The following is a 57,202-nucleotide window of genomic DNA, read 5'->3' as shown; positions in this document are numbered from 1 at the left end:
CCGGTGGGCGCCGGCCTGCACCTGAAATCGGTCGTCAACGCGCTCGGCGACGACACGCTGCTCGTGACCGAAGCGCTGGCCGCGCATCCGGCATTCGCCGACTATCGCCGGATCGCGATCTCGGCTGCCGACGAATACGCGGGCAACACGCTGCGCGTGAACGGCACGCTGATCACGCCGGCCGGCTATCCGCGCGTGCACGATGCGATCGCGTCGCTCGGGCTGCCGCTGCACGTGATCGACACGAGCGAGTTCCGCAAGATGGACGGCGGCCTGACCTGCCTGTCGCTGCGGTTCTAGCCGATTGGCGCGCGGCCGCTTCGGCCGGATAATGTGGCCCCCGCGCGGAAAAGGAGGCGTTCCGCGCACCAGCCACGACCCGACCGGAGCGAACGCGGATGACCGACAAGAAGATGCAGCTCGACAAGATCGATCTCCGGATCCTCGACATTCTGCGCACCGACGGACGGATTTCATACCGGAAGCTGTCGGAGCTCGTGAACCTCACGCCGCGGCCATGTCAGGCGCGCGTGGAGCGACTCGAGGCGCTGGGCGTGATCGAAGGCTACCGGGCGGTGATCAAGGCGCCGCGCGCGACCAAGCCGGTCGTCGTGATCGCGCAGATCGTGCTGGCCGACCACGGTCGTTCGCAGGCGCCGTTCGAGGACGAGATGCGGGCGAATCCGGCCGTGCTCGATTGCTGGCTCGTCAGCGGCACGTTCGATTTTCTCGTGCGGCTCGCGTGCGAGGATCTCGACGAGTACCGGCGGATCGCGAACGTCTGGCTGGAAAGCCCGCGGTTCCGGATCGAGAAGATCGTGACGACGGCTGAACTGCAGGCGATCAAGCGCAGCGTCGTTTGACGCGGCCGGGAAGGCCCGGCTTCCATGCGAATGACCGAATCAATCGATTTGTATTCCGAATCAAATCGATCGAACCGAAATCCAATCAAGGTGAAAACTATGGATGCTTTGCAAGCGGCAGCGGAGACGGCCGCACCGTCCGGGACGACGCTCAAGCGCCGTCTGCAGGGCCGCCACATCGCGATGATCGCGATCGGCGGCTCGATCGGCACGGGGCTGTTCGTCGCGTCGGGCGCGTCGGTCGCGCAGGCGGGGCCGGGCGGTGCGATCGCTGCGTATATCGCGATCGGGATCATGGTCTATTTCGTCGTCACGGGCCTCGGCGAGATGGCGGCGCTGATGCCGGTGTCGGGCTCGTTCGCGATCTACGGCGAGAAATACGTGGACGAAGGCTTCGGCGTCGCGCTCGGCTGGACCTACTGGTACAGCTGGGCCGTGACGATCGCGATCGAGTTGGTGGCCGCGCAGATCGTGATGCGCTACTGGTTTCCAGCCGTGCCGGGCGTATGGTGGGGTGCGGCCTTTCTCGTGCTGATCTTCCTGCTGAATACGCTGTCGGTGCGTGGCTTCGGTGAATCGGAATACTGGTTCTCGCTGATCAAGGTCGTCACCGTGATCGCGTTCATCGCGGCCGGGCTGCTGATCGCGGCCGGCGTGCTTGGCACCGGGCATCCGGTCGGCTGGCATAACTTCACGACCGGCGACGCGCCGTTCGTCGGCGGCGTGCACGCGATGATGAGTGTTGCGCTGATCGCGGGATTCTCGTTTCTCGGCACCGAGCTGGTCGGGATCACGGCCGGCGAATCGGAGAATCCGCGCAAGACGATCCCGCGCGCGGTGAAGCAGATCTTCTGGCGGATCATGCTGTTCTACGTGCTCGCGATTTTCGTGATCGGCCTGCTCGTGCCGTACACGGACCCGAACCTGCTGAAGAGCGACGTGACCGACATCGGCGTGAGCCCGTTCACGCTGGTGTTCAGTCACGCGGGCTTCGGGCTTGCCGCCGGCGCGATGAATCTCGTGATCCTGACGGCCGTGCTGTCGGCCGGCAATTCCGGCACGTACGCGGCGACGCGGATGCTGTACAACCTCGCTTCGGAAGGGCGCGCGCCGGCGATGTTCGCGACGCTGTCGCCGGGCGGCGTGCCGCGCAACGCGCTGTACGCGACGATGGCCGTCGGCGGGCTGTGCTTCCTCACGTCGCTGACCAACAACCAGAGCATCTATCTGTGGCTGCTGAATACGGTCGGCATCACGGGTTTCATCGCGTGGCTCGGCATCGCGGTCTGCCATTACCGGTTCCGCAAGGGGTTCCTGAAGCAGGGCTACCGGCTCGATCAGCTGCCGTATCGCGCGAAGTGGTTCCCGTTCGGGCCGCTGTTCGCGATCGCGATCTGCATCGTGATCTCGCTCGGGCAGGATTACCAGGCGTTCTTCGCGGCGCGCATCGACTGGATGGAAGTGCTGTCGATCTATGTGTGGATTCCGCTGTTCGTCGCGATCTGGTGGGCGTATCGCCGTGCGCGCAAGAGCCGGCTCGTGCGCTACGAGGAGATGGAGATCGGGCCGTGGCTGACGCGCTCGGTCGAGGCGATCGATGCGGCGGCGGAGCCGCGCGAGCGATCGAGCGGCGGCTGAGTGTGCCGCCGCGTTCAGGCCAGACAGTCGACCCGCGCGCGCACCTTCTGCGGCACGTGCGTGGTTGCGTGAACGGAAACGGTGCCGCCGCGCGCGACGACGCACGTGTGTCGGCAGCCGTTACTTGTCCAGCTCAGGATAGTGCCGGAAGATCCCCATGTCGTTGAACGGGATGCGGCGCTCCGACTCGAGATAGCGCGCGACGGGCGGATGCTGCGCGACGCGGTCGTGCAGCGCGACGAGTGCCGCGACCTTCCGCTCCGCACGCTTCATCGCCTTCGGAAACGCGTAGCGCAGGCCCTCGACGAGCTGGAACATCGACAGGTCCACGTAGCTGAGCGCGCTGCCGGCGATGTAGCCGCCCTTGTGCGGATTCTGTTCGAGCACGCGATCGAAGTAGCCGAGGAATTTCGGCAGCCGGTTCTCGAGGAAATCGGCCGCGCGCTCGGCGGCTTCCGCTTGCTGGTCCTCGTAGTACAGGCAGCTTGCGATCGGATGATGCGTGTCGTGGATCTCGGTGACGAAATCGGCGACGGTCAGCTGGAGCTGGTGCACCCACAGCCGGCCGGCTTCGTCGTCGGGCGCGAGCCCGAGCCGCGTACCGAGAAACAGCAGGATGTTCGCGGTCTGCCCGACGACCAGGTCGTCGGCCTTCAGGAACGGCGGCGCGAGCGGTAGGCATTCCGCCTTCGTGCTGTCCATCATGCGCATCATCGCCGACACGCCCATCCCGCGCCCCGATTCGCGCGCGACGTCGACATAGTCGGCTTCGGCCGCCTCGAGCGCGAGCCGCACGTATTCGCCGCGGCCCTGGATCTCGGGCCAGTAATAGAGTTCATATCGCATGCTGTGCTCCTGTCCGCTGAACCGGCTGCTGGCGGTTTCGTGAAGACCGGGCGGCCGTGCGCCGCCCGTTGCGAATAGACAGTCTAGAAGATCACGGGAAAAGCGCTGCGCGCGTTACGCGTGACGCTTCACTCGCCGCGTTCGCCGCCTTCGGGGCCGTAGAAGAATACCCACGTCGAGAAGTCGTCGGAGAAGCCGACGAAGCGATGCTCCGCGTGCGCGGCGACGAACAGCGCATCGCCCGCCGTGACGCTGCATTCGCGACCGTCGACGACGAAGCGCGACGTGCCGGTGGCGATCACGTAAACCTCGTCGCGCGTATGCGGCTTCTGTTTGTCCTCGACGCGCGGCCGGTACAGTTCGACGTCGAGCGTACCGTGGCGAAACAGTGTCATGAACAGCGTGCCTTCGTAGTCGAGGCGCGCAAGCGATTCGTTCAGGCCGAGCTTCATCGTGGTGGGCTCCGGATCCGATCGTGGGGACGTGCGTTGCATCATCGTATCGCGAAATTGGGCGATCACGGTTCAGCGCGCGACGATGCAAGCGAATCACGTCGCTCGCCACCGATGAAACATCGGCAAGCCTGCTTGCCACACATGAAACAAAATCGTCCATCGGTGAAACGGCGTCACGATGCGCCTGCATTCGATCGACAGGTTCACCGCAATTTAATAAACGCCCACTACGATCCAGCCTCGTCGATCGACAGCGTGCTGCGATCCGATCCGCGCGTCGATCCTGTCGCCCGTCTTCCAACCGCGCGACGTGCCCGATTGTCATTTCCCGTGAACCCGCGATTTGCATCGCCGCGACTCGTCGCCGGCGCTGTTCGCATCGTTTCGTATTTCTTATGAATCTGAATCCGTCGGCCTCTTCACGCAGAAAATTTCTTGCCGCCGCACCGGCCGTTGCTGCGGCACCGCTGCTGAGCGCATGCGGCGGCGACGACGTTACGTCGGCGCCCATCACCGATTCGGCGCTTGCTGCCCAGATGTCCGCAAAACTGAACGCGCAGCTCGGCGATGCGGCGACGGTCAACGCGATCGTGCCCGCGCTGACCGACGTCGGCTTCACGTGGGACCTGCCGACGGCCCCGGCCGCGCAGGTCGGCGCGATCGTTGCGTACAGCTTCGGCAATCGTCCGAACGCGGCGAGCGGCAACACGTCGAGCAACGGCGGCAACCAGGCCGCGCTGCCCGATCCGGGGCCGGTCAACGAAGCGCTCGCGGATGCCGTGTACCGCATCCGCCAGTTGAAGCCCGTCAAGGTCTACGCGCAGTGGGAAATCGCGCGCTTTCTCGTGTCGAAATACGGGATGGGCACCGACGTGTTGTCGTCGATCGAGCCGGTGATCGCGAGCGACGGTTCGATCGTGTACCTGAGCACGGCAGGCGTCGCGGCGGTGGCCGTATCGCGCGCGGGCGGCGCGGCCGCGATGGGCACCGTCGCGGTGGTCGGCCATCGCGACCATGCGAAGCGCTGCATCCAGACCTCGCAGCAGGCGGGCATGAAGGCGGCAGCCGTTGCCGAGGTGCCGCTCCCGACGACGTACGACCCGCAATCGGGCCAGCCGTGGACGCGCAATCGCAGCCTGTACCTCGTGCACGACATGTATGCGCAGATGCTCGGCCGCGCGATGGCCGCGACGATGCAGGCGTTCCCGAAGGGCTGACGCCTTCCGTTTATCACTCGAATCTCATGACCATGACGACCCGCCGCCATTTCCTGGCTTCCACTTCCGTGTTCGCCGCGTCGTGCGCCACCAGCGCGCCGAGTTTCGCGAGCGACGCACCGGTTTCCGATGCCGAACTGCAACGCCAGATGCTCGGCAAGCTGACGACCGAGCTGAACGACCAGGCAACGGCTGCCGACGAGACCGGCTACCTGTTCGACACCTTCTTCTCGTGGACGCCGCCGACCGTCGATTCGAGCCGCATCCGCACGATCATTGCGTACGGCTTCGGCAGTCGCGCGCCGGCAACCGGCACCGTGCCCGTACCGGGGCCGGTGAACGAAGCGATCGCCGATGCGGTGTTCCGGCTTCGCCAGACGATTGCGATGCCGGTTTTCGCGCAGCAGGAGGTCGCGACGGTGCTTGCGTCGAAGTACGGGCTGACCGCCGGCGTGACATCGATCGCGACGCCTGCCGCGGTTGCCGGCAGCCCGATCCCGACGCCCGACGGTGTCGCCGCCGCGATCGTCAAGCAGGCTGGCTCGGCCGCGGCGCTCGGCACGGTCGGGATCGTCACGCACGCGGATCAGGTGTCGATCGCCGTGCGCGTGTCGAATGCGGCGGGGATGCAGGCGGCGGTGCCGGTAGGGCTGGCGCTGCCGTCGCTCTACGACACATCCGCGCAGCAGCCGGCGATGCGCCGCCGCGATCTGTACCTGATGAGCAATGTCGGCATGCAGCTCGCGATGCTGCGGCTCGATTTGATCAACCGCGAATATCCGAACGGCTGAGCCGCGGGGCTTCGGCCCGGCGCGCGCGATCCGGGCGACGCGATCCGCGATCGCGGTTCACCGGATCCCGCGCGCCCCGTTTGCCGGGTAATGCCGATACAGGTATTGGCACTACCAGCCAAACCACTGTTTTTAATGGGTTTTTTCGCATCCGGCCTGCGCCGCGATGCGTTCTGCGTGGCATAATCGACCGCATCCGTAAGGCTTGTAGTCACAACGACCCCGCATACCCATGGCACAGACTCTCTACGACAAACTGTGGAATACCCACGTGGTCCACACCGAGGATGACGGCACGACTTTGCTGTACATCGACCGTCAGCTGCTGCATGAAGTCACGAGCCCGCAGGCGTTCGAAGGGCTGAAGATCGCGCAGCGTCCGGTATGGCGCATCAGCGCGAACCTGGCCGTGTCGGACCACAACGTGCCGACCACGGACCGCAGCCACGGCATCGCCGATCCCGTCTCGAAGCTGCAGGTCGACACGCTCGACTCGAACTGCGATGCGTTCGGCATCACGCAGTTCAAGATGAACGACGTGCGCCAGGGCATCGTCCACATCATCGGGCCGGAGCAGGGCGCGACGCTGCCGGGCATGACGATCGTGTGCGGCGATTCGCATACGTCGACGCACGGCGCGTTCGGCGCGCTCGCGCACGGCATCGGCACGTCGGAAGTCGAGCACGTGCTCGCGACGCAAACGCTGCTGCAGAAGAAGAGCAAGAACATGCTCGTGAAGGTCGAGGGCGCACTGCCGCGCGGCTGTACCGCGAAGGACATCGTGCTCGCGATCATCGGCAAGATCGGCACGGCAGGCGGCACGGGCTACGCGATCGAATTCGGCGGCTCGACGATCCGCGCGCTGACGATGGAAGGCCGCATGACGGTCTGCAACATGGCGATCGAGGCCGGCGCGCGCGCGGGCATGGTCGCCGTCGACGACACGACGATCGATTACCTGAAGGGCCGTCCGTTCGTGCCGACCGGCGCGGAATGGGATCAGGCCGTCGAGTACTGGCGCCAGTTCAAGTCCGACGAAGGCGCGCAGTTCGACCGCGTGGTCGAGCTGAACGCGGCCGAGATCGTCCCGCAGGTCACGTGGGGCACGTCGCCGGAAATGGTCACGTCGATCGACGGTCGCGTGCCCGATCCCGAGCGCGAGAAGGATCCGGTCAAGCGCGACGCGATGGAGCGCGCGCTGGCCTACATGGCGCTCGAGCCGAACACGCCGATGGAAGCGATCAAGGTCGACAAGATCTTCATCGGCTCGTGCACGAACGCGCGGATCGAGGATATCCGCGCGGCCGCGTATGTCGTGAAGAAGCTGAACCGTCGCATCGCGTCGAACGTGCGTCTCGCGATGGTCGTGCCGGGCTCGGGCCTCGTGAAGGCGCAGGCCGAGCGCGAGGGGCTCGACAAGGTGTTCACGGACGCCGGTTTCGAATGGCGCGAGCCGGGCTGCTCGATGTGCCTCGCGATGAACGCCGACCGGCTCGAGCCGGGCGAGCGCTGCGCGTCGACGTCGAACCGCAACTTCGAGGGCCGGCAGGGCGCGGGCGGTCGCACGCACCTCGTGAGCCCCGCGATGGCCGCCGCCGCGGCGATCGAAGGTCACTTCGTCGACATTCGCAAGCTGGGGTAACACGTGACGGCATCCAAGGTCATCACGCGGCTGGTCGCCGCGCTGGCGCTGGCGGGGCTGGGTTTCGGCCTCGCCGGCTGCAATACCGTCCAGGGCTTCGGGCAGGACGTCAACGCCGCCGGCAACGCGCTGAAGCGCGCCGCGGAGTGACGATTCCCGCCGAGAATTTGTCGATGTGCGCCGGCTGAACGCCGGCCCTTCAACCGGATAGACGGATCATGGAAAAATTCAATGTGCATACCGGCGTCGTGGCGCCGCTCGATCGCGAGAACGTCGACACCGACGCGATCATCCCGAAGCAGTTCCTGAAGTCGATCAAGCGCACGGGCTTCGGTCCGAACGCGTTCGACGAATGGCGCTACCTCGATCACGGCGAGCCGGGCCAGGACAACTCGAAGCGTCCGCTGAATCCCGACTTCGTGCTGAACCAGCCGCGCTACCAGGGCGCGTCGGTGCTGGTCGCGCGCAAGAACTTCGGCTGCGGCAGCTCGCGCGAGCACGCACCGTGGGCGCTGCAGCAGTACGGCTTCCGCGCGATCATCGCGCCGAGCTTCGCGGACATCTTCTTCAACAACTGCTACAAGAACGGTCTGCTGCCGATCGTGCTGACCGAGCAGCAGGTCGATCACCTGTTCAACGACACGTACGCGTTCAACGGTTATCAGCTGACGATCGACCTCGACGCGCAGGTCGTGCGCACGGGCGACGGCCGCGAGTATCCGTTCGAGATCGCCGCGTTCCGCAAGTACTGCCTGCTGAACGGCTTCGACGACATCGGCCTCACGCTGCGCCACGCGGACAAGATCCGCCAGTTCGAAGCCGAGCGGCTCGTGAAGCAGCCGTGGCTCAACACCAAGCTGGTCGGCTGATATCGCCTTCGAGGCGGGCGCGCTGTCGGCGCGCTCGCCGGCCTGCCTCCATAACCTACCCAGTCAGGAATAACGCATGAAGATTGCAGTGCTGCCCGGCGACGGCATCGGTCCGGAAATCGTCAATGAAGCCGTGAAGGTGTTGAACGCACTCGACGAGACGTTCGAGCTCGAGCAGGCGCCGGTCGGCGGCGCGGGCTACGAGGCGAGCGGTCATCCGCTGCCCGACGCGACGCTGAAGCTCGCGAAGGAAGCCGACGCGATCCTGTTCGGCGCGGTCGGCGACTGGAAGTACGACTCGCTCGAGCGCGCGCTGCGCCCCGAGCAGGCGATCCTCGGGCTGCGCAAGCATCTCGAGCTGTTCGCGAACTTCCGTCCGGCGATCTGCTATCCGCAGCTCGTCGATGCGTCGCCGCTCAAGCCCGAGCTCGTCGCGGGCCTCGACATCCTGATCGTGCGCGAACTGAATGGCGACATCTACTTCGGCCAGCCGCGCGGCGTGCGCGCCGCACCGGACGGCCCGTTCGCCGGCGAGCGCGAAGGCTTTGACACGATGCGCTACTCGGAACCGGAAGTGCGCCGCATCGCGCACGTCGCGTTCCAGGCGGCACGTAAGCGCGCGAAGAAGCTGCTGTCGGTCGACAAGTCGAACGTGCTCGAAACGTCGCAGTTCTGGCGCGACATCATGATCGACGTGTCGAAGGAATACGCGGACGTCGAGCTGTCGCACATGTATGTCGACAACGCGGCGATGCAGCTCGCGAAGGCACCGAAGCAGTTCGACGTGATCGTGACGGGCAACATGTTCGGCGACATCCTGTCGGATGAAGCGTCGATGCTGACGGGCTCGATCGGCATGCTGCCGTCGGCGTCGCTCGACAAGAACAACAAGGGCCTGTACGAACCGTCGCACGGTTCGGCGCCGGACATCGCGGGCAAGGGCATCGCGAACCCGCTCGCGACGATCCTGTCGGCCGCGATGCTGCTGCGCTACTCGCTGAATCGCGCGGAGCAGGCCGATCGCATCGAGCGCGCGGTGAAAACGGTGCTCGAACAGGGTTACCGGACGGGCGATATCGCGACGCCGGGCGGCAAGCTGGTCGGCACGACCGAAATGGGCGATGCGGTGATCGCGGCGCTGTAAGCGGCGCGGCAACCACGCAGGCAATCATGTAGAAAGGGCGCGAACGGGCCGCAAAATCGGCCGGTTTGCGCGCGGTTGGCCGTTGTGCGGCCAACGGGCTTTGTGTAGACTCGAACGATGGCGCATATTTCCCTGATCTCCCCGGTCTTGAAACTCCACGGCAACATTGCCCGTGCGGGTGCGCGCGCCATCGTCATCACGAAAACCATTACCACGAAAACGATCATTAAACGCTGATCGTCCGTCGTGCCCGCCTTTTTCCCCGCGCGGTCACAGCGGGGACGGAAATGGCGGGGAAGCTCCATCAAAGGGTTAGTCATGAACGTAGGTCTCGTAGGTTGGCGCGGCATGGTCGGCAGCGTCCTGATGCAGCGCATGCAGGAAGAGGGCGATTTCGACCTGATCGAACCGGTGTTTTTCAGCACCAGCAACACGGGCGGCAAAGCGCCGTCGTTCGCGAAAAACGAGACTACGCTCAAGGACGCGACCAACGTCGACGAGCTGAAGAAGTGCGACGTGATCATCACGTGCCAGGGCGGCGACTACACGAACGACGTGTTCCCGAAGCTGCGCGCGGCCGGCTGGAACGGCTACTGGATCGATGCGGCATCGTCGCTGCGGATGAAGGACGACGCGGTCATCATCCTCGACCCGGTCAACCTCGACGTGATCAAGGACGCGCTGGTCAAGGGCACGAAGAACTTCGTCGGCGGCAACTGCACGGTCAGCCTGATGCTGATGGCGCTGGGCGGCCTGTTCCGCGAGAATCTCGTCGACTGGATGACGGCGATGACCTACCAGGCCGCATCGGGCGCGGGCGCGCAGAACATGCGCGAGCTGCTGTCGCAGATGGGCACGCTGAACGGCGCGGTGCAGGAACAGCTCGCCGATCCGGCTTCCGCGATTCTCGACATCGACCGCCGCGTGCTGGCTGCGATGAACAGCGATGCGATGCCGACCAGCCACTTCGGCGTGCCGCTCGCCGGCTCGCTGATCCCGTGGATCGACAAGGATCTCGGCAACGGGATGTCGAAGGAAGAGTGGAAGGGCGGCGCGGAAACCAACAAGATCCTCGGCAAGCCGGCCATGGGCGAGCCGGGCTCGATCCCGGTCGACGGCCTGTGCGTGCGGATCGGCGCAATGCGCTGCCACTCGCAGGCGCTGACGATCAAGCTGAAGAAGGACGTGCCGCTCGACGAGATCAACGGCATCCTCGCCTCGGCGAACGACTGGGTGAAGGTCGTGCCGAACGAGCGCGAAGCATCGATGCGCGACCTGTCGCCGGCGAAGATCACCGGCACGCTGACGGTGCCGGTCGGCCGCCTGCGCAAGCTCGCGATGGGCGGCGAATACCTGTCGGCGTTCACGGTCGGCGACCAGCTGCTGTGGGGCGCGGCCGAGCCGCTGCGCCGCATGCTGCGCATCCTGCTCGACAAGTAAGCCCGCTTGCCGGTCCGGCCCGCGGGCCGGGCTGCACCCGATGACGCGCCGCGTCGGCCTTGACGATGTCAAGGCTGGCGCGGCGCGTTTTTCATGCGCGGATCAGCGCAGGTTCAGCAGCGTCTGGTCGACCGTCTGCTGGGTCTTGATCGTCTGCGCATTCGCCTGGTAATTGCGTTGCGCGGTGATCAGGTTCACGAGCTCGGTCGTCAGGTTGACGTTCGAGTTTTCCAGCGCGCTTCCCTGCAGCGTGCCGTGGTTCGTGCTGCCCGGCGCGGAGATCTGCGGCACGCCCGACGCGGCGGATTCGGTGTACTGGTTGCCGCCGATGTTCACGAGCCCGTTCGGGTTGTTGAAGTTCGCGAGCGCGATCAGGCCGAGCAGCGCGCTCTGGCCGTTCGAGTAGTTGCCGGTCAGCTTGCCGTCGGGGCCGATCGAGAACGTCGTCAGCGTGCCGCTCGCGAAACCGTCCTGCGCGAGATTGGTCACGCCGTTCTTCCCGCCGTACTGCGTCGTGCCGCTCAGGTCGAGCGTCAGGTTCTGCGGGTTCGCGCCGCCCGTCGTGTTGGGGACCGAGAACGCGAACTGGCCGAGGCTCGGCGTCGGCTGGCCGGTGGCGGCCGAGGTTGTCGAGCTGATCCGGCCCGACGTGTCGAACGTGACCGTGCCGAGATTCGTCGGCGTCTGGCCCTGCACGCCCGCGTACGCCTGCCAGGTGCCGGCCGCGCCCTTCGTGAAATACATCGTGACCTGCTGCGAGCCACCGAGCGTGTCGTAGACCTGGATCGACGAGTTGTAGTTGTACGTCGTGTTGTCGGTCGCGTTGAACGGCGTCTTGGCCGGCACCTTGTCCTGCGAGTTCAGGTTGAACTGACCGGTGATCTTGGTCGTCGCCTGCGGCGCGATGTTGTTGGTCGGCGCCTGCAGCGGCACGGTCGCCGCGGTGTTGATCGCGCCGCCCGTGCCTGCCGCATAGCCCATCAGGTTGCGGTTTTGCGAGTCGACGATGGCGCCGTTCTTGTCGCGGTGGAACGTGCCGTCACGCGAGTACGTCGTCACGCCGTTGTTCGACATCTGGAAGAAACCGTTGCCGTTGATCGCGATATCCAGCGACGAGTGGGTCGTATTGATCGTCCCCTGGCCGAACTGCTGCTGCACCGACGCGAGCTGCGTGCCGATGCCGATCTGCGTGTTGACCGACGTCGCGACCGAATTCGCATACATGTCGGAGAAGTTCGCGCGGCCCTGCTTGAAGCCGGTCGTGTTTGCGTTCGCGATGTTGTTGCCGATCACGTCGAGATTGCTCGACGCGCCGGCCAACCCGCTCAAACCCTGCTGATAGCCCATGTTCGATCCCCGTAACGAGCTGGTGAGTGAATGCAGTCGTGCGACTGCGCGATGACCCCCTGGCACCTCACGGCGTCAGCCCGGCCCGCGCTCCCGCCTTTCCGGCATGTGCGAACGCGATGGTCGAATTGCGCCGATTCTTGTTTGAAGTCGATCGTAGCGACCGCAATTATTTGATCTGTGTAATTTTGTGTAATGTAATTGAATTGCCGGTGAAACGATTGCTTTTGTACGACCAATGGGGAGGGCGGTATGAGCTGTAAGCCTTATGGGGCGGGGCTTTCAGGGCTGAAATGTTCAATTCGACGATAAGAGAGGGGAATTGCCTTCTTATCGTTCAATTGAAATTTATTGGAATGGGATTGGCCGGGCGGTGGGATTTGTTTTGATTGTCGGCTGTTAATCCATTAACGGCAGGCGGTGCGAATTATTGAGCGCGCGCGCCTGATTCCGCGACCGCGGTTCCGCGTCGGGCGCCTGGGTGTGCGAGCCTTCGGTGCGCGCCCGAAAGCCGCATGATTCGTTCGGGATGCGAGGGCTTTTGTTCATCGGGGAGCGTTCTTTTGACCACGCTGGCGCGCCGGCTGCAGCGTGCGGACCGGGGCGGCGGCGCGGCCGGTTGCACCTGCCGGCGACGAATTCGGCCCGAACCCGATCGCGTGAAGTAAACTACGCGGTTACGACGCACAGACCCGCCTAAAGCGTCGCGTTCCGCGCGACGCTTTTGCATTTCTGCGGCAACTTTATTGACGCTTCCAACCGCGAATCCGAGCCGCGCCCGCGCGCGGCGATAGAGCCAACGATGTCCCGAATTTCCTTGTTTCCGCGTCAGTCCCGTCTGTCGCGCGCCGTGCGTGGCGCGCTGGCGATCCTGGCGCTCGGCGCAGCCGCGTCGGCCTGGGCGGCCGGCACCGGCGAACTGCCGGCTTCCACTGCCGGCGCCGCGCCGCTTACCGTGACGGTCCAGCCGGGCCAGTCGCTGAACGATCTCGCGAAAGCGGCCACGCAATCGCACGATCCCGGCGTGCTCGCGCGCGCCGGTCGCGCGCTGTTCGACGCCAATCCGCAGGCGTTCATGAAGCACGACGCGAGTCGCCTGAAAGTCGGTGCGACGCTGACCGTGCCCGCGCTCGACGCGACAGGCGCGGCACTTGCGCCGGCCGGTGCCTCTGGTGCATCCGGTGTGGTGGCAGCCTCGGCGCCCGCCGCCGCATCGGGCGGGGCGGCGGTCGCGCAGCATGGCGCGTCCGCGCCGCATCCGGTGTCGGCCGTGCAATCCGCGCCGGTGGCGCCGGCCGTGCATGCGGCTCCGGTGAGTGGTGCGAGCGTCGCGACGGCTGCGGGGGCGTCGGCTTCGGTCGGCGCGTCGGCTGTCGACAACATGCAGCCGGCGGCGCCCGCGGCCGGTGCAAGCGGCCCGCACGTGTGGAGCGGCGCGATCCAGTCGGCGCCGTCGTCCGCGAGCGAGGTTGCGGGCCAGCCTGCGCCGGGCATCCAGGGTTCCGGCGCGAACGAACCGGCCGGCGCGGCGCCCGTCGCGGGGGCGTCGCAGCCGCGACCGTCGAGTCTGCAGCAATTGCTGGCGCTGAAGAACCGCGTATTGATGGAGTTGCAGAAGCACGGCATCGGCAAGCCGGCCGGGCCGAACGACGTCGCGCCGTCGACTGCGGCGGCTCCTGCCGCGCCGCGTGCGGCCGCGAACGATGCGGGTGCGTCGGCTGCCGCGTCGACGGCAGGCGAAGCCGCGTCCGGCGTAGCCGCCAGCGCGGTGCAACCGGCATCGGCGCCCGCGCAACCGGCCGCACCCGTGGCGGCGCCTGCGCGCCGTACCGAACAGATGGACTGGCGTCCGGCCGCAGTGGCCGGCGCGGCCGTGATCGTCCTCGCGGCCGGCTTCATGTGGCGCAAGCGCCGCAAGGGCCGGCGCACGGACGATACGGGTACGGCGGCTGCCGCAGCGGGCGGTGCCGCGGCTGCGGAAGCTGACGTTGCACCGGCCGTCGAACGCGAACTGCCGATTCAGCCCGAAATGCCGGTTTCCCGCGATGCGGCTGCCGACCTGCACCTTGCCGCGGCGACTGCCGCAGCGGCGGAGACGATCGAGCCGCACGCTGCGGATGCCGCGACGGTGCCGGAAGCGACGAAGCCGCATGACGAGCAGCTCGAGTTGCCGTCCGCCCACGTCGAAGACTTGCCCGTGAGCGAGGCGGCCACGCCGCCGGCACCGCACGACACGGAACCGGCGGAAGAGGCCGCCGCCGACCAGCCGGCCGAGACGCCGGCCGCGCCTTTGGCGCCCGAAGTGCAGCACGCGGCGCTGATGCAGAACGCGATCAGCGCGCTCAACAGCCTCGACATGCCGCTGCCGCCGCGCGCACCTGACGAGCTGTCGCCGGCGTCACCGGCATCGGACGAGCCGGTTGTGCGGGCAGAGCCGTCCAACACCGAACAAATCGCAACTAACGGTCAATTCGCGCCGCACCTGCCGATTGGCTCGGGTGATCCGACCCCGGAACATCCGGCCGACCAGGATGACGAGTTCGATTGGGACCCGGACGCGGCTACGCCCGCCAGCCACGCAGGCAGCCCGTCCGCGACGTTGCCGCCGCTCGGCGGCGCGCAGTTCGGTGCGCTGAAGCTCGATTTCGATCTCGACCTGCCGTCCACGCCGGGCGCCGCGCTGCCCGCGCTGACGCCGGGCGAACTCGCACGCATCGCGCGCAACAAGCTCGATCTCGCGTCCGAGTACGTCGAACTGGGCGACCTGTCCGGCGCGCGGACGCTGCTGCAGGAAGTGGTCGACGCGAACGACGCCGCGACGCGCGACGACGCGCGCGCGCTGCTCGCGAAACTGGCGGACGAGGCGTGATGCGGATCGCACTGGGTATCCAGTACGACGGCGCGGCGTTCTGCGGCTGGCAGGCGCAGCCGCACGGCAAGACCGTGCAGAACGCACTCGAACACGCGCTGGCCGAGTTCGCGCGGGTGCCGTTGCACACGACGGTGGCAGGGCGGACCGACACCGGCGTGCACGGGCTCGGGCAGGTCGTGCATTTCGACACGGAACTCGATCGCGACGATTTCTCGTGGGTGCGCGGCACCAACGCGTTCCTGCCGTCGACCGTGTCGGTGCAATGGGCGAAGCCGATGCCGGAGGCCTTCAACGCGCGTTTCTCGGCGTTCGAGCGCACCTATTACTACGTGCTGTACGTGCACCCCGTGCGTTCGCCGATGCTGGCCGGCCGTGCGGGCTGGATCCATACGCCGCTCGACGACGACGCGATGCGTGCCGCCGCCGCGCACCTGATCGGCGAGCACGACTTCTCGTCGTTCCGGTCGTCGGAATGCCAGTCGAAGACGCCGGTCAAACACCTGTATCAAATCGACGTGCGGCGCGCGGGCCATTTCATCCATTTCCGCTTCCGCGCCAACGCGTTCCTGCACCACATGGTGCGCAACCTGATGGGCTGCCTCGTCGCGGTCGGGCGCGGCCGCTATCCGGCCGACTGGGTCGCCGACGTGCTGGCCGGGCGCGACCGCGGCCTCGCGGCGCCCACGTTCATGGCCGACGGGCTGTACCTCGCCCACGTCGGCTACCCGGCGGAATTCGCCGTCCCGCCCGCGCAGCTCGGCAGCGTGCCGTGGAGCAGCGTCTGGGCCGATCTGGACCTTCAATCATGACGGATCACGCGGTTTCTCCTTCGACTTCCGCCGCGGCCGGCCTGCCGTCGCGCACGCGCATCAAGCTGTGCGGGCTGTCGCGCCCCGAGGACGTGCTGCACGCGGCGGCGCTCGGCGCCGATGCGATCGGCCTCGTGTTCTATCCGAAGAGCCCGCGCGCTGTGACGATCGCACAGGCGGCCGAACTCGCGCGCCTGGCGCCGCCGTTCGTGTCGGTGGTCGGGCTGTTCGTGAATGCGACTGAAGCGGAGATCGAGGCCGTCGTGCGCGACGTGCCGCTCACGCTGCTGCAGTTCCATGGCGACGAGACGCCCGAGCAGTGCGATGCGCTCGGCCGCGCGGCCCGCCTGCCGTGGCTGCGCGCGGTGCGCGTCGGCCCCTCGACGAAGCCGTCCGATTTGGTAGAATCGGACCTTCATTATTCGAAAGCGCGCGGCCTCCTGTTCGACACCCTGGTGCCGGACTACGGTGGTAGCGGCAAGGTCTTCGATTGGTCTCTTATTCCCGCAGAGCTCGCGCGTCGGGCCGTTTTGAGTGGTGGCTTGAACGCGCAAAACGTCGGTGATGCGATCCGCCAGCTGCGCCCGTTTGCTGTCGATGTCTCGAGTGGCATCGAAGTGGAGGGCGCGAAGGGCGTGAAGGATCACGCCCGAATGGCGGCGTTCGTACGCGCGGTGCGCGAAGCGGACGCCGGGTGATGCAAGCCGGTGCGACCCCGAAAGCGGGGCGCATCGACCGATCGAGAGAGACACCATGTACAACCTTCCTGATAGTCGCGGCCACTTCGGCCCGTATGGCGGCGTGTTCGTCGCCGAGACGCTGATTCACGCGCTGGACGAACTGCGCGCGGCGTATGAAAAATTCCAGAACGACCCCGACTTCGTCGCCGAATTCGAGCGCGAGCTGAAGCATTTCGTCGGCCGTCCGTCGCCGATCTATCACGCGCAGCGCTGGAGCGAGACGCTCGGCGGCGCGCAGATCTACCTGAAGCGCGAGGACCTGAACCACACGGGCGCGCACAAGATCAACAACGTGATCGGCCAGGCGCTGCTCGCTAAGCGCATGGGCAAGAAGCGCGTGATCGCCGAAACCGGTGCCGGCCAGCACGGCGTCGCGACCGCGACGATCTGCGCGCGCTTCGGGATGGAGTGCATCGTCTACATGGGTTCCGAGGACGTGCGCCGGCAGGCCGCGAACGTCTACCGGATGAAGCTGCTCGGTGCGACGGTCGTGCCGGTCGAGTCGGGTTCGCGCACGCTGAAGGATGCGCTGAACGAGGCGATGCGCGACTGGGTCACGAACATCGAGAGCACGTTCTACATCATCGGCACGGTCGCGGGCCCGCATCCTTACCCGATGATGGTGCGCGACTTCCAGCGCGTGATCGGCGACGAGTGCAAGGTGCAGATGCCCGAGCTCGCGGGCCGGCAGCCCGACGCGGTGATCGCCTGCGTCGGCGGCGGTTCGAACGCGATGGGCATCTTCTATCCGTACATCGATGATCAATCGGTACAGCTGATCGGCGTCGAAGCGGCCGGCGACGGCCTCGACACGGGCCATCACGCGGCGTCGCTGATCGCCGGCAGCCCGGGCGTGCTGCACGGCAACCGCACGTACCTGCTGCAGGACGACAACGGCCAGATCATCGAGACGCATTCGGTATCGGCGGGCCTCGACTATCCGGGTGTCGGCCCCGAGCACGCATGGCTGAAGGACAGCGGCCGCGCGCAGTATGTCCCGATCACCGACGAGGAAGCGCTGAAGGCGTTCCACGACTGCTGCCGGATCGAGGGGATCATTCCCGCGCTCGAGTCGAGCCACGCGATCGCATATGGCGTGAAGCTCGCGCCGACGTTGCCGAAGGACAAGATCCTGCTCGTCAACCTGTCGGGCCGTGGCGACAAGGACATGCACACGGTCGCCGAGCGATCGGGCATCGAGCTCTGACCCCGACCGATGCGTGACCTGATCGAAGAACCGGGCGGCGGTGCCGCGAGCGAGGCGGAGGCGGTTCAGCCTGCCGCCGCCGTGCCGCGCGCGCTGCCGTCCGGTATCGAACTGCATAACCGCGATTTCCTGACCCATGCCGCGCACCTGCCGGACGCGTCGATCGACCTGATCGTCGCCGATCCGCCGTACGGGCTCGGCAAGGACTACGGCAACGACTCGGACAAGCTGTCGGGCGACGTGTTTCTCGCGTGGACGCGCGAGTGGCTCGAACTGGCGATTCCGAAGCTCAAGCCGAGCGGGTCGATGTACATCTTCTGCACATGGCAGTACGCGCCCGAAATCTTCAGTTTCCTGAAGACGCAGCTCACGATGGTCAACGAGATCATCTGGGACCGGCGCGTGCCGAGCATGGGCGGCACGACGCGCCGTTTCACGTCGGTGCACGACAACATCGGCTTTTTCGCGGTTTCCAAGGCGTATTACTTCGATCTCGATCCGGTCCGCATCCCGTACGACGCCGACACGAAGAAGGCCCGCTCGCGCAAGCTGTTCGAAGGCAGCAAGTGGCTGGAGATGGGCTACAACCCGAAGGACGTCTGGTCGGTCTCGCGCCTGCACCGGCAGCATGCGGAGCGCGTCGATCATCCGACCCAGAAGCCGCTGGAAATCATCGAGCGGATGGTGCTCGCAAGCTGCCCGCCGGGCGGCCGCGTGCTCGATCCGTTCATGGGCAGCGGCACGACCGCGGTGGCCTGCGCACGGCAGGGGCGCGACTTCGTCGGCTACGAGATCAACGAAAGTTATTGTGCGATCGCGCACGAGCGCGTGAACGCGCTCGCCGCGCAGGCATGCGCGTGAATCGCGCCGCCGCATCGCCGAACGCAATGCATCCAGGAAAATTGCCATGTCCCGTATCCAGCAGACCTTCGCCGCGCTTGCCGAACAAGGCCGTAAGGGCCTGATCCCGTTCATCACGGCCGGCGACCCCGATCCCTCGAAGACCGTCGAATTCATGCACGCGCTCGCCGAAGGCGGCGCCGACGTGATCGAACTCGGCGTGCCGTTCTCGGACCCGATGGCCGACGGCCCCGTGATCCAGCGCTCGTCGGAACGTGCGCTCGCGCGCGGCGTCACGCTGAAGAGCGTGCTCGCCGACGTGAAGCGCTTCCGGGAAACCGACCCCAAAACCCCCGTCGTGCTGATGGGCTATGCGAACCCGATCGAGCGGATGGGCGTCGACGCGTTCGCGGCCGAAGCGCAGGCGGCCGGTGTCGACGGCGTGCTCGTCGTCGACTATCCGCCGGAAGAGGCGGGCGTGTTCGCCGAAAAGATGCGCGCCGCGCAGATCGATCCGATCTTCCTGCTCGCGCCCACGTCGACCGACGAACGCATCGCCGACGTCGGCAAGATCGCGAGCGGCTACGTGTACTACGTGTCGCTCAAGGGCGTGACCGGTGCGGGAAATCTGGATGTTTCGAGCATTGCGGGTAAAATCCCGGCCATCAAGTCGCGCGTGCCGGTTCCGGTGGGCGTCGGCTTCGGTATCCGCGACGCCGAAACGGCGCGCGCGGTGGCCGAAGTGTCGGACGCCGTCGTGATCGGCAGCCGTCTGGTGCAGCTGCTCGAAAGCGCCGCGCCGGATGGCGCCGCCGCCGCGCTGAAGACGTTCATCGCCGAGCTGCGTGCCGCGCTGGACGGCGCGGGCAAGGCGGCGCGATAACACCAACATAGGAAGGCGGGAACGGGCCACGCGGCCCGGCCCGCCACGGAACAGGAAATCATACGATGAGCTGGCTCGACAAACTGTTGCCGCCGAAGATCAAGCAGACCGACCCGAAAAGCCGCAAGGGCATTCCGGAAGGCCTGTGGGTCAAGTGCCCGTCCTGCGAGGCCGTGCTGTACCGCAACGACGTGGACGCGAACCTGCACGTGTGCCCGAAGTGCGATCACCACATGCGCATCGGCGCGCGCGAGCGTCTCGACGGGTTGCTCGATCCGGAAGGTCGTTACGAGATCGGCCAGGAAGTCGTGCCGGTCGACACGCTGAAGTTCAAGGACAGCCGCAAGTACCCCGATCGTCTGAAGGAAGCGATGGACGAGACGGGCGAGACCGACGCGATGGTCGTGATGGGCGGTGCGATCCACACGCTGCCCGTCGTCGCGGCCTGCTTCGAGTTCTCGTTCATGGGCGGCTCGATGGGTTCGGTCGTCGGCGAGCGTTTCGCACGCGGCGCGCAGAACGCGCTCGAACAGCACGTGCCGTTCATCTGCTTCACGGCGTCGGGCGGCGCCCGGATGCAGGAAAGCCTGCTGTCGCTGATGCAGATGGCCAAAACCACCGCGATGCTGACCAAGCTGGCCGAAGCGAAGCTGCCGTTCATCTCGGTGCTGACCGACCCGACGATGGGTGGCGTGTCGGCGAGCTTTGCGTTCCTCGGCGACGTCGTGATCGCCGAACCGAAGGCGCTGATCGGCTTTGCCGGCCCGCGTGTGATCGAGCAGACGGTCCGCGAGAAGCTGCCGGAAGGTTTCCAGCGCGCCGAATTCCTGTTGACGACGGGTGCGATCGACATGATCGTCGACCGCCGCAAGATGCGCGACGAGATCGCGCAGCTGCTCGCGCTGCTGCAGCGACAGCCGGCCGACGCGCTGGCCTGACCGGCGCAAGGTGGTGAACTCTGCGCGTCGCCTGGCTTCAGCGTCAGGCGGCGCGCTTCGTTTTTTGGCGTAGTGGCGGTACCGATCCAGATTTGATCCGATGAGCACTTTTCCCACTCTCGACGCGTGGCTTTCGCATCTCGAACGCGCGCACCCGGTCGGCATCGACATGGGCCTGACCCGCATCGGGCAGGTCAAGGCGGCGCTGCAGCTCGAATTCGCGTGCCCCGTCATCACTGTCGGCGGCACGAACGGCAAGGGCTCGACCTGCGCGTTCCTCGAGACGATTCTCGTGCGCGCGGGTTACAAGGTCGGTTGCCACACGTCGCCGCACCTGCTCGAATTCAACGAGCGCGCACGCGTGAACGGGCAGAACGTCACCGATGACGAACTGCTGCCGCACTTCGAGGCCGTCGAAGCCGCGCGCACGTCGCTGCCCGAGCCCGTGTCGCTCACGTACTTCGAATTCACGACGCTCGCGATCCTGCATCTGTTCGCGTCGCGCGGGCTCGACGCGGTGATCCTCGAAGTCGGCCTCGGCGGCCGGCTCGACGCGGTCAACATCATCGATACCGACTGCGCGATCGTCACGAGCATCGACATCGACCACACCGAATATCTCGGCGATACGCGCGAGAAGATCGCGTTCGAGAAGGCCGGGATCTTCCGCGCGGGCAAGCCGGCGATCTGCGGCGATCCGGCCGTGCCGCAGACGCTCGTCGACCATGCCGAAGCGATCGGCGCCGACCTGTGGCTCGTCGGCCGCGATTTCCGCTACGAGGCGCAGGCCGGTGCGGAGCGCCAGCAGTGGAGCTACCTCGGTCGCGAGAAGCGCTATCCGGCGCTCGCGTATCCGGCGCTGCGCGGCGCGAATCAGCTGATCAATGCGTCGGCCGCGCTCGCCGCGCTCGAGGCGCTGCGCCCGCTGCTGCCGGTGTCCGCGCAGGACATCCGGCTCGGGCTTGCGAACGTCGAACTGCCGGGGCGCTTCCAGGTGCTGCCCGGCAAGCCGGCGATCGTGCTCGACGTCGCGCACAATCCCCACGCGGCGGCCGTGCTCGAGCAGAATCTCGGCAACATGGGCTTCTTCCCGTACACGTACGCAGTGTTCGGCGCGATGCACGACAAGGACATCGACGGCGTGCTGCGGCACCTGAAGGGCGAGATCGACCACTGGTGCGTGACCGACCTGCCGCTGCCGCGCGCGGCCACCGCGGAGCAGCTCGAAGCCGCGCTGCGCAAGGCCGGCGTGGAGGAGGGGGCCGATTCGAGCGTGACGCGTTACACGTCGCCCGCCGAAGCGTTTCGCGATGCACTAAAAAGAGCATCCGAGAATGATAGAATCGTGGTTTTCGGCAGTTTCCATACGGTTGCCGGCGTGCTGGCCTACCGTAAATCGCAGCAACACTGACTGACGGGCAGTTTCGGACTCAGCCATTCATGGGAATTTTCTCGTTCGGCAAAAAAGACGACGACGCGCCCACGCGGCGCGGCGGTCGCACCGGGACCTCCCGGAACGTGCGCACGGAGCGCACTGAACGCGTCGAGCGACGCTCACGCCGCACCGAGCGTCCGGAATCGGACGCGCTGCTCCTCGATCCGACCCTTCCAGAAAAGCAACGCGCGCGCCGTCGCCTCGTCGGCGCGATCGCGCTCGTCGTGGCCGCCGTGATCGTGCTGCCGATGGTGCTCGATTCGCACCCGAAGCCGGTGACGGACGACATCGCGATCGACATCCCGAACCGGCCCGCGCACCAGGCGGTCGCGCCGCGCGACGACGACGCATCCGATGTGCAGGCGGGTGTCGCGCACGACGAGCCGCCGGCGTCCGACGCCGCGATCGCGGCGGTCCCGGCGCCCGCGCCGAAGGATGCCGACAAGCCGGCCGCGAAACCCGATACGACGACCACGGCAAGCGTGACGCCGCCGAAGCCGGCCGCTCCCGCGCCGAAACCGGCCGCGCCGAAACCCGCCGCGCCGAAGCCGGCGCCCGCGACGGTCGCGAATGCCGACACCGCGAGCCCGGACAGCAGCGACGCATCGTCGCCGGCGTCGCCGGCCGGTGCGCGCTTCGCGGTGCAGCTCGGTTCGTTCAAGGATGACGCGACGGCCCGTTCGTGGGCCACCAAGTTGAAATCGGCGGGCGTGCCCGCATATGTCGAGCATCGCAAGCAGGCGGACGGCAGCACGGCTACACTGCTGCGTGCGGGCCCATTCGCGGATCGCTCGGCGGCTTCCGCCGCGATCGCGAAGGTGCGCGAAGCCGGTCTGACGCAATAACGCACGATGCTGACGGCTTTCGACTACGCTGTATTGGCGGTGATCGTGTTGTCGGCGCTGCGCGGTGCGTGGCGCGGCTTCGTCTCGGAGATTTTCGGGCTGATCGGCTGGATCGCGGCGATCGTGATCGCGGGCCGCTACGTCGGGCTGGTCGTGCCATATATCCCGGCGAACTGGCCGGGCGGCGCGCTGACGCAGTGGGTGATCGCCTTCGCGTTGCTCGTGATCGGCGTCGTGCTGGTCGCCGGTGTCGCGAACGCGCTGCTGTCGCGGATCGCACAGGCGAGTGGCTTGGGCGGCGTCGACCGCTCGCTGGGCATGATGTTCGGGCTCGTCCGCGGCTGCGTGCTGGTGGTGCTGCTGGTCGCGGCGGCCGGGTTGACCGAACTGCCCAAACAGGATTTCTGGCGCAATGCGCTATTGCGTCCTTTCGCCGAACAGGGCGTGCACGAGCTGAAGCAGCTCCTGCCCGACGGCATGGCCCAGTACGTACGCGTGTGACGACGCGGCCGGGCAGGACGGAACCGATTTTGTCATTCTGAAGGACATGCCATGTGCGGCATCGTAGGCGTTATCTCCCAATCCCCGGTCAATCAGCTGATCTATGACAGCTTGCTGCTGCTGCAGCATCGCGGTCAGGACGCAGCGGGCATCGCGACGGCGGACGGCAGCAATTTCCACATGTACAAGGCGAACGGCATGGTGCGCGACGTGTTCCGCACGCGCAACATGCGCAGCCTGCCCGGCACCTACGGCATCGGCCAGGTGCGCTACCCGACGGCCGGTTCGGCGACGAGCGAAGCCGAGGCGCAGCCGTTCTACGTGAACGCGCCGTTCGGGATCATCCTCGCGCACAACGGTAACCTGACGAACTGGCCGCAACTGAAGGACGAGATGTTCCGGATCGATCGCCGGCACATCAACACCAATTCCGACAGCGAAGTGCTGCTCAACGTGTTCGCGCACGAGCTGCAACTGTCGACCACGGGCCTCGAGCTCGATCCGGCGTCGGTGTTCAAGGCCGTGTCGGGCGTGCATCGCCGCCTGCAGGGTTCGTATGCGATCGTGTCGCTGATCGCCGGCTACGGCCTGCTCGCGTTCCGCGATCCGTTCGGCATTCGCCCGCTGTGCATCGGCAAGCTCGAAACCGAGCACGGCACCGAGTGGATGGTCGCGTCGGAATCGGTGGCGGTCGAAGGCATCGGTTTCGAATTCGTGCGCGACGTGCGGCCCGGCGAAGCGATCTTCATCGACCCGGCCGGCAACTTCCACAGCCAGCAGTGCGCGGAGAAGCCGACGCTGAACCCGTGCATGTTCGAGTACGTGTACCTCGCGCGTCCGGATTCGTGCCTCGACGGCGTGCCCGTCTACAACGTGCGCCTGCGCATGGGCGACTATCTCGCCGAGAAGATCAAGCGCGAGCTGCCGAACGTGCCGATCGACGTCGTGATGCCGATTCCCGATTCGTCGCGCCCGGCTGCGATGCAGGTCGCCGCGAAGCTCGGCGTCGAGTATCGCGAAGGCTTCTTCAAGAACCGCTACGTCGGCCGCACGTTCATCATGCCGGGGCAGGCGGTGCGCAAGAAGTCGGTACGCCAGAAGCTCAACGCGATGAGCATCGAGTTCAAGGACAAGAACGTGCTGATCGTCGACGATTCGATCGTGCGCGGCACGACCTCGCACGAAATCGTGCAGATGGCGCGCGATGCGGGCGCGAAGTCGGTGATCTTCGCGTCGGCGGCGCCGCCGGTGAAGTTCCCGAACGTGTACGGCATCGACATGCCGACGCGCGGCGAGCTCGTCGCGCACGGCCGCACCGACGATGAAGTCGCGAAGATCATCGGCGCCGACCACCTGATCTACCAGGATGTCGACGATCTGCGCCGCGCGGTGCGCGACATCAACCCGAAGCTCGAAGGCTTCGAGGCGTCGTGCTTCGACGGCAACTACATCACCGGCGACGTGACGCCCGAGTATCTCGACAGGGTCGAGCGCGCACGCCTCACGCCGGCGTCGCAGGCCGATCGCGACACGGCAGGCGAGACCGAGCGCTCGCAGATGAACCTGCAACTGTCGGTCGAGTGACACCGGCGTACGCTTTCGCCGAAGCGTGATAGGATGTGGCCTTGCGTCGATTTGATATCAGCTTGCGGACGCGGGGCAACTTCCCAAAACAGCTAAAGCGAAGGTCGGCGGAAGTCGACCCGAGTCGATCGCTGTCGTACCCCGAAGCCCGCTGATGCCGATGCATAGCGGGCTTTTTGTTTTGGCCTGGTTTTGGTCAGGTTTGCGCGACACGCGCAACCATCGGATACGGAAAACGGAACATGGACGACTCCCTCAACTTCGACACGCTTGCCGTGCGCGCGGGCACGCTGCGCAGCGACTTCAACGAGCACTCGGAAGCGCTGTTCCTCACGTCGAGCTTCTGCTTCTCGAGCGCGGCCGACGCGGCCGAGCGCTTCGCGAATTCGGAAGACTACTTCACCTATTCGCGCTTCACGAACCCGACCGTCACCATGTTCCAGGAGCGTCTCGCGGCGCTCGAGGGCGGCGAGGCGTGCATCGCGACCGCGTCGGGGATGGCCGCGATCATGTCGGTCGTGATGTCCGCGCTGCAGGCGGGCGACCACCTGGTCAGCTCGCGCAGCCTGTTCGGCTCGACGCTCGGGATGTTCTCGCAGATCTTCAGCAAGTTCGGGATCACGACGACCTTCGTCGACCCGACCGACCTGAACGCATGGCAGGAAGCCGTGCGGCCGGAAACGAAGATGTTCTTCCTCGAGACGCCGTCGAACCCGCTGACCGAACTCGCGGACATCGAGGCAATCGGCAAGATCGCGAAGGCCGCGAACGCGCTGTTCGTCGTCGACAACTGTTTCTGTAGCCCGGTGCTGCAGCAGCCGCTGAAGCTCGGCGCGGACGTCGTGATGCACTCGGCGACGAAATTCCTCGACGGGCAGGGCCGCGTGCTCGGCGGCGCGCTGGTCGGCTCGAAGGAATTCATCATGGGCAAGGTGTTCCCGTTCGTGCGCAGCGCGGGCCCGACGCTGTCGGCGTTCAACGCGTGGGTGCTGCTGAAGGGGATGGAGACGCTGTCGCTGCGCGTCGAGAAGCAATCGGCGAACGCGCTGGAGATCGCGCGCTGGCTCGATTCGCATCCGGCGGTCGCGCGCGTGTTTCATCCGGGCCTCGAGTCGCACCCGCAGCACGAACTCGCGAAGCGTCAGCAGAAGGCGGGCGGCGCGATCCTGTCGTTCGAGCTGAAGGGTGACACGCCCGAGCAGCAGCGCGCGAATGCATGGCGCGTGATCGACAGCACGAAGCTGATCTCGATCACCGGCAACCTCGGTGACACGCGCACGACGATCACGCACCCGGCGACCACGACGCACGGCCGCATCACGCCGGAAGCGCGTGCGGCGGCGGGGATCACCGAAGGGCTGATCCGCTTGTCGGTCGGCCTCGAGGACGCGGGCGACCTGCGCAACGATCTCGCGCGCGGTCTCGGGGGCTGAGCGGGTTCATAACGATGCGACGGGGCGCGCCGGCGTCCTGTCGCCATCGGTACCGTAGTCACGGCGTACGCCTTCGCGCGTGCGCGATCCGTTCGGCGTACGTGCGGGTGGCATGTCGTCACGCACCGCGCTCACCATCCACCGCAAAGTTTCGTCGAGCGGCGTGACGGGCAGTTCGCCCACCGCGCGCCGCAGTTTGTCGCGCGACCCGCTCAGGCTCTTCACTTCGTTGTGCCGCACGAAACGCGGATCGACCGTCACGTCGATCACGTAACCGGCGATGCGGGACAGTATCGCCAGCACTTCGTTCAGCGAATACGCGCGCTCCGAGCAGACATTGAGTATCTCGCCGGCCGGCGCGGTTTCGATCAGCCTCAGATAGGCGGCCGTCACGTCGCGCACGTCGGAGAAATCGCGGCGCACGTCGAGATTGCCGAGCGAGATCCGCGGTTCGTTGCGCGCGTAGTGCGCGACGAGTTTCGGCAGCAGATACGCATCGCTCTGCCCGACACCCGTGTAGTTGAACGGCCGTGCGATCACGATCGGCAGCCGGTCGGCCCACAGCTTCGCCGCATATTCCATCGCGAGCTTGCTGATCGCGTAGTCGTTCGCGGGATCGGGCGGGACGTTTTCGTCGAGCACGCCGGCCGTCGAGTTGCCGTAGATGTTCGCGCTGCTCGCCAGCAGCACGGCCGACGGGCGGCGGTCGAGGCCCGCGAGCGCGGCCAGCAGGTTGCGCGTGCCGACCACGTTGACCGCGTAGGTTTGCGACGGGTCATCCTGCGCGACATGCGCGCGCGCGGCGAGATGCACGACCGCATCGGGTCGTGCGTCGGCCGCGGCCGCGCGTACCGCATCCGCGTCGAGCAGGTCGACGGGCAGCAGCGTGCAGTTCGCGAACACCGGATCGTCGGACGGCGGCGAGCCGGGCGCGACCGTGCCCCAGACTTCGTAGCCGGCCGCTTCGAGATGTTGCGCCATGTAGCGGCCGGTGAAACCCGTCAGGCCCGTGACGAATGCACGGCGCGGGGCGTGTTCGATCTCAGAACGTGTCATGGTGTTGGTTCCGCGTCAGGTCCGCCTCGATCATCATCTGGCAAAGCTGTTCGAGCGTCGTTTCCGGCGCCCAGCCGAGCTTGCTCTTGGCCTTGTCCGCGCAGCCGATCAGCAGATCGACTTCCGCGGGGCGGTAGAACTTGGGATTCACTTCGACGAGCACGTTGCCCGTCGCCATATCGAGACCGCGCTCCTGCTCATCCTTGCCGGTCCATTCGATCTGATAGCCGGCCGCCGCAAACGCCATCCGCACGAAGTCGCGTACGGTCTCGGTGCGGTTGGTGGCCAGCACATAGGTGTCGGGCTCGTCGACCTGCAGCATCCGCCACATTCCTTCGACGTATTCGAGTGCAAAGCCCCAGTCGCGCTTCGCGTCGAGGTTGCCGAGCTCGAGGCGCGTCGCCTTGCCGAGCTTGATCTTCGCGACGGTGTCGGTGATCTTGCGCGTGACGAATTCGCGGCCGCGCAGCGGCGATTCGTGGTTGAACAGGATCCCGCTGCTGCCGAACAGGCCGTACGACTCGCGGTAGTTCACGGTCATCCAGTGCGCGAACAGCTTCGCGACGCCGTACGGGCTGCGCGGATAGAACGAGGTCGCTTCCGTCTGCGGAATCGACTGCACCTTGCCGAACATCTCGGACGTCGACGCCTGGTAGAAGCGCGTTTTCGGGCTCACGACGCGGATCGCCTCGAGCAGGTGCAGCGGGCCGAGGCCCGTGACGTCGGCGGTCGTGGACGGCTGCTCGAACGACACGCCGACGAAGCTTTGCGCGGCCAGGTTGTACAGCTCGTCGGGCTGCGTGCGCTCCAGCAGTCGCATGCTCGAACCGGCGTCCGTCAGGTCGTGCTCGACGAGCGTGAGGTTCGGGTGCGAGTTGACGCCGAGCTCGGCGATGCGCCAGAGGTTGACCGAGCTGGTGCGGCGATAGGTGCCCGTGACGTCGTAGCCCTTGTCGAGCAGCAGCTTGGTCAGGTAGGCGCCGTCCTGTCCGGTGATCCCCGTGATGATGGCCTTCTTGCGAGTTTGGCTCATGGCGTTGTCCTTGTCGAAAACTTGGATAGAGAAATTCAGGCGGTCGTGCTTGCGGCGGCCGGCAATGGGCTGCGCGCGGGGCCGCGCGTCAGGCGCCGTTCGAAGCCGTACCAGCTCAAGGTCGCGTAGGCGAGCGTGATCGCGAGCGCGAGCGCGGCCGTGACAAAGCGGTTCAGGTGCAGCGGCCACAGCGCGTACAGCACGCTCAGGTGGATCAGGTAGACGGTGTAGCTGACGGTGCCCACGTAGACGAGCATCGGGTTCGTCAGCACGCGTTGCACGACGCCGCGGCCGCGCAGCGCGATCACGACGATCGACGTGCACAGCAGCAGCGAGATGCTGTAGAGCGCCGCATTCGACAGCGGCGTGTTCGCGGCGCGAAAGCGCGGGAACGACAGGTGCAGCCAGCCGAGGATCGCGAGCGACACGAGCGCGCCGACGATCGCGAGCGGGTAGAACGGCTCCAGCGCGCGCCGGTCGCGGCGCAGCACGATCGCGAGCAGCGCGCCGGCCGCGAGCAGGTCCATCCGGAACGGCGTCAGGTAGTAGATCGGCCAGAACGAATCGAACCACGGCGTCGCGATCGCGCGCAGCACCGGCGCGGCAACGATCAGCGCGGCGGCGACCCACAGCAGCGCGCGCTCCGAGCACCACAGCACGACGAACGGCCAGAAGATATAGAACTGCTCCTCGACCGCCAGCGACCACAGCACGTTCAGGCTGTCGTGGCCGATGCTGCCGAGCGACAGCCCGATGTTGGTCGAGAAGAACGCGAACCACGGCCAGTGCGGCAGCCAGCTCGCGCCGAACAGGATCGTCGAGACCACCAGCAGCAGCACGTACGGCGGCAGGATGCGGCGCACCCGGCGTGCATAGAAGTGGCTGAAGTACGACTGCCCGCGCGCCTTGCGTTCGAGCAGGATGCCGGTGATCAGCAGGCCGCTCAGCACGAAGAACAGGTCGACGCCCATCCATAGCGGCGCCTTCAGCGCGTGCTGCAGGAATACGGCGCCCACCGCGATCGCGCGCAGCCCGTCGAGCTGCACGATGCGGCCGTGTTGCGGCGAGGCGAGGTCGGCGGGTCGCGCGAGGCCGGTCATTGCGCGGTTCCTTTGCGACGTGCATCCGATGCGTGTACGTATTGCATGCCTTTAAATGGAATATTGATTCGAAATCGATTCTAGGGAAAAGAAATCGGTAAAAAAAAGCGTGGCATTTATCTATTTGAAAACATTCAAATGCCGCCGGTTTCAGTCGCGGGATGAAAGGTTCGCAGGCGGAGCGCCACATCAGGCGTGCCGGAGCGGCATTTTCTACGGGCCGTGGCGGGAGGTGCGGTCGTTATTTCCGCATCGAAGGGATTTTTTTCGATTGTTCCGGTTCGATATTTCAGGCGGAAACATCCCCAAATATTTCCAAATTTCTTGTGATTATTTTTGCTTGTAACCTGCATCGCGACGTTTGAAACCTATTTAGTAGCGACAGGGTGCGCCGGCGGCAGTCCGCGGCCGCGCCGGTCGCTTCCGCATCAAGTCTGGAGAAGCGCATTGCGACGTCTGATTCTGGTTGGCATGACGGTAGGCGCGGCGCTGCTGGCGAGCGCCGCGCCGGCCGAAACGGTGTTGCCCGCGACGACGTCGTGGATCGGCAACACGTTCGGCTATGGCGACGGCAGCTGGACGCAGATCGACATCCGCGCGATCGCGGTGACGCCTGAAGGCAAGGTGTATACGAATGCGCCGTGGGACGAGAGCGGGGCCGAGGCGAGCGTCTACCAGGACGGGAAGATGCTCGGCTTCGCCGGCGGCACGCACGGCTGGGGCAACCTCGGCGGCAACGCGATCGCCGTGAACAGCAAGTATGCGTACGTCGCGATCGGCGTCGGCAACGAGCGCGGCCACCTTCAGTCGCCCGGCATCTGGCCGGACAAGGGCAAGCAGTGGTTCGGCATTTCGCGGCGCACGATCGGCGACCTGAAGCAGCCCGCGCCGTTTCGCGCGGCGCCGCAGCCGGCGCCGGGCGGCCGGGCCGATACCGGCCGCGCGCGCATGGCCGCGAGCTTCATGATGGTCAACGAGGTGCCGGCCCCCGCGCACTCGGAAGTCGGCGACGCGAAGGCGGAAGTGGGCGGCCTCGCGGCCGACGACAAGACGCTGTTCGCGACGAATCCGTCGCGCGACGCAGTGGATGTATACGACGCCGAGACGATGCAGCAGAAGGGCACGTGGAGCGCGCACGAGCCGGGCCGCATCGCGCTGGCGGGCGATGGCACGCTGTGGCTGCTCACGGACACGATCAACGGGCCCGCGCACCTCGTGCACATGCGCGCGGACGGCCGCAAGATCGACGACGCGCCCGCGCTGCCCGACGGCACCGACGCGGTGGACGTCGCCGTCGATACGAAAGGGCGCGTGCTCGTCGCGGACAACGGGCCGCGCCAGCAGATCCTGATCTTCTCGAAAGGCGGTAAGGGTTATGCGCAGTCCGGCACGCTCGGCGAGCGCGGCGGCATCTTCGCGGGCCCCGTGCCGGGGCGGCCGGGGCCGCAGCGCTTCAACGGGCTGACGGGCGTCGGCGTCGACCGCGCGGGCAACGTCTATGTGTCGATGAACGGCATCGGGCTGCGCCACGACACGATCGGCGCGGGGCTCGGCGCGGTGCTCGAAAGCTATACGCCGGACGGCAAGCCGCGCTGGCAGGTGCAGGGGCTGCTGTTCGTGGACGGCGCGTGGCTCGACCCCGCGCGGCCGAACAGCGTGTACACGGGCAACAAGCGCTTCGAGCTCGACCTGTCGAAGCCGCCGGGCCAGGACTGGAAATACGTCGGCTTCCTGTCGAACCGCTTCAAGTATCCGGACGACCCGGTGTTCCATACGGACCAGTGGCCGGGCATGCCGATCGCGCGCCGCGTCGACGGCCGCACGTTCCTGTACCTGACCGACATGTACGCCGATCACCTGAAGATCTACCGCTTCGATGCGAAGCGCGACGGTGAGGTCGCGATTCCGTCGGGCGTGATCGCAGGCCGTGCGCGGCCGGTCGACAAGGTGCCGAACAAGCCGCCCGGCGGCGACTGGCTGTGGCGCGATGCGAACGGCAACGGCCGCCTCGATGCCGACGAATTCGAGCTGAACACGACCGGCAAGGCGAAAGCGGGCGGCTGGGGCTGGTGGGTCGACACGAAGGGCGACATCTGGCGCACGAGCGACGTGCGCGGCATTCACCGGTTCCGGTATGGCGGCGTCGACAAGGCCGGCAACCCGATCTACTCGTACGACAAGGTCACGACCTACCCGATGCCGCAGCCGTTCACGCAACTGCGCCGCTCGATCTACGACGCGCAGACGGACACGCTGTACGTGACCGGTTACACGGCCGACGCGCCGCCGCAACCGGGCATCAACAAGGAAGTCGGCCGCGTGCTGGTGCGCTTCGACAAGTGGTCGAGCGGCTCGCCCGTCGTGCGCTACACGGTCGCGCTGCCGTGGCAGCTCGACGCGAAGCCGATCCTGGACCTGATCGGGATCACGGTCGAGGGCCGCTACATCTTCACCGTGGAGCCGGTCGGCAAGATCCACGTGTACGACAAGGACACCGGCAAGGAAGTGGGCGTGATGAGCCCGGGCACCGAGGTCGGCAAGGCATCCGGCTGGGTCGACGTGCCGTTCGGCATCAGCGCCTTCAAGCGCGAGAACGGCGAATACCTCGTGTTCGTCGAGGAAGACGCGCGCGGCAAGGTGCTGATGTATCGCTGGAAACCGTGACGGGCGGCGCGCCGTCGTCGTCCCCGTCACACAAGGCTCAAGCATGGACAAAGGCATACTCAAGAACGTTTCGATCAACTTCATCGGGCTGATCCTGCCGACCTTCGTGTCGCTGGTGACGGTGCCCGCGTATATCCACGCGCTCGGCGTCGAGCGATATGGCGTCGTCAGCCTCGTGTGGACGCTGATCGGCTATTTCGGGATCCTCGATCTCGGGATGAGCATGGCCGCGCAGAACCACATCTCGAAGGCGCTCGCGAGCGGCAACGACGACGAAAGCGCGCGCGTGTTCTGGAGCGCGTTCTGGCTGAATCTCGGCACCGGCATCGTGGGCGGGCTGCTGATCTATTTCGGCGCGTTCATCTACACCGCGTATTTCACGAAGGTGTCGGCCGCGATGCAGCACGAGGTGTATCTCGCGCTGCCGTGGCTCGCGCTCGCAATTCCGCTGGCGAACGTGTCGTGGGTGTTCGCCGGCGCGATCAACGGCGCCGAACGGTTCGGCGTGTTCAACACGAACCAGACGATCGGCACGTTCCTGTTCCAGTTGCTGCCGCTCGGCGCCGCGTGGTGGATCGCGCCGAACCTGCAGACGGTGCTCGCCGCGGCCGTCGTCGCGCGCCTGATCGCGGCCGTGATGCTGGGCCACGCGAGCATCAAGGTGCTCGGGATCCGGCGCATCGATCCGCCGCAGTGGGGCACCGCGAAAGGGCTGTTTAACTTCGGCGGCTGGATGCTGATCGCGAGCACGACCAGCATGATCGCGGACACGCTCGACCGCGTGATGCTCGGCGCGGGCATGGGCGCGAAGTTCGTCACTTACTACACGGTGCCGCAGAACCTCGTCACGCGGCTGAACATGCTGCCGAACGCGCTCGTCCGCACGCTGTTCCCGCGCCTGTCGGCGGTCGGCCGTGACCACGCGGACACGCTCGCGCGCCAGTCGCTCGAATTCCTGAACGGCGTGTTCACGCCGGTCGGCATCGTTGCAATTTTCGCGCTCGCGCCGTTCCTCACGCTGTGGGTCGGCGCCGACCTGGCCGCGCATTCGGCGCCGGTCGGCCGCGTGCTGGTGATCAGCGTGTGGCTCGTCGGCCAGGCGAGCGTCACGCGGATCCTGATCCAGTCGCAGGTCAACCCGGCCCGCGCGGCGTTCGCCGGGCTCGTCGAGATGCCGTTCTTCGTCGGCGGCCTGTGGTTCGGCATTCATCACTTCGGGCTGATCGGCGCGGCGGTGGTCGTCGCGGTGCGCGCGTTCGTCGATTACGGCGTGCTGCTCTATCTGTCGGCGATCCGGATGCGCGCGATCGTGCTCGACATGCTGGCGCACCTCGCCTTCCTGCTCGCGAGCCTGTTTCTCGCACAGGCGTGGCCGGGGCTCGGCGAGTCGATCGGCATGTGCGCGATCGTGCTGGTACTGAACGTCGCGTGGTCGCTCACGATGACGCCAGGGTTGCGCGCGCTCGTGCGCGACCTGTTTGTCCGTCTCAATGCGAGGAAAACCGTATGAATCGCGATCTGGCGGAACACGCCGTATTGAATCTCGCCACCGCCGATGCGGCCGTGGCCGAAGCAGGCGACGCCGTTGCGCTGCGCCGGTCCGAGCCGGCCGGGCGGGCCGACGCGCGCCATCCGGCGCGTGCGCTCCGCGTGGCGATCGTCCACGACTGGCTGGTCACCTACGCCGGCGCCGAGCGCGTGCTCGAGCAGATCGTCGCGTGCTTTCCCGACGCGGACCTGTTCAGCCTCGTCGATTTCCTCGACGACCGCGCGTTCGTGCGCGGCAAGCCGGTGACGACGTCGTTCATCCAGAAGCTGCCGTTCGCGCGCACCAAGTACCGCAGCTACCTGCCGCTGATGCCGCTCGCGATCGAGCAACTCGACGTGTCGGAGTACGACCTCGTGATCTCGAGCAGCCACGCGGTCGCGAAGGGCGTGCTGACGGGGCCGGACCAGGTGCACATCAGCTATGTGCATTCGCCGATTCGCTATGCGTGGGACCTGCAGCACCAGTACCTGGAGCAGTCGAACCTCACGCACGGGCCGAAATCGCTGCTCGCGCGGATGATCCTGCATTACATCCGCAACTGGGACACGCGCACCGCGAACGCGGTGGACGGTTTCGTCGCGAACTCCGCGTTCATCGCGCGGCGCATCCGCAAGGTCTACCACCGCGACGCGGCGGTGATCTTCCCGCCGGTCGACGTCGACGCGTTTTCGCTGAACGCGGAGAAGGAGGATTTCTACCTGACCGCGTCGCGGATGGTGCCGTACAAGAAGATCGACCTGATCGTCGATGCGTTCTCGCGCACGCCCGAGCGCAAGCTCGTCGTGATCGGCGACGGCCCCGAGATGCAGAAGATCCGCGCAAAGGCCGGCCCGAACGTCGAGATCATGGGCTACCAGCCGTTCGCGGTGCTGCACGACCGGATGCGGCGTGCGAAGGCGTTCGTGTTCGCGGCCGAGGAGGATTTCGGGATCTCGGTCGTCGAGGCGCAGGCCTGCGGCACGCCCGTGATCGCGTACGGCAAGGGTGGCGCGCTCGAAACCGTGCTCGATCCGCGCTCGGCCCCGAACCCGACCGGGCTGTTCTTCGACGAACAGACGCCGCACGCGATCGTCGCGGCGGTCGACGACTTCGAGCGCGCGCCGCAGCGCTTCACGCCGAATGCGTGTCGCACGAACGCGGAGCGGTTTTCCGCCGATACGTTCCGGCGGCGCTTCCTCGATTATGTGGAGGCAGCTTTGCCGGGCTCGACCGCGCAGCGCGGCACGGCCGCCGCGCCGATGCCGGCCGCACGCGGCCCGGCGACGCTCGTGCTCGACCAGAGCGGCGTGCTTGGCGGCGCCGAACTGTCGCTGCTCGAGATCATGAAGCACATGAGAGCGAACGCCGACGTGCTGCTGTTCGATGACGGTCCGTTCCGCGCGGCGCTCGACGAGATCGGTGCGCGCGTCGACGTGGTCGACCAGGGCGCGCTCGCGGGTGTGCGCAAGCAGGGCGGCGTGTCGGCCGGCGCATTGAAACAGCTCGTGCGGCTCGTGCGCGACGTCGCGCGCCGCGCGCGCCGCGCCGAGGTGATCTATGCGAATACGCAGCGCGCGATGGTGGTCGCCGCGCTCGCCGGGCGGCTCGCGCGCAAGCCGGTGGTGTGGCACCTGCGCGACATCGTCAGCACCGATCATTTCGGCAGCAAGCAGCTGCTGGCGATCAAATACTGCGCGCGGCTCGGCGTTACGCGCGTGATCGCGAACTCCGACGCGTCCGCGCAGGCGTTCCGCGCGCTGACGGGCTTCACGCCGCAGCACGTCGACGTCGTGTTCAACGGCATTTCGGCCGAGCCGTTCGATGCGCTGGAAGGCGTCAGCCAGGCCGCGCTGCGCGCGCGCCTCGGGTTGCCCAAGGACGCGTGGCTCGTCGGCTCGTTCAGCCGTCTCGCGCGCTGGAAGGGGCAGCACGTGCTGCTGGAGGCCGCCGCGCGGCATCCCGACATGCACGTGGTGCTGGTCGGCGCGCCGCTGTTCGGCGAGGACGAATACGCGGCGCAGCTGCACGAATACGTCGCACTGCACGGGATGGACGAGCGCGTGCATTTCCTCGGGTTCCAGCGCGACGTGGCCGCGTGCATGATGGCGGTCGACGTCGTCGCGCATACGTCGATCACGCCCGAGCCGTTCGGGCGCGTGATCGTCGAGGGGATGCTCGCGCGCCGGCCGGTCGTCGCGGCCCGCGCGGGCGGTGTCGTCGAGATCATCGAGGATGGCGACAACGGGCTGCTCTGCGAGCCGGGCGATGTGACCGCGCTGGCCGATGCGCTGGACACGTTGAAGCGCGACGGCGCGCTGCGCGAGCGGCTCGTCGCGAGCGGGCGCGCGACGGCGGTGCGCCGGTTCGGGACCGAGACTTACGTGCAGCGGGTCGAGAAGATCCTCGCGGATACGGCGAAGGCCGCGAAAGCGAAGAAGCAGTAACCGGCGCGAGCCGACGGTAAACGGGCCCCCAGGCGGCGTTGTGCTGCGTGGGGGCTTTGCTTTTCGGCTCGGGTGCCGTGTCGGGCGAGTTGCGGGCGGGCTGCTGCCTGCCGTATCGGGCACGAGCCGGGCCGGTCGCCGTTCCGAGCGGGATCGCGCGCCGTTGGCAATGCGCGAAGCGAAGGCGACGCGGCGGCAAGCACGTGATGAAAGCCGGTCAGAAGCGGCCCACGCGGGCCGTAGCGCGGCCGGACGGACGAGCGTTGCACATCCGGCTCAATCCGGCGTGCGACCGCGCTCCAGCCATGAAAAAGCCCCCGCGCGGCGAGATGCCGCGCGGGGGCTCCTCCGGAAGCGGACCGGCCGGGTCAGGTAGCCCGTTCGGGCGTCGATGCGACCACGCGGGTGCTGCGTGTCGGCTTGAAGCTGGCCGACCACGTCATCGCGGGCCGTTCGAACAGCCGGTAGAACAGGTACGCGACCGGGATCGCGGCGGCCATGAACGCGAACGACGGCCAGATCGACAGTTGCAGCTCGGAGTGGAACAGCACCGAGCCGAGGCAGACGAACAGCGGCAGGTGGATCAGGTACAGCGAGTAGCTGAAGTCGCCGAACCAGCCGAGCACGCGCAGCGGCGGCGTCGGGCGCGGCGGACGAGCGAGCGCGCGGTACAGGAAGCACGCGAAGCCGGCCGACCACAGCTGGAATGCGCCGTACTGGCCGAAATGGAACGCGCCGCAGCCGGCGGCCAGCAGCACGGCGGCCGCGCCGTACCACGCACGCGACGGCACGGTGGCCGCGCCGCGGGCCCGCTGCGCGCGCACGTCGGCGATCCACGCGCCGATCGTCCACGACAGCCAGTACGACGTGAAGAATTGCAGGTCGTGCCGTTCGAGCAGCCACGCCGACGCGACGTTGACGACGGCGACCGCGGCCACGACGGCCGGCATGCCGATGCGCCGGCGCAGCGCGAACAGCAGCGGGTAGATCGCGTAGAACTGCACTTCGAGCGACAGCGTCCACAGCGCGCCGTTCGACCCGTACGTGTAGCCGGCGACGCCCTGCAGCGAGAACAGGTTCACGAGGAACGCCGTGACGCCGATGTCGCGGATCTTGTGGCTGACGGGCTCGATCTGCAGGCTGACCGCGTCGAGCGCGAGCGTGAACAGCAGCGCGGCGAGCAGCACCGGGTAGATGCGTGCGAACCGGCGCGCCCAGAAGTTCGGCGCGTCGAGCCGGTATGCGGGATCGGCCGCGAGCTTGAGCGCCGCGTTGCGGTGGATGCAGTAGCCGCTGATCACGAAGAAGATCGGTACGCCGGCGGAACCCCACGCGAACGGGAAGGTCAGGTAACCGGCGATCGCGCTCGGGTTGAGCGCATGACCGTAAGCGTGATGGAAGCTCTGCATGCCGACCCAGACGACCTGGCGGCAGTGGAAATAGGCGACGAGCAGCGCCGCGAAGCCGCGCATCGCGTCGATCACGTGTTCCTTGCGATCGGCGACGGGTGGCGCGGTCAGAGACGATCCGCTGAAAGCTTGCATGCGATTCGATTCCTTGCGACGGATGGAGTGGAGCACGGACGAATGGGAAGTCTGGTCCAATCGTAATGCGCAAGAATTCGATCAATGAATAAAAAAATATCGCGCGGAAATAATGCTATTCCGCATGATGGTTTTATCCGGATCTGAAAGCGGTTCCAGCGGCGCTTCAATTATTTACCGGTTTTTTTCTGATAGTTTGAAGCTCCAGTTGATTGATGCAAGGAGCGGCAAGATGGACATGCATTGGATCGCGAGCGCGGCAGTACTGCTGGTCATGGTCGTGCTGTCGGCGTACCGCGAGGCGCTGAAGAACGAACCGATTCGCCCGGGTCTCGAACGGGGCGGCGTGCCCTATATCGAGGAATTCGAATCGTAAGAATTTGTATCCGGAAAATCGGTAATTTGTTTCCGCTGCGGCACTCGGTCCGGCAAGATCGACCGGGTTGAAAGGATTATATTTTTTTCGGAATCATGGGGCAATCGGCCCATATCGAAAATGAGCGGAGTGGAATTGGCAGTGCCGTCGATTCTCGATATGCCGTTCGGAAAACCATCGCGCCGGGTCGCTGGTCGACGCGGCGCAGTCAACGCAATCAGGATGCGAACATGTTGAAAGTCACCAAGGCCGTGTTTCCCGTTGCCGGTCTCGGCACGCGGTTCCTCCCGGCTACGAAGGCGAGCCCGAAGGAAATGTTGCCCGTCGTCGACAAGCCGCTGATTCAGTACGCGGTCGAGGAAGCGATCAACGCCGGTATCACCGAAATGATCTTCGTCACCGGGCGCAGCAAGCGCGCGATCGAGGATCACTTCGACAAGTCGTACGAGATCGAGGCCGAACTCGAGGCGCGCGGCAAGGAAAAGCTGCTCGAGCTCGTGCGCGGCATCAAGCCGAGCAACGTCAACTGCTTCTACGTGCGCCAGCCGGAAGCGCTCGGCCTGGGCCACGCGGTGCTGTGCGCGGAGAAGCTCGTGCACGGCGAGCCGTTCGCGGTGATCCTCGCCGACGACCTGCTGCACGGCGAGCAGCCGGTGCTCAAGCAGCTCGTCGACGTGTTCGACCACTATCACAGCTCGGTGATCGGGGTCGAGACGATCGCGCGCGAGGACAGCCGCTCGTATGGCGTCGTCGAAGGCCGCGAATGGGAGGAGGACATCATCAAGCTGTCGGGCATCATCGAGAAGCCCGCGCCGGAGGATGCGCCGTCGAACCTCGGCGTGGTCGGCCGCTACGTGTTCATGCCGACGATCTTCGATCACCTGCGCCGGCTCAAGCCGGGCGCGGGCGGCGAACTGCAGCTCACCGACGCGGTCCAGTCGCTGCTCGCGAACGAGCAGGTGCTCGCGTATCGCTACTTCGGCACGCGTTTCGACTGCGGCAGCAAGATCGGCTACCTCAAGGCGACTGTCGAGCTTGCGCTCCAGCACCCGGAAGTGAGCCGCGAATTCGAGGCGTACCTGCGTACCTGCTTGCCCGCGCTGGCTGCTGTCGCTTAAGCAGCCGCGCGCTCCGTTGTTTCAGGTGGTGGTTGTTCCGTTGGCCCCGGCCGCTCGCGCGCCGGGGCTTTTTTGCTTTTGCCGATGCGCGATCGTGGTGCGTGCCGCCGGTGTGTCGTGTTGTGTCGGGTTCGAGTGACGAGTGGTGCCGTGTGTGGAGCGGGGCGCTCGGTCGCGGTCTGGCGCGACGTCTGAAACCGGTGCCGAAGTGCCCGCCCGGGCGACCGGATCGTCGGTATGGTTGCGCGATGCGCATCGACGTGTGTGCTGGCGTCGGTCCTGCCGGAGTCGGTCAATGACGCCGCGCCGTCGTGCATCAGCTTCCGGCCGTTACCGGCATCGCGTTTTTCCCGTTCCTTCGTGTCGCCGTCTGCGTGGCGCTCAACGCGCCGACGTGCCCGGCCGCGCGACGAAGTGCCGGGCCAGCATCGCGGCGATCGGCTTCTTGAAGTCGAGCAGCCGCTTTTCGAGATAACGCCACGACAGGTGCGCGAGCAGCACGGCGAGCGCGAATTGCAGCATCTCGGGCAGCGCTTCCCGGACGAATTCCGGAATCGGCACGTGTGAGAAGTGCGCGGGCAGCATGCCGAAACGCGCGGGAATCAGGTTGTGGAACAGGTAGAAGCCGTAGCTGATCGTGCCGAGATAGACGAGCGGCGCCCAGTCGAGCAGCGACACGACGGGATGCTCGGGTTCGCTGACGATCCACAGCATCAGCGCGCCGAGCGATGCCGACAGGCCGAGATCCGCGAGCCCCGCGACCGCGTCGGGCAACGCCGTGCACGCCGGCAGCACGAGGAAGAACACGACACCTGCCGCGCCGAGCCAGCCGGGCGGAATGCGGCGCAGGGTGGCCGGGCCGTGATCGGCGAGCGCCATTGCGCCGACGCCGCCGAGTGCGATCAGCGCGAAATTCCACGGGGAAAACGCGTAGATCAGCACCGGCGACGCGTCGGACAGGTAGAGCGCGAGATGCACGACCGCGCACAGCACGATGGCCGCGATGCCGAGCGCGACGTGTCGCGCGGCGGGTACCGCGAGCAGCGCGAGCGGCGCGATCAGATAGAACTGCTGTTCAACCGCGAGGCTCCAGAAGTGCGACGTGGAGCCCGGCCAGCCGTCCTTGACGACGCCGATCCAGTAATTCGACAGGAACACCGCGTGCCACGCGAGCCCGAGATTGACGCCGCGCTGGTAGAACAGCGCGTGCGCGATCGCGAGCGCGGCGAGCAGCAGGTAGTACACGGGGAAGATCCGCAGCGCGCGTTTCGCGAGGAACAGCGCCAGCGCGTGGCGGCGCGTCATCGTGCCGCACTCGAGCGCCTGGCGGTTGCGATGCAGCTCGCCGACGATCAGGAATCCGCTGATGAGGAAAAACGTCCACACGCCAAGCTTGCCGACGTCGACGGCAAGGACGTGGCCCTTGTGGGACAGGAAAACGAGGATGACGGCGATGGCTCGCAGGCCGTCGAGTCCTTTGACGTATCTGGCTTCGCGCATGGAGGCATCCGGGCATTGAGCGAGCCCAGTATAGGTGCGCAAATATCGAACGTAATTCGCGTTCGGACGCATACGTAACGAGGTTTTTCGACGTTCGAGCATCGGCGAAGTCGGTCGGGCGCAACAAAACCTGCGGGAAACCCCGCGAAAACGCATAAAAGTACTGCACGAAGCGTCAAGGCGCTTGTAGAATCCGGCGTTGAAGCGCGCGCATTGCACGCTTCGTGTATCCAACGAACGACCACACCTGGTAGGAGAAACATGGCGACTTCCGCAAAAAAGGTGGCCAAGAAGGCTGCCGCCGCACCGGCCAAGAAAGTGGCTGCTAAGAAAGTAGCGCCCGCGAAGAAAGTAGTGGCCAAGAAGGCCGCCGTCGCGAAGGCGCCCGCTGCTCCGACGCCGCTGAAGGACAAGTTCACGAAGGCATCGCTCGCAACGCACATCGCTGAGCGCGCAGCCGTGGAAGTGAAGGCGGTCAAGGCAGTGCTCGCCGCACTCGAGAACGTCGTGCTGGGCTCGGTCCACAAGAAGGGCGCAGGCGAGTTCACGCTGCCGGGTCTGCTGAAGATCACGGCACAAGTCGTGCCGGCGAAGAAGAAGCGCTTCGGCAAGGATCCGTTCACGGGCGAAGAGCGTTGGTTCCCGGCGAAGCCGGCCAGCGTGCGCGTGAAGGCACGTGCGCTGAAGAAGCTGAAGGACGCGGCGGCGTAATGCCGCGCAACGGCTGCCGATGCATGTCGGCAGCCGTTGCAGTGTCCGACGATCCCCGTACGCGAAAGCGTGCGGGGATTTTTATTGCGCTGCGCAAATCGTGCGGCAGCGATGTCCGGTTCGACGCGCAACGCGTGGCGAATGACGCACCGCGCCTGCGCAATGCCGAACGGCAATCTTCATTCACGCTTGCTGTTCTCCATTCGCGGCACGCCGTGCTCGTTGCATGCGCATCGTGACTGAATGCATTCCGACTGAAATCGTCGGGCAGGTGGCCGCCGCGCGCATCGCGATCGAGCGGCATCTCGGCGCGATGCTGGAGGCGATCCACCTGTTCGGATCGGCGCTCGACGGCGGATTGAAGCCGCGCAGCGACATCGACCTGCTGGTGACGGTGGCGGCGCGGCTCGACGAACCGGCACGGCGCGCGCTGATGCTCGACCTGCTCGCGGCGTCGTCACCGCCCGGTTGCGCAGGCGGCTTGCGTGCACTGGAGGTGACCGTCGTCGCGCACGGCGAGGTGGTGCCGTGGCGTCATCCGGCGCGGCGCGAATTGCAGTTCGGCGAGTGGCTGCGCCGCGATCTCGAAACCGGCATCGTCGAACCGGCGCTCGCCGATCACGATCTGGCGATCCTGTTGACGAAGGCGCGACAGCACAGTGTCGCGCTGGTCGGGCCGGTGCCCGCGTGTGATTTTGACGCCGCGCTTCTCGCTACCGTGGCGCAGTGGAACGCCGAACCGGACTGGCGCGGCGACGCGTGCAACGTGGTGCTCGCGCTTGCGCGCATCGGGTACAGCGCAGCGACCGGCAGGATCGCGCCCAAGGACGTCGCCGCGGCATGGGTGCTGGAGCGCCTGCCGGACGCGTACCGGCCGGTTGTAGCGGCTGCGCGTGCCCCCTGTCTCGATGGCGAAGCGGGCGCGGCGATCCTGTCGGGTGAACCGCTCGCCGCCTTCATCGGCTACGCGCGGCGGACCGTCGAATCGATGCGGTCGGCGTAGCGGCGGATGCCACGGTGCACGTGATCGGGTTGCGGGCCGACCCACCGCGGATCATGAGCGCTTGCGCAGACGCCGCACGCGCAAGCAGCCGATCGGGCGCTCGCCGGCGACTCGCGCGGCGCTAGACCGGCGCGCCGCCACGCATCCGAGGCACGACACGTTTCGTCAGCCCCCGGTGCCCTCATAGGCGGCCTTCAGCGCGGCGGCATCGAACTTGGTCATCTGCATCATCGCCGCGGCTACGCGCGCTGCCTTGACCGCGTCGCGGTCGGCCATCATCGGAATGAGATCGGCGGGAACGATCTGCCACGAGACGCCATAGCGGTCTCTCAGCCAGCCGCAGCCGTCCGCCGTGCCGCCGTTGTCGAGCAGGGCGCTCCAGTAGCGGTCGAGCTCCGCCTGATCGCCGCAACTGACCAGCAGCGAGATCGTATGGTTGAACGACTCCGTGCGCGTGTGGCTCATCGCGAAGAACGGCTGCCCGAACAGCTCGAATTCGACCATCCGGGTACCGTCGGTGCCGGGCACGGACGTGACGCGCACGACGCGCGTATCCGGAAAGATGCCTGCATAGAAGGCGGCTGCCTCTTCGGCTTCCGTCGAGTACCAGAGAAAAGGCGTGATCTTCTGAATCGTCATGGCGAATCTCCTGTCTGTATTGGCCGGGGCGCAAGCCGCGTGCCGACATCGGTACGACGGACGACGGCCGCCGAAATCGACATGCCGGGGCGAATGCGTCGTTGCGCAGAATGAACGACGACGGCAACTGCGGATGGTAGTCGCCTGGTGGAGAGATAGCGACCTGCCCGGGCATCCGGAAGCGGCGTTTCCGGCGCATTGCAGCCTCCAGGCGCCGCTGCCGGCCGGCGGTCGTGAGTCGCCATCGTCTCTGCTCGCCGGCCCGCGCAGGCCATTTCGACCGGCCGGCGACGGACGAAAAAAAAAGCCAGCCACGGTCGAAACCGAAGGCTGGCTTTCCAGTTCGGCGGCAAGGCGTCGGAGACGCCATGCACACCGGATACATCGTTTTTAGAACTTGTGGCGCAGGCCGAGAGCGACCATTTCTTGCGACTTCGTGCCGGCGAAGCCGTACGAGCCGATCGATGCTTGCGCTGCCGACGTCGTGCCGTCTGCGTTGAGCTGCGTGCCGCTTGCGTGCTGGTACGCGCCGACCAGGTACACGTCCGTGCGCTTCGACAGCGAGTAATCGCCGCCCAGCGAAACCTGATGGTACTTGGCGTCCGTGTTGCCGCTCGCCTTCGTGTACGAGTAGCCGAGGCCCAGCAGCAGCGGCGGCGTGACTTGATACGTCGCGAACGCGCGGCCCGTGTTGTACTTCTCGGTCGAGCCGAAGCCCGACGATGCGTCCGGCTTGTACTGCGAGTTGCTGTAGCCGAGGCCAAGCGTGACCGGGCCGATGACGTACTGGCCTGCGACTTGCGCGATGGCGATCGACTTCGCCGACACGTAACCCGCGTTGATCGGGCCGTCGACGATGTTGTCCGACGTCGTCGACGTCCAGTTGTTGCGGACGCCTGCCGACGGCGTCGGGTTGTTCGCGTAGAAGTAGCCAGCAGCAACGCCGATCGGGCCGTTGTTGTATGCGGCTGCGACCGACCACGTCTGGCCCGAACCCGTCTTGCCTGCAACACCGCCGAGGGCGTACATGCCTTCGACCTGGAGGCCGGCGAACACCGGCGACGTGTACTTGATCGCGTTGCTGACGCGCAGGCTGTTGTCGTTGTTGTCGACGTCGCCCGGCGTTGCGAACGTGCTGCCGAAGTAGTTGTCAGCCGTGACTGCCTGGACCAGATCGACGACCGGGTCGTACTGGCGGCCGAGCGTCAGCGTACCGTATTGCTTGCTTTCGAGGCCGACGAATGCCTGACGACCGAACATGCGACCGCCCTGGTTCAGGTGGCCCGTGCCCGGATCAAAACCGTTTTCCAACTGGAAGATCGCCTTCAGGCCACCGCCGAGGTCTTCTGCGCCTTTCAGGCCGAAGCGGCTGCCTTGCAGGTTGCCCGACAGCATTTGCCACGAGTTGATGCCTTGGCCGTTATTGCCGTGAACGTAGGCGATCGACGTGTCGATCACGCCGTACAGCGTCACGCTCGATTGAGCGTGAGCAGCGCCAGCGGCGCCCAGCAGGGCGAGCGAGAGGGTCGAGAGAGCGAGTTTCTTCATCGTTGAGTTTCTCCACGCAAGTGATTCATCGTTATTTGTTGCGGATTGGAGAATAGCTCAGTGCCATCGACGCAAGAAAGCTTAAAAAATAAAGTGTCTCGAAAAGGTAACAGCATCAAAAAGTCTATATATATCAAGCACATCAACGACTGTTCCTGTTTTTGAAATAGTTGACATTTGCTGCGGTGCGATTGTTTCGATAGATGTTGCACATTGCAGCAGAGGGCCTGTTTCGGCCGGTTGGCGCACGAAATGAGGGTGGGCAAACGTTTGCGATTGCAGCGACCAACGCGCCGGCATGCAAGGAACGCGTCAACGCCGCGCGAATGCGCGGCGGACAGCGTGGTTGGCGGGGTGACAAAGCGGCCGGAAGGGGGCGTTTCGATGCGGCAGTGTGTGCGATGCGGATTGTGCGGCCGCTTTTGCGCGGCGTGTGCGAATCAGTCGTCGTGCATGCGGCCGGCGGCGCGATCGGTTTGAGCGGGCGCGGCCGACGCGACGCCGGCGGGCCGATGCGCGTTGCCGCGGGCCGCCGCGAATTCCGCGCCGAGCAGCAGCACGACCGCGGAGAAGTACAGCCACATCAGCAGGACCGCGAACGATCCGGCCGCGCCGAACGCACTGGCCGTGCCCGCATGCGCGAGGTACAGCGCGAACAGCTTCTTGCCGCCGGAGAACAGGATCGCGGACACGATGCCGCCGATCGCGGCGTCGCGCCACGCGACGCGCGCATCGGGCAGGAACTTCATCAACGCCGCGAACGCGGCCGCGAGCACCGCGATGCCGACGAAGAACTGCACGAGGTTCGTGACGACGACATACGGCGAATTGCCCAGCAGCCAGGTGCCGACGAACGTGATCGCGGTGTCGAGCACGAGCGACACGATCAGCAGGAACGCGACGCCGAGCACGAGCCCGAACGAGATCAGCCGCACGCGCACGAGCCCGAGCATGCTCGACCAGCGGTTTTCGGTGGCCGGCCAGATCACGCTGAGCGCGGCGCTGAGCGACGCGAAGGTGGCCGACGCGCCGATCGCGAGCGCGGCGAACGAGATCAGCGTCGCGAGGCCGCCGCGCTCGCCCGCGCGGTGCGCGTTCTGCACGATCGTCTGGATGCTGGCCGCCGCGTCGTTGCCGATCAGCTGGTGCGCCTGCTCGAACACCTGGCCGCGCGCGGCGTCGTCGCCGTAGAACCAGCCGGCCACCGCGATCACCATCACGAGCATCGGCGCGAGCGAGAACGCGGAGAAAAACGCGATGCCCGCGGCCATCGCGGAGCAGCGGTCGGACGAGAAGCGCTTGAATGCGGTGAGGGCCCAGTTGGCCTGTCGTTGGGCGAGGCGGGTTGCCTCGGTGGTGATCTGTCGTTTCATGCGTGGTCGGTGGCGGTACGAGGCGCCGATCAAGGTTGGCGACTGGACTAGTCTTAAAAGGGCAATGCAATTAATCGGACAAGTCCGTATTGATCCGAGGATACGGCCATAGTTGCACGAACTGTCTATAATTCCTTTCAGTTTCCCCACCCCCACAATAACGCCGAGACCGCCATGCTACAAATGTCCCGGCGCCAGTTCCTGAAGGTGACGGCCACGTCGCTTGCCGGATCGAGTCTTGCCCTGCTGGGCTTTTCTCCGTCCGAAGCGCTGGCCGAAGTCCGACAGTACAAGCTGGCGCGCACAGTCGAAACGCGCAACACCTGTCCTTACTGTTCAGTGGGTTGCGGCATCCTCATGTACAGCCTCGGAGACGGCGCGAAGAACGCGCAGCCGAGCATCATCCACATCGAAGGCGATCCCGACCATCCCGTCAATCGCGGCACGCTGTGCCCGAAGGGCGCGAGCCTGATCGACTTCATCCACAGCCCGAGCCGCCTGACGCACCCCGAATACCGGGCGCCCGGCTCGGACAAGTGGGAACCGATCTCGTGGAACGATGCGCTCGACCGGATCGCGAAGCTGATGAAGGCCGACCGCGACGCGAACTTCGTCGAGACGGCGGAAGACGGCGCGAAGGTCAACCGCTGGCTCACGACCGGCATGCTGGCCGCGTCGGCCGGCAGCAACGAGGTCGGCTACCTGACGCACAAGACTGTCCGCAGTCTGGGAATGCTCGCATTCGACAATCAGGCGCGTGTCTGACATGGCCCGACGGTGGCAGGTCTTGCCCCGACGTTTGGCCGTGGAGCGATGACGAACCATTGGGTCGACATCAAGAACGCGGACGTGATTCTCGTGATGGGCGGCAATGCAGCCGAGGCCCATCCATGCGGGTTCAAGTGGGTAACGGAGGCGAAGGCGCACCGCAAGGCGCGGCTGATCGTCGTCGACCCGCGCTTTACGCGTACGGCCTCGGTGGCCGACTACTACGCGCCGATTCGCACCGGCACCGACATCGTCTTCCTGGGCGGCGTCATCAACTATCTGCTGACGAACGACAAGATCCAGCATGAGTACGTGAAGAACTACACGGACTTCTCGTTCATCGTGCGCGAGGATTACGCGTTCAACGACGGCATCTATTCCGGCTACGACGCCGAGAAACACGCGTACCCGGACAAATCGAGCTGGGACTACGAGCGCGGCGACGACGGTTTCGCGAAGGTCGATCCGACGCTGCAGCATCCGCGTTGCGTGTACAACCTGTTGAAGCAGCACTACGCGCGCTATACGCCGGACATGGTCCAGCAGGTCTGCGGCACGCCGAAGGAGAAGTTCCTGAAGGTGTGCGAGATGCTCGCCACCACGGCTGTTCCCGGCCGTGCCGGCACGGTGCTGTACGCGCTCGGCTGGACGCACCACTCGATCGGCGCGCAGATCATCCGCACCGGCGCGATGGTGCAGTTGCTGCTCGGCAACATCGGCATCGCGGGCGGCGGGATGAACGCGCTGCGCGGCCACTCGAACATCCAGGGGTTGACCGACCTCGGGCTGATGTCGAACCTGCTGCCGGGCTACATGACGCTGCCGATGCAGGCCGAGCAGGATTTCGACGGCTACATCGCGAAGCGCGTGCAGCAGCCGCTGCGGCCGAACCAGTTGAGCTACTGGAAGAACTACAAGGCGTTCCACGTCAGCTTCATGAAGTCGTGGTGGGGCGACGCGGCGACCGCCGAGAACAACTGGGGCTACGACTACCTGCCGAAGCTGGACAAGCAGTACGACCTGCTGCAGACGATCGAGCTGATGAATGCCGGCAAGATGAACGGCTACATCTGCCAGGGCTTCAACCCGCTCGCGGCGGCGCCGTCGAAGGTGAAGACGGCCGCGGGGCTCGCGAAGCTGAAGTGGCTCGTGATCATGGATCCGCTTGCGACCGAGACGTCCGAGTTCTGGAAGCATCACGGCGACTACAACGATGTCGATGCGTCGAAGATCCAGACCGAGGTGTTCCGTTTGCCCACCACGTGCTTTGCGGAGGAAAACGGCTCGCTCGTGAGTTCCAGCCGCGTGCTGCAATGGCACTGGAAGGGCGCGGAGCCGCCGGGCGAGGCGAAGAGCGATCTCGAGATCATGTCGGGGCTGTTCCTGCGCATGCGCAAGATGTACCAGACGGATGGCGGCAAGTATCCGGACCCGATCGTGAACCTGACCTGGCCGTACGCGAACCCGGAAAACCCGACGCCCGAAGAGCTCGCGATGGAGTTCAACGGCCGTGCGCTCGTCGATCTGCCCGACCCGAAGGATCCGGCCAAGACGCTCGTGAAGAAGGGCGAGCAGCTGGCCGCGTTCGCGCAGCTGAAGGACGACGGCACGACCGCGAGCGGTTGCTGGATCTTCTGCGGTGCATGGACGCAGGCCGGCAACCAGATGGGGCGGCGCGACAACTCGGATCCGACCGGCATCGGCCAGACCCTGAACTGGGCGTGGGCGTGGCCGGCGAACCGGCGGATCCTGTACAACCGCGCATCGTGCGACGTGAGCGGCAAGCCGTTCGACCCGACCCGCAAGCTGATCGGCTGGAACGGCAAGGCGTGGACGGGACCCGACATCCCCGATTTCAAGGCGGACGAACCGCCCGAGAACGGGATGGGGCCGTTCATCATGAATCCGGAAGGTGTCGCGCGCTTCTTTGCGCGGGCGGGGATGAACGAAGGTCCGTTCCCCGAGCACTACGAGCCGTTCGAGACGCCGATCGGCACGAACCCGCTGCACCCGAACAACCCGCAGGCGCTGAACAACCCGGCCGCCCGCGTGTTCCCGGACGACCGCGCGGCGTTCGGTCAGGCACCGGAGTTCCCGCACGCCGCGACGACTTACCGGCTGACCGAGCATTTCCACTACTGGACCAAGCATGCGCGGCTGAATTCGATCATCCAGCCCGAGCAATTCGTCGAGATCGGCGAAGACCTCGCGAAGGAAGTCGGCGTCGCGCACGGCGAACGCGTGAAGGTGTCGTCCAAGCGCGGCTACATCATCGCGGTCGCGCTCGTCACCAAGCGGATCAAGCCGCTGACGGTCGACGGCAAGAAGGTCCAGACGGTCGGTATCCCGTTGCACTGGGGCTTCAAGGGTCTGACGAAGCCCGGCTATCTCGCCAATACCCTGACTCCGTCCGTGGGTGACGGCAACTCGTACACACCGGAATTCAAGTCGTTCCTGGTGAAGGTCGAAAAGGCGTAAGGGGAAAGAGATGGCATTGCAATCGCTGGATATCAAGCGCGTCTCGGCCACCACGACGCCACCGCCCACGGTGCGCGAACCGGTGACCGGGAGCGTCGCGAAGCTGATCGACGTATCGAAGTGCATCGGCTGCAAGGCATGCCAGACGGCGTGCATGGAGTGGAACGACCTGCGCGACGAGGTCGGCACCAACGTCGGCGTGTACGACAACCCGGCCGACCTGACCGAACACTCGTGGACGGTGATGCGGTTCTCCGAATACGAGAACCCGGCAGGCGACCTCGAATGGCTGATCCGCAAGGACGGCTGCATGCACTGCGAGGATCCGGGCTGCCTGAAGGCGTGTCCGTCGCCGGGCGCGATCGTGCAGTACAACAACGGGATCGTCGATTTCCACGAGGAGAACTGCATCGGTTGCGGCTATTGCGTGACCGGTTGCCCGTTCAACGTTCCGCGGATCTCGAAGAAGGATCATCGCGCGTACAAGTGCACGCTCTGTTCCGACCGCGTCGCGGTCGGCCAGGAACCGGCCTGCGTGAAGACCTGCCCGACGGGCGCGATCGTGTTCGGCACCAAGGAGGACATGAAGCAGCACGCGGCCGAGCGGATCGAGGACCTGAAGGAGCGCGGCTTCGAGCATGCGGGGCTGTACGACCCGCAGGGCGTCGGCGGCACGCACGTGATGTACGTGCTGCACCACGCCGACAAACCGTCGCTGTACCACGGGCTGCCCGACAATCCGTCGATCAGCCCGATGGTGAAGCTGTGGAAGGGCATCGCGAAGCCGCTCGCGGTGGCCGGCATCGCGCTGACGGCGCTCGCCGGGTTCTTCCACTACGTCCGGGTCGGTCCGAACGAGGTGAGCGACGCAGAAGAATCGGCCGCGCGCGACGAGGCGCGACGCATCACGGAGGACGCGAAATGAAGCACGACGACCCCAACCTGATCGTCCGCTACTCGGCGAACGAGCGCACGAACCACTGGATCACCGCGATCACGTTCGTGTTGCTCGCGCTGTCCGGGCTCGCGCTGTTCCATCCGTCGATGTTCTGGCTGACCGCGCTGTTCGGCGGCGGCCAGTGGACGCGGATCCTGCATCCGTTCGTCGGCCTCGTGATGTTCGTGTCGTTCGCGATCCTGGTCGTGCGCTTCTGGCACCACAACGCGCTCGATGCGGACGACCGGCAGTGGCTGAAGCAGATCGGCGACGTGCTGACCAATCAGGAAGACAAGCTGCCGCCCGTCGGCCGCTATAACGCCGGGCAGAAGCTGCTATTCTTTACGTTGGTGGCGTGCCTGCTGTTGCTCCTGCTGTCGGGGGTCGTGATCTGGCGGCGCTACTTCTCGTTCTACTTCCCGATCGGGGTGATCCGCGCGGCCGCTGTCGTGCATGCCGTGGCGGCCTTCGTGCTGATCGCGAGCATCATCGTGCACATTTACGCGGCGTTGTGGGTGAAGGGCTCGATCGGCGCGATGGTGCGTGGCACCGTCACGCTGGGCTGGGCTCGCAAGCATCACCCGAAGTGGTTCCGTGAAAGCGTGAAATAACGCACCGGACCGGGGCGGCTCGCCGATCGCGGCGGGCCTCGCCCCGTTGCCCGTCGGAACTGCCAGAAGCGCCGACCTGTCGGCGCTTGTTTATTTGGAAGATATATTTGTGACACAACGTATTCTCGAACCGACCGAGATCTCGGCACTCGATCATTCGGCCATTCCGCGCTTTCGCCTGCCGGAGCGTGCCACCGCGTTCTCGGCGCGCGCCGCGCGGCTGCGCAAGCTCGCCGACCTGAACCCGATCAGCGGCTACCTGCGGCTGATGGCCACCGTCGCCGATGCGCAGCATGCGACGCTGCAGACGCTGGAGCTGCCGCTGCCGTCGCAGGAAGCGATCGCGCGCGCGCAGCAGCATTCGATGCCGCTCGTGCCGGCGCTCGACGGCGAGCGCGATCCGCGATGGCGCGCCGTGCTGTACGAACTGCTCGACCGCGTCGAGGGCGCCGGGCTCGTCAACCCGTCGCTCGCGAGGCTGCTCGACCGGCTGCGCCTGATGGCGCCCGCCGAACTCGACGCGCAGGCCGACGCGATCCTCGCGCTGCGCTTCGCGGAGGTCGACCCGGCCACCGCACCGTTCCTGATGGCCGCGCTGCAGGTCGTGTGGACGGACCTCGCGAGCCGCGTGTCGCCGGCCGACGTTCCGTATCTCGACCAGCCGGGGCTGTGCCCCGTCTGCGGCACGCATCCGGTCGCCAGCGTCGTGCGGGTCGGCGGCCAGTTCCAGGGCTACCGTTTCCTGCAGTGCGGGCTGTGCACGACCGAGTGGCACATGGTGCGCACGAAGTGTTCGCATTGCGATTCGACGAAGGGCATCGCGTATCACGGGATCGAGGGCGGCAGCGAAGCCGTCAAGGCCGAATCGTGCGACGAGTGCAAGACCTATCGCAAGATCGGCTATCAGGAGAAGGACTACGAGTTCGAGCCGCTGGCGGACGATCTCGCGAGCCTCACGCTCGATCTGCTGATGAACGAGGCCGGCTATCAGCGCAGCTCGCCGAATCCGCTGCTGTGGCCGGATGTGTCGCGGGAAGCGGAGTGACGGCAGGGGGCCGGGGGCGGTGCGCGAGCGCCGGCTTCGGCCGTCTGCGAAGCATCAGACGGGAGCCACCACGACGTGACCGAACCGGGTTTGAATGAACTGAATGCCGTGCTGGCGCGCGTGCCGTCGGTCGAGCGCGTGCTGTCGTCGGCGCCGCTGCAACCGTTGCTCGCCGACTATGGCCGCACACGCGTGCTGAACGCCGTGCGCGCCGAACTCGAACGCTGGCGCACCGCGGCGCAGCATGACCCGGCGGCGGCCGAGCCGCTCGACGAGCCGCGCATCGCCGCGGCCGTCGCACGCACGCTGGCCGCGCAGAGCGCCGGTGCCGTGCGCGCGGTGTTCAACCTGACCGGTACCGTGCTGCACACGAACCTCGGGCGCGCGCTGCTGCCCGACGACGCGGTGCGCGCGGTGGTCGACGCGCTCACGCGGCCCGTCAACCTCGAATTCGATCTCGCCACGGGCCGCCGCGGCGATCGCGACGACCTGATCGACGATCTGCTGTGCGAACTGACGGGCGCCGAAGCCGCGACCGTCGTCAACAACAACGCGGCAGCCGTGCTGCTGACGCTGTCGGCGCTCGCGACGAAGCGCGAAGTCGTCGTGTCGCGCGGCGAGCTGGTCGAGATCGGCGGCGCGTTCCGCATTCCCGACATCATGAGCCGTGCCGGTGCAAGGCTGCGCGAGGTCGGTACGACCAACCGTACCCATCTGCACGATTACGCGGATGCGATCGGCCCGCGCACGGCGCTGCTGATGAAGGTGCACTGCAGCAACTACGCGATCAGCGGCTTCACGAAGGAGGCGACGCTCGCCGAACTCGCGCCGCTCGCGCGCGAGCACGGGCTGCCGGTCGCCGTCGATCTCGGCAGCGGCACGCTCGCCGACCTGTCGTCATGGGGGCTGCCGCACGAGACGACCGTGCAGGAAACCGTCGCCGCCGGCGCAAACGTTGTCACGTTCAGCGGCGACAAACTGCTCGGTGGGCCGCAGGCCGGCCTGATCGTCGGCGATCGCGCACTGGTCGCGAAGATCAAGAAACATCCGCTCAAGCGCGCGCTGCGCGTCGGCAAGCTGACACTCGCGGCGCTCGAACCCGTGCTGCGTCTCTATCAGGCGCCCGAATTCCTGCGCGACCGGCTCACGACGCTGCGCCTGCTGACGCGTCCGCGGCATGAGATCGCCGAAGCCGCCGAACGCGTGCGTCCGGTGTTGCAGGCCGCGCTCGGCAGCGGCTTCGACGTGACGGTCGAGCCGATGTTCAGCCAGATCGGCAGCGGCGCGCTGCCGGTCGACCAGTTGCCGAGCGCCGGGCTCGTCGTGCGCACGGCGGACGGCAAGCGCGGCGGCCGCGCGCTCGCGCAGCTCGAGAAACGGCTGCGCGAATGGCCGCGACCGGTGATCGGCCGCGTTGCCGATAATGCGTTGCGGCTCGACTTGCGTTGTCTCGAAGCCGCCGACGAAGCGGCGTTCGTCGCGCAATGCGTGCCGTTCGCAGGGCCCGCTGCATGATCGTCGGTACCGCCGGACACATCGACCACGGCAAGACGACGCTCGCGCGTGCGCTGACCGGTGTCGACACCGACCGCCTGAAGGAAGAGAAGGCGCGCGGCATCTCGATCGAACTCGGTTACGCGTACACGCCGCTCGACAACGGCGACGTGCTGGGCCTGATCGACGTCCCGGGCCACGAGAAGCTGATTCATACGATGGCGGCCGGCGCGTGCGGGATCGACTTCGCGCTGCTCGTGATTGCCGCCGACGACGGCGTGATGCCGCAGACGCGCGAGCATCTCGCGATCCTGCAACTGCTCGGCGTGACGCACGGCGCCGTCGCACTGACGAAATGCGATCGCGTCGACGCCGTGCGCGTCGCCCAGGTGCGCGACGAGATCGCCGCATGGCTGCACGACTCGACGCTGGCTGGCGTGCCGATATTCGAAACGCGCGCGACGGCCGTGGACGATCCGGGCGTCGCCGCGTTGAAGCGTCACCTGGCCGACGCGGCGATCGCGTGGCGCGCCCGCCGCGACGACGGCCTGTTCCGGCTCGCGGTCGATCGCGTGTTTACGCTCGCGGGGCAGGGGACCGTCGTGACGGGCACCGCATTCGCGGGCCGTGTCGCGACGGGCGACACGCTCGCGATCGTGCGCACGGGCGGCGCGGCCCGCGTGCGCAGCATCCATGCGCAGAACCGGCCGGTCGAGGCCGGCCGCGCGGGCGAGCGTTGCGCACTGAATCTCGCCGGCGTCGACAAGGCCGATGTCGAGCGCGGCGATACCGTCGCCGATGCGCGGCTCGTCGCGACGTCGCCGCGCGTGGACGTCGAGCTGACGCTGCTCGCGGATGCCGGGCTGACGCTGACGCACTGGGCGCCGCTGCACGTGCATCTCGGCACGCTGCATCGCGTCGCGCATGTCGCACTGCTCGACGGCGACACGCTCGCGGCCGGTCAGCGGATGCGCGTGCAACTGGTGTTCGACGAACCGGTGTTCGCGCTGCCGGGCGACCGGTTCATCGTCCGCAATCCGCAGGCGACGCGCACCGTCGGCGGCGGTCGCGTGCTCGATCCGTTCGGGCCGGCGAACAAGCGTCGCACGCCCGCGCGCCGCGCGTGGCTCGATGCGCTCGCCATGTGGCTCGACACAGGGCGCCTCGATGCGCTGCTCGCGCAGGCACCGCTCGGCATCGCGCGCACGATGCTCACGCATCTGACGGGCTTTGCGCCGAACGCGCTGGTGTTGCCGGAAGACGCGCTGGCGATCGGGCAGCGCGATGCCGCGTCGAACGACGGCGCGGTGATTGCGCATGCGCACTGGCGCGCGCTGCAGACGCGGGCGATCGATACGCTGCGCGCGTATCACGAGCGCGCGCCCGACGAGCAGGGGCTCGACGCCGCGCGCCTGCGGCGGATGGCTGCGCCGCTCGTTGGCGATGCGCTGTGGCGCGCGCTCGTCGATGCGGCGGTGGCCGGTGGCGAAGTCGCGCGCAGCGGGCCGTGGCTGCATCTCCCGTCGCATTCGGTGAACCTCGAGCCGCACGAGGAAGGGCTGGCGCGGCAACTGCTGCCGCTGATTCATGCGGGGCGCTTCGATCCGCCGTGGGTGCGCGACCTGGCTCGCGACACGGGCGCGGCCGAGGACGCGGTGCGCACGCTGCTGCGCAAGCTCGCGCGGCGCGGCGACGTGCACCAGGTCGTGCGCGACCTGTTCTATCACGCGGACGTCGTGCGCGAACTTGCCGAACTGGTCGCGCATCTCACGCCGTCGCCCGGCGCGGGGCTCGATGCCGCGACGTTCCGCGACGCGACGGGGCTCGGCCGCAAGCGCGCGATCCAGATTCTCGAGTTCTTCGATCGGGTTGGGTATACTCGCTTCCACCGCGATCTTCACTTCCTGCGGCCTGACAGCGGTTGGGTGGGTATTCAGGAGTAGGCGCTCGTTGTTCTTCTGGTTCTTTTCCCGAGGAAGGCATTCGTATCCGGTGGTACGGCCGGGCTTCAAACCCGGTTGGGGGTGTCAGACACTCCCGGGTCGGTTCGACTCCGGCTGCCTTCCGCCATTCCGTCTTCTTGCGATTCAATGCGCTTCGGATAGCGGGCAATTGCGTCATGGGCCGACGCTGTAAAGCGGCCATGATCGAGCAAACTTGATCGGGAGAATCACTGAAAGTTTGCGAATTATTTTCCGGCTATAGTGGAATCACTGGGGGTAGGCGTGGCGCTTCTTGCCGATACCGACCAGGTCATGACTGTAGACGGGTGCTGTATGAAAAATAAAATCGAAAAGACCGCCGGACCGATCTGGGGTGTGGCAGCTGGATTGCTTCTTGCCGCCGCAGGACTGAGTCTCGGCATCTTCCCGACGTCCCTGCACAGCTCGGGAACCGCAAACGACTTCATGGCGTCCGGTGCTGCGATGCTGGGCATCTTCCTCGTCGTCTATTCCATGCACGAGTTACGAAGAAAGCGCTCGCACTGAGCGTTCGCGCGTCGTTGCCCACGAAACACGACTCGAGCCGGCCGACGGCTCATGAATGCGCTCGTCCGCGATACGTACGAGCCATACGGGATTTCGTGCGCGCTACGACTTGAGGATTTCGTGCTTGTAGACGAGCTCGACGATGCGTTTCGTCGGGATGCTCGCGCGCAATGCGTCGACGCCGTCGATCGGAAACCACCGGCATTGCTCGATCTCGTTGTTCGGTTGCGGCGTGTGGTCCGGGCCGACTTCCGTGAAGAACACGTGATGGATTTTCGCGAGCCCGGTGAATTGCATCGAGTACACCAGATGCTGGCCGGTGACGCCGGTTTCTTCGCACAACTCGCGATGTGCGGCTTCGAGCGGCGTTTCCCCGCGCTTGATCGTGCCGCCGGGCAGCGCCCAGCGCGACGACGCGCGCGCGACGAGCAGCACGTGTCCATCGCGGTAGCAGACGATCGTCGCCCGTTCTTTAATAAGTACTTCGGTCGATTGAGGGGAATTCATAGGCTCAGGGGCATGGACTCTGGCGAGATTCTAACCAGCGTTTATCGCGGAGCCAAGGCGGCATCGGCGGAAACCGTTCGATCGAGCGATCAGCACCGCGATTGCGCCGATAAGTCGAAGCTGCTCCCGGTGTGCGAATTGCCCGCGAATCGGCTGAAAAAGGGGCGTTTACAGGCGGATTCGCCCGGCCGGTGCGGCGCATACTTGAGGCCCTGACGACCAGACCGGACCCGGCCATGACTACCTTAAGCATGCAAACGATCGTTTGCGGCAAGACCATTCAGGTAGCGCTGATGACCGATATGGCGACGGCCAGTATTTTCGTGATGAACAATGACGACGGTACCCATCAGCCGCGGATCATGAAGGTTCGCCAGTACCTCGATGCGGGTATGACGGGTGAGGATGTCGTCCGCCATGTGTTGAATATCGTGGTGGCGTCGATCGAGCGGCGTGGCCAGCTTTGGGCGCACTGAACGTCTTCCGGGCAGTCGTCTGCCCGACGTCGGCGCTGCAGCGGGTGGCTCGACAGGGGATTCGGCGAGGATGGCGAGACGCAGGGTAGAGCCTGCGATCGGATCGGAAGCAATCGGCGATCGCATCCACGTGCTGAACGATGTGTGAGCAGCGATGTGGCGTCGGCACCCTACCCGACGCATCGGCTCCACGTTTCGCAAGCGGCAACGAGACAGAAGGGCGATACAAAAGCAATCAGGATCACGACGGCAGCGCAGCGTCGGCTCGAACTTCGGGCCGGGCGGCGCGCTACCGCCTGGGGTGTTTCATCTCCTCGGCTTCCATTGCCGCGGTGCGTTCCTCGCTCGCGGAAACAGGTTCCATGGCCTCGTCGATCGAGGCCAATGCGTATTCGCAGGCCAGCTTGGTTTCCTCGACGTC

50 protein-coding genes, 1 tRNA gene and 1 pseudogene (2 of these 52 only partly in view) are annotated in these 57,202 nt (G+C 66.2%); 39 read left to right on the top strand and 13 right to left on the bottom strand.

The features are described from left to right. The 3 genes from ACN22W_RS25175 to ACN22W_RS25165 form a co-directional block, all read left to right on the top strand. A protein-coding gene (locus tag ACN22W_RS25175) for a dimethylarginine dimethylaminohydrolase family protein (RefSeq protein WP_419689814.1) crosses the window boundary here: on the top strand, positions 1–300 show its end. Its footprint begins 459 nt before the window's first position; only the last 300 of its 759 coding nucleotides appear in the window; its start codon lies off the left edge, out of view; it ends in the stop codon at positions 298–300. Positions 301–398: 98 nt separating this feature from the next. After that, entirely contained in the window at positions 399–863 is a 465-nt protein-coding gene (locus tag ACN22W_RS25170; protein WP_048250506.1) for an Lrp/AsnC family transcriptional regulator, read from the top strand. A 99-nt stretch (positions 864–962) separates the two neighbouring features. Next, positions 963–2,501 carry an amino acid permease gene (locus ACN22W_RS25165; protein WP_419689813.1) on the top strand — a complete coding sequence of 513 codons (1,539 nt, stop codon included), beginning with the start codon at positions 963–965 and terminating at the stop codon, positions 2,499–2,501. A gap of 120 nt (positions 2,502–2,621) precedes the next feature. Here the strand turns inward: ACN22W_RS25165 and ACN22W_RS25160 are convergent, their stop codons facing one another. Beyond that, entirely contained in the window at positions 2,622–3,347 is a 726-nt protein-coding gene (locus ACN22W_RS25160; RefSeq protein ID WP_419689812.1) for a glutathione S-transferase, read from the bottom strand. Between the two features lie 128 nt (positions 3,348–3,475). Further along, entirely contained in the window at positions 3,476–3,799 is a 324-nt protein-coding gene (locus ACN22W_RS25155; RefSeq protein ID WP_419689811.1) for a cupin domain-containing protein, read from the bottom strand. Positions 3,800–4,197: 398 nt separating this feature from the next. Here ACN22W_RS25155 and ACN22W_RS25150 point away from each other — a divergent pair, with 398 nt between their 5' ends. From ACN22W_RS25150 to asd, 7 genes are all read left to right on the top strand, one after another. After that, the gene (locus tag ACN22W_RS25150) at positions 4,198–5,019 is read left to right on the top strand and encodes a hypothetical protein (protein WP_419689810.1); all 822 of its coding nucleotides are present in this window, start codon (positions 4,198–4,200) and stop codon (positions 5,017–5,019) included. A gap of 32 nt (positions 5,020–5,051) precedes the next feature. Then, positions 5,052–5,810 carry a Tat pathway signal protein gene (locus tag ACN22W_RS25145; protein WP_419689828.1) on the top strand — a complete coding sequence of 253 codons (759 nt, stop codon included), beginning with the start codon at positions 5,052–5,054 and terminating at the stop codon, positions 5,808–5,810. Positions 5,811–6,042: 232 nt separating this feature from the next. Next, positions 6,043–7,452, top strand: a complete 1,410-nt coding sequence (gene leuC, locus ACN22W_RS25140; RefSeq protein WP_419689809.1) for a 3-isopropylmalate dehydratase large subunit — start codon at positions 6,043–6,045, stop codon at positions 7,450–7,452. Positions 7,453–7,455: 3 nt separating this feature from the next. Then, positions 7,456–7,602 (top strand): entericidin A/B family lipoprotein, encoded by a 147-nt coding sequence (locus tag ACN22W_RS25135; protein ID WP_027791137.1) that lies wholly within the window; start codon positions 7,456–7,458, stop codon positions 7,600–7,602. 68 nt (positions 7,603–7,670) lie between these two features. Next, complete coding sequence (gene leuD / locus ACN22W_RS25130; protein WP_048250494.1) at positions 7,671–8,321, top strand: 3-isopropylmalate dehydratase small subunit; 651 nt, start codon at positions 7,671–7,673, stop codon at positions 8,319–8,321. 76 nt (positions 8,322–8,397) lie between these two features. Continuing rightward, positions 8,398–9,465, top strand: coding sequence for a 3-isopropylmalate dehydrogenase (leuB, locus tag ACN22W_RS25125; RefSeq protein ID WP_048250492.1), 1,068 nt, complete (start codon positions 8,398–8,400; stop codon positions 9,463–9,465). A 318-nt stretch (positions 9,466–9,783) separates the two neighbouring features. Beyond that, positions 9,784–10,905, top strand: coding sequence for an aspartate-semialdehyde dehydrogenase (asd, locus tag ACN22W_RS25120; protein ID WP_034185812.1), 1,122 nt, complete (start codon positions 9,784–9,786; stop codon positions 10,903–10,905). Between the two features lie 102 nt (positions 10,906–11,007). On the opposite strand, the gene flgE is transcribed toward asd, so the two are convergent. Beyond that, positions 11,008–12,252: a flagellar hook protein FlgE gene (gene flgE, locus ACN22W_RS25115; RefSeq protein WP_419689808.1), complete on the bottom strand. Its 1,245-nt coding sequence runs from the start codon at positions 12,250–12,252 to the stop codon at positions 11,008–11,010. An 802-nt stretch (positions 12,253–13,054) separates the two neighbouring features. Here flgE and ACN22W_RS25110 point away from each other — a divergent pair. The 12 genes from ACN22W_RS25110 to ACN22W_RS25055 all read left to right on the top strand — a co-directional run bounded on the left by ACN22W_RS25110 (position 13,055) and on the right by ACN22W_RS25055 (position 26,339). Next, the gene (locus tag ACN22W_RS25110; protein WP_419689807.1) at positions 13,055–15,121 is read left to right on the top strand and encodes a FimV/HubP family polar landmark protein; all 2,067 of its coding nucleotides are present in this window, start codon (positions 13,055–13,057) and stop codon (positions 15,119–15,121) included. Next, entirely contained in the window at positions 15,121–15,933 is an 813-nt protein-coding gene (truA, locus tag ACN22W_RS25105; RefSeq protein WP_419689806.1) for a tRNA pseudouridine(38-40) synthase TruA, read from the top strand. The genes ACN22W_RS25110 and truA overlap by 1 nt, the downstream gene beginning before the upstream one ends. Further along, positions 15,930–16,631 carry a phosphoribosylanthranilate isomerase gene (locus ACN22W_RS25100; protein ID WP_419689805.1) on the top strand — a complete coding sequence of 234 codons (702 nt, stop codon included), beginning with the start codon at positions 15,930–15,932 and terminating at the stop codon, positions 16,629–16,631. Before truA ends, ACN22W_RS25100 begins: the two co-directional genes overlap by 4 nt. 55 nt (positions 16,632–16,686) lie before the next feature. After that, positions 16,687–17,880, top strand: coding sequence for a tryptophan synthase subunit beta (gene trpB, locus ACN22W_RS25095; protein ID WP_129516945.1), 1,194 nt, complete (start codon positions 16,687–16,689; stop codon positions 17,878–17,880). A 9-nt stretch (positions 17,881–17,889) separates the two neighbouring features. Continuing rightward, positions 17,890–18,741, top strand: coding sequence for a DNA-methyltransferase (locus ACN22W_RS25090; RefSeq protein ID WP_048250480.1), 852 nt, complete (start codon positions 17,890–17,892; stop codon positions 18,739–18,741). A 46-nt stretch (positions 18,742–18,787) separates the two neighbouring features. Continuing rightward, on the top strand, positions 18,788–19,603 hold the full coding sequence (gene trpA, locus ACN22W_RS25085; RefSeq protein WP_419689804.1) for a tryptophan synthase subunit alpha: 816 nt from the start codon (positions 18,788–18,790) through the stop codon (positions 19,601–19,603). A 65-nt stretch (positions 19,604–19,668) separates the two neighbouring features. Next, a complete protein-coding gene (gene accD / locus ACN22W_RS25080) occupies positions 19,669–20,541 on the top strand; it encodes an acetyl-CoA carboxylase, carboxyltransferase subunit beta (protein ID WP_129516946.1) in 873 nt (290 codons plus the stop codon). 100 nt (positions 20,542–20,641) lie between these two features. Next, positions 20,642–21,952, top strand: coding sequence for a bifunctional tetrahydrofolate synthase/dihydrofolate synthase (gene folC, locus ACN22W_RS25075; protein WP_419689803.1), 1,311 nt, complete (start codon positions 20,642–20,644; stop codon positions 21,950–21,952). Positions 21,953–21,981: 29 nt separating this feature from the next. Beyond that, the gene (locus tag ACN22W_RS25070) at positions 21,982–22,821 is read left to right on the top strand and encodes an SPOR domain-containing protein (protein ID WP_419689802.1); all 840 of its coding nucleotides are present in this window, start codon (positions 21,982–21,984) and stop codon (positions 22,819–22,821) included. 6 nt (positions 22,822–22,827) lie between these two features. Next, positions 22,828–23,322 (top strand): CvpA family protein, encoded by a 495-nt coding sequence (locus tag ACN22W_RS25065; RefSeq protein WP_027782633.1) that lies wholly within the window; start codon positions 22,828–22,830, stop codon positions 23,320–23,322. Between the two features lie 51 nt (positions 23,323–23,373). Then, entirely contained in the window at positions 23,374–24,906 is a 1,533-nt protein-coding gene (gene purF, locus ACN22W_RS25060) for an amidophosphoribosyltransferase (protein WP_419689801.1), read from the top strand. 242 nt (positions 24,907–25,148) lie between these two features. After that, positions 25,149–26,339 (top strand): O-succinylhomoserine sulfhydrylase, encoded by a 1,191-nt coding sequence (locus ACN22W_RS25055; RefSeq protein ID WP_048250475.1) that lies wholly within the window; start codon positions 25,149–25,151, stop codon positions 26,337–26,339. 108 nt (positions 26,340–26,447) lie between these two features. On the opposite strand, the pseudogene ACN22W_RS25050 reads toward ACN22W_RS25055, so the two are convergent. From ACN22W_RS25050 to ACN22W_RS25040, 3 genes and pseudogenes are all read right to left on the bottom strand, one after another. Further along, positions 26,448–27,395, bottom strand: a pseudogene (locus tag ACN22W_RS25050) (NAD-dependent epimerase/dehydratase family protein); the annotation flags it as partial. After that, positions 27,382–28,428, bottom strand: a complete 1,047-nt coding sequence (gmd, locus tag ACN22W_RS25045) for a GDP-mannose 4,6-dehydratase (protein WP_419689800.1) — start codon at positions 28,426–28,428, stop codon at positions 27,382–27,384. The pseudogene ACN22W_RS25050 and the gene gmd, both read right to left, overlap by 14 nt. 35 nt (positions 28,429–28,463) lie before the next feature. Continuing rightward, positions 28,464–29,528: an acyltransferase family protein gene (locus ACN22W_RS25040; RefSeq protein WP_419689799.1), complete on the bottom strand. Its 1,065-nt coding sequence runs from the start codon at positions 29,526–29,528 to the stop codon at positions 28,464–28,466. 471 nt (positions 29,529–29,999) lie between these two features. Here ACN22W_RS25040 and ACN22W_RS25035 point away from each other — a divergent pair, with 471 nt between their 5' ends. From ACN22W_RS25035 to ACN22W_RS25025, 3 genes are read left to right on the top strand one after another with little or no spacing between them, the layout of a single operon-like run. Next, a complete protein-coding gene (locus ACN22W_RS25035; protein WP_419689827.1) occupies positions 30,000–32,192 on the top strand; it encodes a hypothetical protein in 2,193 nt (730 codons plus the stop codon). Between the two features lie 43 nt (positions 32,193–32,235). Beyond that, positions 32,236–33,702, top strand: coding sequence for a flippase (locus tag ACN22W_RS25030; protein ID WP_193100933.1), 1,467 nt, complete (start codon positions 32,236–32,238; stop codon positions 33,700–33,702). After that, on the top strand, positions 33,699–36,164 hold the full coding sequence (locus tag ACN22W_RS25025) for a glycosyltransferase family 4 protein (protein WP_419689798.1): 2,466 nt from the start codon (positions 33,699–33,701) through the stop codon (positions 36,162–36,164). Before ACN22W_RS25030 ends, ACN22W_RS25025 begins: the two co-directional genes overlap by 4 nt. A gap of 368 nt (positions 36,165–36,532) precedes the next feature. Here ACN22W_RS25025 and ACN22W_RS25020 read toward each other — a convergent pair whose 3' ends face one another. After that, positions 36,533–37,708, bottom strand: a complete 1,176-nt coding sequence (locus tag ACN22W_RS25020) for an acyltransferase family protein (protein WP_419689797.1) — start codon at positions 37,706–37,708, stop codon at positions 36,533–36,535. A gap of 232 nt (positions 37,709–37,940) precedes the next feature. Here ACN22W_RS25020 and ACN22W_RS25015 point away from each other — a divergent pair, with 232 nt between their 5' ends. Continuing rightward, entirely contained in the window at positions 37,941–38,084 is a 144-nt protein-coding gene (locus ACN22W_RS25015) for a hypothetical protein (RefSeq protein ID WP_164992100.1), read from the top strand. Positions 38,085–38,314: 230 nt separating this feature from the next. Further along, positions 38,315–39,202, top strand: a complete 888-nt coding sequence (galU, locus tag ACN22W_RS25010) for a UTP--glucose-1-phosphate uridylyltransferase GalU (protein WP_129516958.1) — start codon at positions 38,315–38,317, stop codon at positions 39,200–39,202. 381 nt (positions 39,203–39,583) lie between these two features. On the opposite strand, the gene ACN22W_RS25005 is transcribed toward galU, so the two are convergent. Then, positions 39,584–40,702: an acyltransferase family protein gene (locus ACN22W_RS25005; protein WP_419689796.1), complete on the bottom strand. Its 1,119-nt coding sequence runs from the start codon at positions 40,700–40,702 to the stop codon at positions 39,584–39,586. A 261-nt stretch (positions 40,703–40,963) separates the two neighbouring features. Between ACN22W_RS25005 and ACN22W_RS25000 the strand changes: the two genes are divergently transcribed. The 3 genes from ACN22W_RS25000 to ACN22W_RS24990 are packed head-to-tail and all read left to right on the top strand — an operon-like array spanning position 40,964 to position 42,416. Further along, entirely contained in the window at positions 40,964–41,413 is a 450-nt protein-coding gene (locus tag ACN22W_RS25000; protein ID WP_069747789.1) for an HU family DNA-binding protein, read from the top strand. Between the two features lie 41 nt (positions 41,414–41,454). After that, on the top strand, positions 41,455–41,652 hold the full coding sequence (locus ACN22W_RS24995) for a hypothetical protein (RefSeq protein WP_419689795.1): 198 nt from the start codon (positions 41,455–41,457) through the stop codon (positions 41,650–41,652). Then, complete coding sequence (locus tag ACN22W_RS24990) at positions 41,649–42,416, top strand: AadA family aminoglycoside 3''-O-nucleotidyltransferase (protein WP_419689826.1); 768 nt, start codon at positions 41,649–41,651, stop codon at positions 42,414–42,416. Before ACN22W_RS24995 ends, ACN22W_RS24990 begins: the two co-directional genes overlap by 4 nt. A 165-nt stretch (positions 42,417–42,581) precedes the next feature. Here ACN22W_RS24990 and ACN22W_RS24985 read toward each other — a convergent pair whose 3' ends face one another. From ACN22W_RS24985 to ACN22W_RS24975, 3 genes are all read right to left on the bottom strand, one after another. Then, complete coding sequence (locus tag ACN22W_RS24985; RefSeq protein ID WP_419689794.1) at positions 42,582–43,055, bottom strand: VOC family protein; 474 nt, start codon at positions 43,053–43,055, stop codon at positions 42,582–42,584. A gap of 390 nt (positions 43,056–43,445) precedes the next feature. Continuing rightward, positions 43,446–44,603, bottom strand: a complete 1,158-nt coding sequence (locus tag ACN22W_RS24980; protein WP_193100928.1) for a porin — start codon at positions 44,601–44,603, stop codon at positions 43,446–43,448. Between the two features lie 440 nt (positions 44,604–45,043). Next, complete coding sequence (locus ACN22W_RS24975) at positions 45,044–45,976, bottom strand: YihY/virulence factor BrkB family protein (RefSeq protein ID WP_129516962.1); 933 nt, start codon at positions 45,974–45,976, stop codon at positions 45,044–45,046. Positions 45,977–46,150: 174 nt separating this feature from the next. On the opposite strand from ACN22W_RS24975, the gene fdnG reads away from it, so the two are divergent. From fdnG to ACN22W_RS24935, 8 genes are all read left to right on the top strand, one after another. Continuing rightward, entirely contained in the window at positions 46,151–49,222 is a 3,072-nt protein-coding gene (gene fdnG, locus ACN22W_RS24970; protein ID WP_419689793.1) for a formate dehydrogenase-N subunit alpha, read from the top strand. 10 nt (positions 49,223–49,232) lie between these two features. Continuing rightward, positions 49,233–50,147: a formate dehydrogenase subunit beta gene (gene fdxH, locus ACN22W_RS24965; protein WP_419689792.1), complete on the top strand. Its 915-nt coding sequence runs from the start codon at positions 49,233–49,235 to the stop codon at positions 50,145–50,147. Then, positions 50,144–50,770, top strand: coding sequence for a formate dehydrogenase subunit gamma (locus ACN22W_RS24960; protein WP_039370262.1), 627 nt, complete (start codon positions 50,144–50,146; stop codon positions 50,768–50,770). The genes fdxH and ACN22W_RS24960 overlap by 4 nt, the downstream gene beginning before the upstream one ends. Positions 50,771–50,879: 109 nt before the next feature. Then, on the top strand, positions 50,880–51,815 hold the full coding sequence (gene fdhE, locus ACN22W_RS24955) for a formate dehydrogenase accessory protein FdhE (protein ID WP_193100925.1): 936 nt from the start codon (positions 50,880–50,882) through the stop codon (positions 51,813–51,815). A 75-nt stretch (positions 51,816–51,890) separates the two neighbouring features. Then, positions 51,891–53,330 carry an L-seryl-tRNA(Sec) selenium transferase gene (selA, locus tag ACN22W_RS24950; RefSeq protein ID WP_419689791.1) on the top strand — a complete coding sequence of 480 codons (1,440 nt, stop codon included), beginning with the start codon at positions 51,891–51,893 and terminating at the stop codon, positions 53,328–53,330. Then, the gene (gene selB / locus ACN22W_RS24945; RefSeq protein WP_419689790.1) at positions 53,327–55,252 is read left to right on the top strand and encodes a selenocysteine-specific translation elongation factor; all 1,926 of its coding nucleotides are present in this window, start codon (positions 53,327–53,329) and stop codon (positions 55,250–55,252) included. Before selA ends, selB begins: the two co-directional genes overlap by 4 nt. A gap of 31 nt (positions 55,253–55,283) precedes the next feature. Next, positions 55,284–55,379: transfer RNA gene (locus ACN22W_RS24940), tRNA-Sec, on the top strand. A 206-nt stretch (positions 55,380–55,585) separates the two neighbouring features. Next, positions 55,586–55,798, top strand: a complete 213-nt coding sequence (locus ACN22W_RS24935) for a hypothetical protein (protein WP_419689789.1) — start codon at positions 55,586–55,588, stop codon at positions 55,796–55,798. Positions 55,799–55,900: 102 nt separating this feature from the next. On the opposite strand, the gene ACN22W_RS24930 is transcribed toward ACN22W_RS24935, so the two are convergent. After that, on the bottom strand, positions 55,901–56,305 hold the full coding sequence (locus ACN22W_RS24930) for an NUDIX hydrolase (protein ID WP_419689788.1): 405 nt from the start codon (positions 56,303–56,305) through the stop codon (positions 55,901–55,903). A gap of 236 nt (positions 56,306–56,541) precedes the next feature. Here ACN22W_RS24930 and ACN22W_RS24925 point away from each other — a divergent pair, with 236 nt between their 5' ends. Continuing rightward, positions 56,542–56,781, top strand: coding sequence for a hypothetical protein (locus ACN22W_RS24925; protein WP_193100922.1), 240 nt, complete (start codon positions 56,542–56,544; stop codon positions 56,779–56,781). 289 nt (positions 56,782–57,070) lie between these two features. Here the strand turns inward: ACN22W_RS24925 and ACN22W_RS24920 are convergent, their stop codons facing one another. Beyond that, a protein-coding gene (locus ACN22W_RS24920) for a hypothetical protein (protein ID WP_129516970.1) crosses the window boundary here: on the bottom strand, positions 57,071–57,202 show its final stretch. 186 nt of this gene lie beyond the right edge of the window; the window shows 132 of its 318 coding nt (coding positions 187–318); its start codon lies off the right edge, out of view; it ends in the stop codon at positions 57,071–57,073.

Origin of the sequence: Burkholderia theae, assembly GCF_048565265.1 — a bacterium.
In the GTDB taxonomy this organism is placed as follows: domain Bacteria; phylum Pseudomonadota; class Gammaproteobacteria; order Burkholderiales; family Burkholderiaceae; genus Burkholderia; species Burkholderia theae.
Note: the sequence above shows the minus strand (reverse complement) of the source record. Positions and strands in the feature narration are given on the sequence as shown.

Excerpts from the sequence above, each read along its gene's own strand:
- gmd (WP_419689800.1), bottom strand. The coding sequence starts at position 28,428 with ATGAGCCAAACTCGCAAGAAGGCCATCATCACGGGGATCACCGGACAG.
- ACN22W_RS25000 (WP_069747789.1), top strand. The coding sequence starts at position 40,964 with ATGGCGACTTCCGCAAAAAAGGTGGCCAAGAAGGCTGCCGCCGCACCG.
- ACN22W_RS25110 (WP_419689807.1), top strand. The coding sequence starts at position 13,055 with ATGTCCCGAATTTCCTTGTTTCCGCGTCAGTCCCGTCTGTCGCGCGCC.
- ACN22W_RS25005 (WP_419689796.1), bottom strand. The coding sequence starts at position 40,702 with ATGCGCGAAGCCAGATACGTCAAAGGACTCGACGGCCTGCGAGCCATC.
- leuD (WP_048250494.1), top strand. The coding sequence starts at position 7,671 with ATGGAAAAATTCAATGTGCATACCGGCGTCGTGGCGCCGCTCGATCGC.
- ACN22W_RS25035 (WP_419689827.1), top strand. The coding sequence starts at position 30,000 with ATGACGGTAGGCGCGGCGCTGCTGGCGAGCGCCGCGCCGGCCGAAACG.
- ACN22W_RS25040 (WP_419689799.1), bottom strand. The coding sequence starts at position 29,528 with ATGACCGGCCTCGCGCGACCCGCCGACCTCGCCTCGCCGCAACACGGC.
- ACN22W_RS25015 (WP_164992100.1), top strand. The coding sequence starts at position 37,941 with ATGGACATGCATTGGATCGCGAGCGCGGCAGTACTGCTGGTCATGGTC.
- truA (WP_419689806.1), top strand. The coding sequence starts at position 15,121 with ATGCGGATCGCACTGGGTATCCAGTACGACGGCGCGGCGTTCTGCGGC.
- ACN22W_RS25150 (WP_419689810.1), top strand. The coding sequence starts at position 4,198 with ATGAATCTGAATCCGTCGGCCTCTTCACGCAGAAAATTTCTTGCCGCC.
- ACN22W_RS25025 (WP_419689798.1), top strand. The coding sequence starts at position 33,699 with ATGAATCGCGATCTGGCGGAACACGCCGTATTGAATCTCGCCACCGCC.
- fdxH (WP_419689792.1), top strand. The coding sequence starts at position 49,233 with ATGGCATTGCAATCGCTGGATATCAAGCGCGTCTCGGCCACCACGACG.
- ACN22W_RS24960 (WP_039370262.1), top strand. The coding sequence starts at position 50,144 with ATGAAGCACGACGACCCCAACCTGATCGTCCGCTACTCGGCGAACGAG.
- leuC (WP_419689809.1), top strand. The coding sequence starts at position 6,043 with ATGGCACAGACTCTCTACGACAAACTGTGGAATACCCACGTGGTCCAC.
- ACN22W_RS25090 (WP_048250480.1), top strand. The coding sequence starts at position 17,890 with ATGCGTGACCTGATCGAAGAACCGGGCGGCGGTGCCGCGAGCGAGGCG.
- ACN22W_RS25155 (WP_419689811.1), bottom strand. The coding sequence starts at position 3,799 with ATGAAGCTCGGCCTGAACGAATCGCTTGCGCGCCTCGACTACGAAGGC.
- ACN22W_RS25070 (WP_419689802.1), top strand. The coding sequence starts at position 21,982 with ATGGGAATTTTCTCGTTCGGCAAAAAAGACGACGACGCGCCCACGCGG.
- purF (WP_419689801.1), top strand. The coding sequence starts at position 23,374 with ATGTGCGGCATCGTAGGCGTTATCTCCCAATCCCCGGTCAATCAGCTG.
- ACN22W_RS25170 (WP_048250506.1), top strand. The coding sequence starts at position 399 with ATGACCGACAAGAAGATGCAGCTCGACAAGATCGATCTCCGGATCCTC.
- selB (WP_419689790.1), top strand. The coding sequence starts at position 53,327 with ATGATCGTCGGTACCGCCGGACACATCGACCACGGCAAGACGACGCTC.
- trpA (WP_419689804.1), top strand. The coding sequence starts at position 18,788 with ATGTCCCGTATCCAGCAGACCTTCGCCGCGCTTGCCGAACAAGGCCGT.
- flgE (WP_419689808.1), bottom strand. The coding sequence starts at position 12,252 with ATGGGCTATCAGCAGGGTTTGAGCGGGTTGGCCGGCGCGTCGAGCAAT.
- ACN22W_RS25165 (WP_419689813.1), top strand. The coding sequence starts at position 963 with ATGGATGCTTTGCAAGCGGCAGCGGAGACGGCCGCACCGTCCGGGACG.
- ACN22W_RS25055 (WP_048250475.1), top strand. The coding sequence starts at position 25,149 with ATGGACGACTCCCTCAACTTCGACACGCTTGCCGTGCGCGCGGGCACG.
- ACN22W_RS24925 (WP_193100922.1), top strand. The coding sequence starts at position 56,542 with ATGACTACCTTAAGCATGCAAACGATCGTTTGCGGCAAGACCATTCAG.
- ACN22W_RS24935 (WP_419689789.1), top strand. The coding sequence starts at position 55,586 with ATGAAAAATAAAATCGAAAAGACCGCCGGACCGATCTGGGGTGTGGCA.
- accD (WP_129516946.1), top strand. The coding sequence starts at position 19,669 with ATGAGCTGGCTCGACAAACTGTTGCCGCCGAAGATCAAGCAGACCGAC.
- ACN22W_RS25100 (WP_419689805.1), top strand. The coding sequence starts at position 15,930 with ATGACGGATCACGCGGTTTCTCCTTCGACTTCCGCCGCGGCCGGCCTG.
- leuB (WP_048250492.1), top strand. The coding sequence starts at position 8,398 with ATGAAGATTGCAGTGCTGCCCGGCGACGGCATCGGTCCGGAAATCGTC.
- trpB (WP_129516945.1), top strand. The coding sequence starts at position 16,687 with ATGTACAACCTTCCTGATAGTCGCGGCCACTTCGGCCCGTATGGCGGC.
- folC (WP_419689803.1), top strand. The coding sequence starts at position 20,642 with ATGAGCACTTTTCCCACTCTCGACGCGTGGCTTTCGCATCTCGAACGC.
- ACN22W_RS24975 (WP_129516962.1), bottom strand. The coding sequence starts at position 45,976 with ATGAAACGACAGATCACCACCGAGGCAACCCGCCTCGCCCAACGACAG.
- ACN22W_RS25145 (WP_419689828.1), top strand. The coding sequence starts at position 5,052 with ATGACGACCCGCCGCCATTTCCTGGCTTCCACTTCCGTGTTCGCCGCG.
- ACN22W_RS25030 (WP_193100933.1), top strand. The coding sequence starts at position 32,236 with ATGGACAAAGGCATACTCAAGAACGTTTCGATCAACTTCATCGGGCTG.
- ACN22W_RS24980 (WP_193100928.1), bottom strand. The coding sequence starts at position 44,603 with ATGAAGAAACTCGCTCTCTCGACCCTCTCGCTCGCCCTGCTGGGCGCC.
- ACN22W_RS25020 (WP_419689797.1), bottom strand. The coding sequence starts at position 37,708 with ATGCAAGCTTTCAGCGGATCGTCTCTGACCGCGCCACCCGTCGCCGAT.
- galU (WP_129516958.1), top strand. The coding sequence starts at position 38,315 with ATGTTGAAAGTCACCAAGGCCGTGTTTCCCGTTGCCGGTCTCGGCACG.
- ACN22W_RS24930 (WP_419689788.1), bottom strand. The coding sequence starts at position 56,305 with ATGAATTCCCCTCAATCGACCGAAGTACTTATTAAAGAACGGGCGACG.
- ACN22W_RS24985 (WP_419689794.1), bottom strand. The coding sequence starts at position 43,055 with ATGACGATTCAGAAGATCACGCCTTTTCTCTGGTACTCGACGGAAGCC.
- ACN22W_RS25160 (WP_419689812.1), bottom strand. The coding sequence starts at position 3,347 with ATGCGATATGAACTCTATTACTGGCCCGAGATCCAGGGCCGCGGCGAA.
- ACN22W_RS25065 (WP_027782633.1), top strand. The coding sequence starts at position 22,828 with ATGCTGACGGCTTTCGACTACGCTGTATTGGCGGTGATCGTGTTGTCG.
- asd (WP_034185812.1), top strand. The coding sequence starts at position 9,784 with ATGAACGTAGGTCTCGTAGGTTGGCGCGGCATGGTCGGCAGCGTCCTG.